Origin of the sequence: Mycobacterium sp. 852013-51886_SCH5428379 (assembly GCF_001665575.1) — a bacterium.
Classification (GTDB): domain Bacteria; phylum Actinomycetota; class Actinomycetes; order Mycobacteriales; family Mycobacteriaceae; genus Mycobacterium.
In genome coordinates, this window is record NZ_LZSU01000052.1 from 56839 (window position 1) to 113154 (window position 56316).

The 56316-nt window shown below is 69.9% G+C and carries 56 protein-coding genes, 1 pseudogene and 1 riboswitch (1 of these 58 only partly in view); of the genes and pseudogenes, 25 read left to right on the forward strand and 32 right to left on the reverse strand.

Annotation, left to right across the window (positions count from 1 at the left end; translation table 11 throughout):
• The 7 genes from A5757_RS22150 to A5757_RS23840 all read left to right on the forward strand — a co-directional run.
• On the forward strand, positions 1 to 372 hold the 3' portion of the coding sequence (locus tag A5757_RS22150) for a hemolysin family protein (protein ID WP_066838968.1). Its footprint begins 996 nt before the window's first position; the window shows 372 of its 1368 coding nt (coding positions 997-1368); its start codon lies beyond the left edge, outside the window; it ends in the stop codon at positions 370 to 372.
• Positions 369 to 1421 (forward strand): hemolysin family protein, encoded by a 1053-nt coding sequence (locus A5757_RS22155; RefSeq protein WP_066838970.1) that lies wholly within the window; start codon positions 369 to 371, stop codon positions 1419 to 1421. Before A5757_RS22150 ends, A5757_RS22155 begins: the two co-directional genes overlap by 4 nt.
• A complete protein-coding gene (locus tag A5757_RS22160) occupies positions 1421 to 2329 on the forward strand; it encodes a 3-methyladenine DNA glycosylase (RefSeq protein WP_082929630.1) in 909 nt (302 codons plus the stop codon). The genes A5757_RS22155 and A5757_RS22160 overlap by 1 nt, the downstream gene beginning before the upstream one ends.
• A 59-nt stretch (positions 2330 to 2388) precedes the next feature.
• Positions 2389 to 4581 (forward strand): malate synthase G, encoded by a 2193-nt coding sequence (locus A5757_RS22165; RefSeq protein WP_066838974.1) that lies wholly within the window; start codon positions 2389 to 2391, stop codon positions 4579 to 4581.
• 107 nt (positions 4582 to 4688) lie between these two features.
• Positions 4689 to 6554: a substrate-binding domain-containing protein gene (locus A5757_RS22170; protein WP_066838975.1), complete on the forward strand. Its 1866-nt coding sequence runs from the start codon at positions 4689 to 4691 to the stop codon at positions 6552 to 6554.
• A 232-nt stretch (positions 6555 to 6786) separates the two neighbouring features.
• The gene (locus A5757_RS23835) at positions 6787 to 7308 is read left to right on the forward strand and encodes a hypothetical protein (RefSeq protein WP_066838978.1); all 522 of its coding nucleotides are present in this window, start codon (positions 6787 to 6789) and stop codon (positions 7306 to 7308) included.
• A complete protein-coding gene (locus A5757_RS23840) occupies positions 7284 to 8363 on the forward strand; it encodes an EAL domain-containing protein (RefSeq protein ID WP_066838980.1) in 1080 nt (359 codons plus the stop codon). The genes A5757_RS23835 and A5757_RS23840 overlap by 25 nt, the downstream gene beginning before the upstream one ends.
• Before the next feature lie 13 nt (positions 8364 to 8376).
• On the opposite strand, the gene gcvP is transcribed toward A5757_RS23840, so the two are convergent.
• The 12 genes from gcvP to A5757_RS22240 form a co-directional block, all read right to left on the reverse strand.
• Positions 8377 to 11223: an aminomethyl-transferring glycine dehydrogenase gene (gene gcvP / locus A5757_RS22185; protein WP_066838982.1), complete on the reverse strand. Its 2847-nt coding sequence runs from the start codon at positions 11221 to 11223 to the stop codon at positions 8377 to 8379.
• Positions 11224 to 11387: 164 nt separating this feature from the next.
• Positions 11388 to 11486, reverse strand: a riboswitch (glycine riboswitch).
• A 58-nt stretch (positions 11487 to 11544) separates the two neighbouring features.
• The gene (locus A5757_RS22190; protein WP_066838984.1) at positions 11545 to 12165 is read right to left on the reverse strand and encodes a MerR family transcriptional regulator; all 621 of its coding nucleotides are present in this window, start codon (positions 12163 to 12165) and stop codon (positions 11545 to 11547) included.
• Positions 12166 to 12399: 234 nt separating this feature from the next.
• Positions 12400 to 12894: a bifunctional nuclease family protein gene (locus tag A5757_RS22195; protein WP_066838986.1), complete on the reverse strand. Its 495-nt coding sequence runs from the start codon at positions 12892 to 12894 to the stop codon at positions 12400 to 12402.
• 117 nt (positions 12895 to 13011) lie between these two features.
• The gene (locus tag A5757_RS22200) at positions 13012 to 13776 is read right to left on the reverse strand and encodes a MerR family transcriptional regulator (RefSeq protein WP_066838987.1); all 765 of its coding nucleotides are present in this window, start codon (positions 13774 to 13776) and stop codon (positions 13012 to 13014) included.
• A gap of 27 nt (positions 13777 to 13803) precedes the next feature.
• Positions 13804 to 14280, reverse strand: a complete 477-nt coding sequence (garA, locus tag A5757_RS22205) for a glycogen accumulation regulator GarA (RefSeq protein ID WP_066838989.1) — start codon at positions 14278 to 14280, stop codon at positions 13804 to 13806.
• A 141-nt stretch (positions 14281 to 14421) separates the two neighbouring features.
• Positions 14422 to 14817 (reverse strand): glycine cleavage system protein GcvH, encoded by a 396-nt coding sequence (gcvH, locus tag A5757_RS22210; protein ID WP_066838990.1) that lies wholly within the window; start codon positions 14815 to 14817, stop codon positions 14422 to 14424.
• A gap of 34 nt (positions 14818 to 14851) precedes the next feature.
• Positions 14852 to 15688, reverse strand: coding sequence for a DUF881 domain-containing protein (locus A5757_RS22215; protein ID WP_066838993.1), 837 nt, complete (start codon positions 15686 to 15688; stop codon positions 14852 to 14854).
• Position 15689: 1 nt separating this feature from the next.
• Positions 15690 to 16022: a small basic family protein gene (locus tag A5757_RS22220; protein ID WP_066838995.1), complete on the reverse strand. Its 333-nt coding sequence runs from the start codon at positions 16020 to 16022 to the stop codon at positions 15690 to 15692.
• Between the two features lie 27 nt (positions 16023 to 16049).
• Positions 16050 to 16943, reverse strand: coding sequence for a DUF881 domain-containing protein (locus A5757_RS22225; protein WP_066838997.1), 894 nt, complete (start codon positions 16941 to 16943; stop codon positions 16050 to 16052).
• Positions 16944 to 16965: 22 nt separating this feature from the next.
• Complete coding sequence (locus A5757_RS22230) at positions 16966 to 17571, reverse strand: CDP-alcohol phosphatidyltransferase family protein (protein ID WP_066838999.1); 606 nt, start codon at positions 17569 to 17571, stop codon at positions 16966 to 16968.
• A 9-nt stretch (positions 17572 to 17580) separates the two neighbouring features.
• Complete coding sequence (secA2, locus tag A5757_RS22235; protein ID WP_066839003.1) at positions 17581 to 19926, reverse strand: accessory Sec system translocase SecA2; 2346 nt, start codon at positions 19924 to 19926, stop codon at positions 17581 to 17583.
• Between the two features lie 4 nt (positions 19927 to 19930).
• The gene (locus A5757_RS22240) at positions 19931 to 20782 is read right to left on the reverse strand and encodes a GNAT family N-acetyltransferase (protein ID WP_231984085.1); all 852 of its coding nucleotides are present in this window, start codon (positions 20780 to 20782) and stop codon (positions 19931 to 19933) included.
• A gap of 55 nt (positions 20783 to 20837) precedes the next feature.
• Between A5757_RS22240 and A5757_RS22245 the strand changes: the two genes are divergently transcribed.
• On the forward strand, positions 20838 to 22436 hold the full coding sequence (locus A5757_RS22245) for an FAD-dependent monooxygenase (protein WP_066839006.1): 1599 nt from the start codon (positions 20838 to 20840) through the stop codon (positions 22434 to 22436).
• Between the two features lie 72 nt (positions 22437 to 22508).
• The gene (locus tag A5757_RS22250; RefSeq protein WP_066839009.1) at positions 22509 to 24422 is read left to right on the forward strand and encodes an ABC transporter ATP-binding protein/permease; all 1914 of its coding nucleotides are present in this window, start codon (positions 22509 to 22511) and stop codon (positions 24420 to 24422) included.
• Here A5757_RS22250 and A5757_RS22255 read toward each other — a convergent pair.
• The 3 genes from A5757_RS22255 to A5757_RS22265 are packed head-to-tail and all read right to left on the reverse strand — an operon-like array spanning position 24419 to position 27140.
• The gene (locus tag A5757_RS22255) at positions 24419 to 25912 is read right to left on the reverse strand and encodes an FAD-binding protein (RefSeq protein WP_066839012.1); all 1494 of its coding nucleotides are present in this window, start codon (positions 25910 to 25912) and stop codon (positions 24419 to 24421) included. The genes A5757_RS22250 and A5757_RS22255 overlap by 4 nt on opposite strands.
• On the reverse strand, positions 25909 to 26403 hold the full coding sequence (locus A5757_RS22260) for a VOC family protein (protein WP_066839015.1): 495 nt from the start codon (positions 26401 to 26403) through the stop codon (positions 25909 to 25911). The genes A5757_RS22255 and A5757_RS22260 overlap by 4 nt, the downstream gene beginning before the upstream one ends.
• A gap of 50 nt (positions 26404 to 26453) precedes the next feature.
• The gene (locus A5757_RS22265) at positions 26454 to 27140 is read right to left on the reverse strand and encodes a TetR/AcrR family transcriptional regulator (protein WP_066839017.1); all 687 of its coding nucleotides are present in this window, start codon (positions 27138 to 27140) and stop codon (positions 26454 to 26456) included.
• A gap of 100 nt (positions 27141 to 27240) precedes the next feature.
• Here A5757_RS22265 and A5757_RS22270 point away from each other — a divergent pair, with 100 nt between their 5' ends.
• Complete coding sequence (locus tag A5757_RS22270) at positions 27241 to 27705, forward strand: hypothetical protein (protein WP_066839019.1); 465 nt, start codon at positions 27241 to 27243, stop codon at positions 27703 to 27705.
• Here A5757_RS22270 and A5757_RS22275 read toward each other — a convergent pair.
• The 4 genes from A5757_RS22275 to A5757_RS22290 form a co-directional block, all read right to left on the reverse strand.
• Complete coding sequence (locus A5757_RS22275; RefSeq protein ID WP_066839022.1) at positions 27686 to 28363, reverse strand: hypothetical protein; 678 nt, start codon at positions 28361 to 28363, stop codon at positions 27686 to 27688. The two genes, A5757_RS22270 and A5757_RS22275, sit on opposite strands and share 20 nt — an antisense overlap.
• A gap of 91 nt (positions 28364 to 28454) precedes the next feature.
• Positions 28455 to 29861: an FAD-binding oxidoreductase gene (locus tag A5757_RS22280; protein WP_066839027.1), complete on the reverse strand. Its 1407-nt coding sequence runs from the start codon at positions 29859 to 29861 to the stop codon at positions 28455 to 28457.
• 34 nt (positions 29862 to 29895) lie between these two features.
• Positions 29896 to 30780, reverse strand: coding sequence for a sterol desaturase family protein (locus tag A5757_RS22285; protein ID WP_066839181.1), 885 nt, complete (start codon positions 30778 to 30780; stop codon positions 29896 to 29898).
• Positions 30781 to 30872: 92 nt separating this feature from the next.
• Positions 30873 to 32435: a carboxylesterase/lipase family protein gene (locus A5757_RS22290; protein WP_066839030.1), complete on the reverse strand. Its 1563-nt coding sequence runs from the start codon at positions 32433 to 32435 to the stop codon at positions 30873 to 30875.
• Between the two features lie 82 nt (positions 32436 to 32517).
• Here A5757_RS22290 and A5757_RS22295 point away from each other — a divergent pair, with 82 nt between their 5' ends.
• Positions 32518 to 32862: a multidrug efflux SMR transporter gene (locus A5757_RS22295; RefSeq protein WP_066839032.1), complete on the forward strand. Its 345-nt coding sequence runs from the start codon at positions 32518 to 32520 to the stop codon at positions 32860 to 32862.
• The gene (locus A5757_RS22300; protein WP_066839183.1) at positions 32862 to 33185 is read left to right on the forward strand and encodes a multidrug efflux SMR transporter; all 324 of its coding nucleotides are present in this window, start codon (positions 32862 to 32864) and stop codon (positions 33183 to 33185) included. The genes A5757_RS22295 and A5757_RS22300 overlap by 1 nt, the downstream gene beginning before the upstream one ends.
• Here the strand turns inward: A5757_RS22300 and A5757_RS22305 are convergent.
• Positions 33154 to 34353, reverse strand: a complete 1200-nt coding sequence (locus A5757_RS22305) for an MFS transporter (protein WP_066839035.1) — start codon at positions 34351 to 34353, stop codon at positions 33154 to 33156. The genes A5757_RS22300 and A5757_RS22305 overlap by 32 nt on opposite strands.
• Positions 34354 to 34389: 36 nt before the next feature.
• Here A5757_RS22305 and malQ point away from each other — a divergent pair, with 36 nt between their 5' ends.
• A complete protein-coding gene (gene malQ, locus A5757_RS22310) occupies positions 34390 to 36576 on the forward strand; it encodes a 4-alpha-glucanotransferase (RefSeq protein ID WP_066839039.1) in 2187 nt (728 codons plus the stop codon).
• 91 nt (positions 36577 to 36667) lie between these two features.
• Complete coding sequence (locus A5757_RS22315; RefSeq protein ID WP_066839044.1) at positions 36668 to 37084, forward strand: hypothetical protein; 417 nt, start codon at positions 36668 to 36670, stop codon at positions 37082 to 37084.
• Between the two features lie 3 nt (positions 37085 to 37087).
• On the opposite strand, the gene A5757_RS22320 is transcribed toward A5757_RS22315, so the two are convergent.
• Genes A5757_RS22320 through A5757_RS22330 form a run of 3 tightly spaced genes read right to left on the reverse strand, consistent with a single transcriptional unit; the run spans position 37088 to position 39226 of the window.
• Positions 37088 to 37873: an SDR family oxidoreductase gene (locus A5757_RS22320; RefSeq protein ID WP_066839052.1), complete on the reverse strand. Its 786-nt coding sequence runs from the start codon at positions 37871 to 37873 to the stop codon at positions 37088 to 37090.
• A 41-nt stretch (positions 37874 to 37914) separates the two neighbouring features.
• Positions 37915 to 38349, reverse strand: coding sequence for an SRPBCC family protein (locus A5757_RS22325; protein ID WP_066839055.1), 435 nt, complete (start codon positions 38347 to 38349; stop codon positions 37915 to 37917).
• 31 nt (positions 38350 to 38380) lie between these two features.
• On the reverse strand, positions 38381 to 39226 hold the full coding sequence (locus A5757_RS22330) for a lysophospholipid acyltransferase family protein (RefSeq protein WP_066839058.1): 846 nt from the start codon (positions 39224 to 39226) through the stop codon (positions 38381 to 38383).
• 69 nt (positions 39227 to 39295) lie between these two features.
• Between A5757_RS22330 and A5757_RS22335 the strand changes: the two genes are divergently transcribed.
• Together A5757_RS22335 and A5757_RS22340 are read left to right on the forward strand one after the other, a co-directional pair.
• Entirely contained in the window at positions 39296 to 40195 is a 900-nt protein-coding gene (locus A5757_RS22335; protein WP_066839061.1) for a metal-dependent hydrolase, read from the forward strand.
• Positions 40196 to 41299, forward strand: coding sequence for a PDR/VanB family oxidoreductase (locus tag A5757_RS22340; protein WP_066839064.1), 1104 nt, complete (start codon positions 40196 to 40198; stop codon positions 41297 to 41299).
• Positions 41300 to 41302: 3 nt separating this feature from the next.
• On the opposite strand, the gene A5757_RS22345 is transcribed toward A5757_RS22340, so the two are convergent.
• Positions 41303 to 41647, reverse strand: a complete 345-nt coding sequence (locus A5757_RS22345; RefSeq protein WP_066839067.1) for a hypothetical protein — start codon at positions 41645 to 41647, stop codon at positions 41303 to 41305.
• A 48-nt stretch (positions 41648 to 41695) separates the two neighbouring features.
• On the opposite strand from A5757_RS22345, the gene A5757_RS22350 reads away from it, so the two are divergent.
• The 3 genes from A5757_RS22350 to A5757_RS22360 are packed head-to-tail and all read left to right on the forward strand — an operon-like array spanning position 41696 to position 44507.
• Positions 41696 to 43129 carry a serine/threonine-protein kinase gene (locus A5757_RS22350; protein WP_066839186.1) on the forward strand — a complete coding sequence of 478 codons (1434 nt, stop codon included), beginning with the start codon at positions 41696 to 41698 and terminating at the stop codon, positions 43127 to 43129.
• Complete coding sequence (locus A5757_RS22355) at positions 43126 to 44016, forward strand: LLM class F420-dependent oxidoreductase (RefSeq protein WP_066839069.1); 891 nt, start codon at positions 43126 to 43128, stop codon at positions 44014 to 44016. Before A5757_RS22350 ends, A5757_RS22355 begins: the two co-directional genes overlap by 4 nt.
• Positions 44013 to 44507 (forward strand): nuclear transport factor 2 family protein, encoded by a 495-nt coding sequence (locus A5757_RS22360; protein WP_066839071.1) that lies wholly within the window; start codon positions 44013 to 44015, stop codon positions 44505 to 44507. Before A5757_RS22355 ends, A5757_RS22360 begins: the two co-directional genes overlap by 4 nt.
• Here A5757_RS22360 and A5757_RS22365 read toward each other — a convergent pair.
• Genes A5757_RS22365 through A5757_RS22375 form a run of 3 tightly spaced genes read right to left on the reverse strand, consistent with a single transcriptional unit; the run spans position 44434 to position 46496 of the window.
• Positions 44434 to 44949, reverse strand: a complete 516-nt coding sequence (locus A5757_RS22365) for an NUDIX domain-containing protein (RefSeq protein ID WP_066839074.1) — start codon at positions 44947 to 44949, stop codon at positions 44434 to 44436. The two genes, A5757_RS22360 and A5757_RS22365, sit on opposite strands and share 74 nt — an antisense overlap.
• 9 nt (positions 44950 to 44958) lie before the next feature.
• Positions 44959 to 45150, reverse strand: coding sequence for a hypothetical protein (locus A5757_RS22370; protein ID WP_066839077.1), 192 nt, complete (start codon positions 45148 to 45150; stop codon positions 44959 to 44961).
• A 32-nt stretch (positions 45151 to 45182) separates the two neighbouring features.
• A complete protein-coding gene (locus tag A5757_RS22375; protein WP_066839078.1) occupies positions 45183 to 46496 on the reverse strand; it encodes an NAD(P)/FAD-dependent oxidoreductase in 1314 nt (437 codons plus the stop codon).
• A 37-nt stretch (positions 46497 to 46533) separates the two neighbouring features.
• Between A5757_RS22375 and A5757_RS22380 the strand changes: the two genes are divergently transcribed.
• Positions 46534 to 47238: an LmeA family phospholipid-binding protein gene (locus A5757_RS22380; protein ID WP_082929623.1), complete on the forward strand. Its 705-nt coding sequence runs from the start codon at positions 46534 to 46536 to the stop codon at positions 47236 to 47238.
• A gap of 2 nt (positions 47239 to 47240) precedes the next feature.
• On the opposite strand, the gene A5757_RS22385 is transcribed toward A5757_RS22380, so the two are convergent.
• Entirely contained in the window at positions 47241 to 47798 is a 558-nt protein-coding gene (locus A5757_RS22385) for a type 1 glutamine amidotransferase domain-containing protein (RefSeq protein ID WP_066839080.1), read from the reverse strand.
• A gap of 213 nt (positions 47799 to 48011) precedes the next feature.
• On the opposite strand from A5757_RS22385, the pseudogene A5757_RS23915 reads away from it, so the two are divergent.
• Positions 48012 to 48266, forward strand: a pseudogene (locus A5757_RS23915) (alpha/beta hydrolase); the annotation flags it as partial.
• A gap of 14 nt (positions 48267 to 48280) precedes the next feature.
• Here A5757_RS23915 and A5757_RS22395 read toward each other — a convergent pair.
• From A5757_RS22395 to A5757_RS22405, 3 genes are read right to left on the reverse strand one after another with little or no spacing between them, the layout of a single operon-like run.
• Positions 48281 to 48844, reverse strand: a complete 564-nt coding sequence (locus A5757_RS22395; protein ID WP_197497423.1) for a hypothetical protein — start codon at positions 48842 to 48844, stop codon at positions 48281 to 48283.
• A 58-nt stretch (positions 48845 to 48902) separates the two neighbouring features.
• Entirely contained in the window at positions 48903 to 49097 is a 195-nt protein-coding gene (locus A5757_RS22400; RefSeq protein ID WP_066839090.1) for a hypothetical protein, read from the reverse strand.
• Positions 49098 to 49106: 9 nt separating this feature from the next.
• A complete protein-coding gene (locus A5757_RS22405; RefSeq protein ID WP_066839092.1) occupies positions 49107 to 49913 on the reverse strand; it encodes a nuclear transport factor 2 family protein in 807 nt (268 codons plus the stop codon).
• A gap of 67 nt (positions 49914 to 49980) precedes the next feature.
• Between A5757_RS22405 and A5757_RS22410 the strand changes: the two genes are divergently transcribed.
• From A5757_RS22410 to A5757_RS23995, 4 genes are all read left to right on the forward strand, one after another.
• Positions 49981 to 50358 carry a hypothetical protein gene (locus A5757_RS22410; protein WP_066839094.1) on the forward strand — a complete coding sequence of 126 codons (378 nt, stop codon included), beginning with the start codon at positions 49981 to 49983 and terminating at the stop codon, positions 50356 to 50358.
• A gap of 49 nt (positions 50359 to 50407) precedes the next feature.
• Positions 50408 to 50830, forward strand: coding sequence for a hypothetical protein (locus tag A5757_RS22415; RefSeq protein WP_066839097.1), 423 nt, complete (start codon positions 50408 to 50410; stop codon positions 50828 to 50830).
• Positions 50831 to 50858: 28 nt separating this feature from the next.
• Positions 50859 to 52535, forward strand: coding sequence for an acyl-CoA synthetase (locus A5757_RS22420; protein WP_066839099.1), 1677 nt, complete (start codon positions 50859 to 50861; stop codon positions 52533 to 52535).
• 212 nt (positions 52536 to 52747) lie between these two features.
• Positions 52748 to 54523 (forward strand): PGRS repeat-containing protein, encoded by a 1776-nt coding sequence (locus tag A5757_RS23995; RefSeq protein ID WP_066839101.1) that lies wholly within the window; start codon positions 52748 to 52750, stop codon positions 54521 to 54523.
• A gap of 3 nt (positions 54524 to 54526) precedes the next feature.
• Here the strand turns inward: A5757_RS23995 and A5757_RS22430 are convergent, their stop codons facing one another.
• Positions 54527 to 56293, reverse strand: a complete 1767-nt coding sequence (locus tag A5757_RS22430) for an AMP-binding protein (RefSeq protein ID WP_066839192.1) — start codon at positions 56291 to 56293, stop codon at positions 54527 to 54529.
• Positions 56294 to 56316 lie beyond the last annotated feature (23 nt).

Below are 56316 nucleotides of genomic sequence, written 5' to 3' on the forward strand. Positions count from 1 at the left end.
GAGGATCTGATCGAGGAGATCGTCGGCGACGTCCGCGACGAACACGACGACGCGACCCCCGACGTCGTCGAGGCGGGTGGCGGCTGGCAGGTCTCCGGGCTGCTGCGCATCGACGAGGTCGCCGACCAGACCGGGTTCCGCGCTCCGGAGGGTGAATACGAGACGATCGGCGGACTGGTGCTCCAGGAACTCGGCCACATGCCCGACCCCGGTGACCAGGTCGAGCTCACCGCGTTCGACCCCGACGGTCCGCCCGGTGACCCGATGCGGTGGCGCGCCACCGTTTTGGCGATGGACGGCCGCCGGATCGACCAGCTGGAGCTGACCGAACTGGGCCGGCGCGGCGACGAACCGGAAGGAGACCGCATATGAGCGGCGATCTCTTCGGCGTCCTGCTGACAGTGTTGCTGCTGGCGCTCAACGCGTTCTTCGTCGCCTCGGAGTTCGCGCTGATCTCGGCGCGCCGGGACCGCCTGGAGGCCCTGGCCGAACAGGGCAAGAACAGCGCGGTGACGGTTATCCGCGCCGGCGAGCACCTCTCGCTGATGCTGGCCGGCTCCCAGCTGGGCATCACCATCTGCTCGATCCTGCTGGGCCGCGTCGGCGAGCCCGCCGTGGCACACCTGCTGGAGAAACCGTTCGGGCTGCTCGGCATACCCGACGCCGTCCTGCACACGGTGTCGTTCATCGTCGCGCTCAGCGTGGTGGTGACCCTGCACGTGCTCCTCGGTGAGATGGTGCCGAAGAACATCGCGATCGCCGGGCCCGAGACGGCGGCCATGCTGCTCATCCCGGTCTACCTGGTCTACATCCGGGCCGCACGGCCGTTCATCGCGTTCTACAACTGGTGCGCCAACGTCACGTTGCGCGCCTTCGGGGTGGAACCGAAGGACGAGCTGGACGTCAACGTCTCGACCGTCGAACTCTCGGAGATGATCGCTGAATCGGTATCGGTGGGGCTGCTCGACCCCGAGGAGCACACCCGGCTGACCCGGGCCCTGCAGATTCGCAACCGCGCCGTCCGTGACGTCGCGATGCCGCTGGACACCATCCATACGATCTCGGTCGCCGACGAGAACAGCGGCCCGACCGTCGGCGCCGTCGAGCAGGCGCTCACCGAGACGGGGTACTCGCGGTTCCCGGTCGCAGCGCCGTCCGGCCGGTTCATCGGCTATCTGCACATCAAGGACGTACTCACGCTCGTCGACGATCCCGACGCAGTGCTGGACCGGTCGATGGTGCGCCCGCTGCCCCAGCTGCCCGCCTCGTTGCCGCTACCGGACGCTCTGACCCGGCTGCGCCGCCTCAACAGCCACCTCGCCCTGGTCACCGACGACGGGAAAGTGACCGCGATGGTCGCGCTCGAGGACCTGGTCGAGGATCTCGTCGGCACCGTGCGGGACGGGACGCACCGGGTGTGATGCTCGACGAAGCGGTGTGGACGCGTCGGGAGCGCGCCCACGCCGAACGTGTCGACGCGTTCTGTGCGCCGCATCTGGCGCGGCGGCGTACCGGCCAGACCCATCCGGTCTGGGATTTCCTGTTCACCTACTACAGCCTGCGCCCAAGCAAGCTGCGAAGGTGGCACCCCGGATACGGTGTGACCCTCGGCGGTTCGACCGCCCGGCGGTACCTGGACCGCAGCGGATACGGCGAGACGACCGACGGGGTGGCCGTCACCGCCGAGCACCTATACAGCCGCCTCGACACGGTGCGCTTCGTGGCGGCCCTACTGCACTCGACCGCCCAGCGCCCCGCGCGGCTGAACTGTTTCGGCCTGCACGAATGGGCGATGGTCTACCGCTCCCCGGAAGTGCGCCACGGCGGTGTCCCCCTCCGGCTGGGCGCCGCCGGCACCGACGCGGTGGTCGAGTCGATGCCGTTGCGCTGCAGCCATTTCGACGCCTACCGCTTCTTCACCGCACCCGCCGTCGCGCGCAACAGCGAACCACTGAGCCGCGACCGCCAGACCGCCACTGAACAACCGGGCTGCCTGCACGCGGCCATGGATCTCTACAAGTGGTCCTATAAACTCGGTCCGCTCGTCCCGGCCGAGTCGACGCTCGACTGCCTGGATCTCGCCGCCGATGCCCGGGTGCTCGACATGCGGGCCAGCCCGTACGACCTGCGCGAGTACGGCTTCGAGCCGATACCGGTCGAGACCCCGGCGGGCCGCGCCGAGTACGTCCGCATCCAGCAGGAGATCGCCGCGCGGGCGGCACCGCTGCGCGCCACATTCGCGGCCCGATGTGACGCACTGCTCACAGCCGCCGGCGCCGGACCCGATGGGCTGGTCCACACGGGATTCAGGGCGATTACCCGCGGGTAAGCTGAGTCGACGGCGGCGTGCCGGATGGTACGCGGGAAAGACGGCCGAGGAGGCAGACGATGACTGATCGCGTCGAGGTGGGCAGCCTGCGCGTGGCCAAGGAGCTCTACGACTTCATCACCGACGAGGCGCTGCCGGGCACCGGACTCGACCCGGACAGCTTCTGGTCCGGAGTCGACAAGATCGTCACTGATCTGACCCCCCGGAACCAGGAACTGCTGGCCCGCCGCGACGAGTTGCAGGCCCAGATCGACAAATGGCACCGCCAGCGTGCGATCGGCCCGCACGACGCCGAGGACTACAAGCGCTTCCTCACCGAGATCGGCTATCTGGAGCCTGATCCCGGCGACTTCACGATCAGCACCTCCGGCGTCGACGACGAGATCACCAGCACCGCAGGCCCGCAGCTGGTGGTGCCGATCCTCAACGCCCGCTTCGCCCTCAACGCCGCCAACGCGCGGTGGGGTTCGCTGTACGACGCGCTCTACGGCACCGATGTGATCAGCACCGAGGGCGGCGCCGAACCGGGTGCCGAATACAACAGGGTCCGTGGCGACAAGGTCATCGCCTACGCACGTGAATTCCTCGACGGTGCAGTGCCGTTGGCGTCCGGGTCGTACACCGAGGCCACCGGCTTCAAGGTCGATGACGGCCAACTGCTGGTCACCCTCGGCGACGACACGTCGGTCGGTCTGGCGAACCCCGAGCAGTTCGTCGGCTACCTCGGCGAGCCGGGTCAGCCGTCGTCGATCCTGTTGCGCAACAACGGATTGCACATCGAGATCCTCATCGACCGGGACTCCCCCATCGGCTCGACGGACCGCGCGGGCGTCAAGGACGTCGTGCTGGAGTCGGCCGTCACCACGATCATGGACTTCGAGGATTCGGTGGCCGCGGTCGACGCCGAGGACAAGGTGCTCGGTTACCGCAACTGGCTGGGCCTCAACCGCGGCGATCTCGCCGAAGAGGTCAGCAAGGGCGGTAAGTCGTTCACCCGGGTGCTCAATGCCGACCGCACCTACACCCGGCCCGACGGTGAGGGCGAGGTGTCCCTGCCCGGCCGCAGCCTGCTGTTCGTGCGCAACGTCGGTCACCTGATGACCAACGACGCCATCACCGACGCCGACGGCAACGAGATCTACGAGGGGATCCAGGACGCGCTGTTCACCGGTCTCATCGCGATGCACGGTCTCGAGGAGAGTGACGAGCGCGGCCCGCTGCGCAACAGCCGCACCGGTTCGGTCTACATCGTCAAACCCAAGATGCACGGCCCCGACGAGGTGGCGTTCACCGCGGATCTGTTCAGCCGCGTCGAAGACGTGCTGGGTCTGCCGCAGAACACCCTCAAGGTCGGCATCATGGACGAGGAGCGCCGCACCACGCTGAACCTCAAGGCCTGCATCAAGGCCGCTGCCGAGCGGGTCGTGTTCATCAACACCGGATTCCTCGACCGCACCGGCGACGAGATCCACACCTCGATGGAGGCGGGTCCGATGATCCGCAAGGGCGCCATGAAGAGTCAGCCCTGGATCAAGGCCTACGAGGACCAGAACGTCGACGTCGGCCTGGCCACCGGCCTGTCCGGCCGGGCCCAGATCGGCAAGGGCATGTGGGCCATGACCGAGCTGATGGCCGACATGGTCGAGCAGAAGATCGGCCAACCCAAGGCCGGCGCCACCACCGCCTGGGTGCCCTCGCCGACCGCCGCCACGCTGCACGCCATGCACTACCACCAGGTCGACGTGTACGCGGTGCAGCGCGAACTCGAGGGCAAGCAGCGCACCACCATCGACGAACTGCTCACCATCCCGCTGGCCAAGGAGCTGGCCTGGGCGCCCGAGGAGATCCGCGAGGAAGTCGACAACAACTGCCAGTCGATCCTCGGCTACGTGGTGCGCTGGATCGACGCGGGCGTCGGCTGCTCGAAGGTGCCCGACATCCACGACGTCGCCCTGATGGAGGACCGCGCGACGCTGCGCATCTCCAGCCAGCTGCTGGCCAACTGGCTGCGCCACGGCGTCATCACCGAAGAGGACGTCAAGGCCAGCCTGCGGCGGATGGCCGCGGTCGTCGACGAGCAGAACGCCTCGGACCCAGACTTCAAGCCGATGGCGACCGACCCCGACGACAGCATCGCGTTCCAGGCCGCCCAGGAGCTGATCCTGTCCGGTGGCGCGCAGCCCAACGGCTACACCGAGCCGATCCTGCATCGGCGCCGCCGCGAGTACAAGGCCCGGTACGCGGGCCGCTGAGGCGGCAGGATCTGGTGCGCGACGGACGACTAAACTGCCTGCGACGCGAAAACGGGGACAGGTATGGGTAGGGACGTGGGTAGAAGCTCGGGCAGGCGTGGATAAACGTGGGTAGACACAGCCTTCCCGATCCCGAGGACCGGTCCGGCGATCCCGAGCAGCCGTATGCCGACGATGCGACGGAGGCGATCCCCGCATCGCCGACCGGTGATTCCGGTCCGGCCACCGGCGCGCAGCGCACCGTCGGCTGGGACAACGGCGAGTGGACCGGTAGCCACCGCAGCCTGGCACCCCAGCGCCGCAAGGTGAGCACGCCGGTGATCGCGGCACTGGTCGCGGTCGTCGTGGTGGTCGGCGCGGTGATCGCGTGGCGCTTCTTCGGCGACGCGCTCGACAGCCGCAGCGACGCGGCCGCCGCTCGGTGTGTCAGCGGTCAGCTCGACGTCGCGGTGGTGGCCGACCCGTCGATCGCCCAGCAGATCCAGAAGCTGGCCGACGGCTACAACGAGACCGCCAGCCCCGTGGGTGACCGCTGCGTGCAGGTGGGTGTCCGCCCGGCCGGCTCCGGCCAGGTGCTCGCCGGTTTCGGCGGTGACTGGCCCGGCGACCTCGGCGAACGCCCCGCACTGTGGATTCCCGCCAGCAGTCTGTCGGCGGCGCGTCTCGAAGCCGCCACCGGACCCGAGACCATCAGCGACGCCCGGTCCCTGGTCACCTCGCCTGTCGTGTTGGCGGTGCCCCCGCAGCTCCTCGACCGGCTCGGCGAGCGGGACTGGTCCACGCTGCCCGGCCTGCAGAACGATCCGGCCGCGCTCGACGGACTGGGCCTGCCCGGATGGGGACCGCTGAAGCTGGCCCTGCCCCGCGACAGCGACGCGTCGTACCTGGCGGCCGAGGCCGTCGCGACGACCGCCGCTCCCGAGGGCGCACCGGCCACCGACGGGATCGGCGCGGTCACGACGTTGGCCGCCGGCGCTCCCGAACTCAGCGCGGACACCACCGACGCCGCGATGGACGCCCTGCTGGACGCCGACGATCCCGCCGCGGCCGAAGTGCACGCCGTCCCGCTGACCGAACAGCAGCTCTTCAGCCGGGCAGCGTCGCTGCCCGATGCCAAGGACACCGTCGCCGGGTGGCGGCCGGCAGGTCCGACGGCCACCGCGGACTATCCGACGGTGTTGCTGGCCGGGGACTGGCTCGACCGGGAACAGATCGCCGCGGCCAGCGAGTTCGCCCGGTTCATGCGCGATCCCGCCCGGCTGTCGGAGTTGGCGGCGGCCGGCTTCCGCACCGGCAACGGTTCCCCGCCACCGAGCGACGTCGTGGACTTCGCGGCGGTGCCCGCCCCGATGGCGGTCGGCAACGACGCGGAGCGCGCCGAGATCGCCGAGGCGCTGACCTCCCCGGCGCAGGGCGCGACCACGACCCTCATGCTCGACCTCGCCATGCCCGCGCAGGAGGGTGCGAACTCGCGGATGGGCAACGTCGTCAACGCGCTGATCCCCCGCATCGAGGCGTTGCCTCCCACGTCCGCCGTCGGGCTGTGGACGTTCAACGCCACCTCGGGCACCTCCCAGGTGCCGCTGGGGACGCTGTCGGAGCGCAGGGACGCGTTGACCACAACGCTCGACCAGCTTTCGTCCACCTCCGGTGGTGCGGTGTCGTTCACCACGCTGCGGTTGGTGTACAACCAGGCGCTCGCCAACTTCCGGCCCGGGCAGCCCAACGCGGTCACCGTCATCACCCAGGGGCCGCACACCGATCAGACGCTCGACGGCCCCGGGTTGGAGGCGTTCATCCGCGACGCGTTCGACGAGGCGCGGCCGGTCGCGGTCAACGTCATCGACTTCGGTGACGACCCCGACCGGGCGACCTGGGAAGCGATCACCCAGGCCACCGGCGGCACCTTTCAGGGCCTGACCACCTCCGACTCACCCGAGCTGGCGGCAGCGCTCACCACGATGTTGCGGTAGCGCTGCCCAACACGCTCAGCCCTTCGGGCGATCAGGGGTTTCGGTCATGCCCAGCACGGTGAATTGTTCGCTGACGTTCTCGCGATCGGGTCAGTCGCGGGGGTAGAACGTCCGAAAGTCGAGACGGGTGCTCACCAACCGCTACACGCCGTACATCGTGTTGTCTTAGCTGGTCGCCGGACTTTCGGTCGTCAACGCGGCGGCGCCCTGGGGACGGGAGACGGCTGACGTCGTGGAGGTCGCCCTGCGCCTCGGCGCGGATGTGGCGTCGCTGGTCTGCGGGTTCGCCGTGGCAGCGCGGGTGCAGGGACAGTCGCGGTGGTGGCGGCTGTGCTACTCGACGTCGATGGCGTGCTGGCTGGGGACGCATTTCCTGTTGTGGGCCGGCATGTCGAATTCGGCGGTCACCGTCGCCTATCTGTTGTGCCCCGTTTTCGTCCTCGTGGCCCTGGTGCTGCTGGTCCGGTCCAGCTGGGAGAACGACACCGCCACCCATGACGGCTTCCGGTACCGGCTTCCGCTGACCAACGTCCTCGACGGCTTGGTCGCGGCCCTGGCGTTTCTGATCCTGGCGACGATGAGCGGGACCGGTCTCCCGACGGCCGGGGCGATCACCGACGACGCCGTGAAACTGGTGTTCGTGACGGCCCAGGTCGCCATCGTCGGCGTCTCCGTACTCGTCGCGATGGCGTACGGCCCGTTCCGCCCGCACCGCACCGCACCAACTACATGCTCTTCGCGGGCGGCCTGGTGATGATGGCGACGTCCACTCGGGTGACGGCCTACCTCCAGGCCTTCGGGGCGAGCAACGCCGAACTGTGGGGTGGCATCGGACGCATCGTCGGACCGATGCTGATCGCGTTCGCGATGTTCGAGTATCCGCCGCGCAAGCCCGAGCCGGACGACGGGCGGTTGCGCACCGACTGGACCCAGCTTGTGATTCCGCACGTCGGTTTCCTGGGCATCACCGCGCTGTTCGCCTATCACGCACTGCACGACCGGCCATGGCATCCGTTCATCATCGCGGCGCTCGTGCTCATGGTGGTACTGGTGACCAGCAGGCAGATCATCGCCATGCGGGCGCAGCGCCTGCTCACCCAGCGGCTGAACTGGGCGCAGCTGCCCGAGCGCACCCTCGTGGCAGGCGAGGCCCTGGCCCGCTGGACGGCGCCCAACGGCATGCAGGTCCCGCCCGAGACGTTCGTGGGCACCGCGGAATCGGCCGGCCTGGGCGCCGCCCTCGACGCACTGATCCTCGAGCGGGTGGTCGACGAGGTCGAGTCGGCCGGTCTGGCCGTGGACATCCACGTCAACATCGGGGCCGCCCGACTCGGCAATCCGGACTTCGAGCGGAACGTCAGGGGCACCCTCGAGCGGCACCGCATCTCCAGTGATCGGCTCGTCGTGGAGATCACCGAGACGGCGCCCATAGTCGACCTCTCCGACGCCGCGGCGCAGATCACCCGGCTCAAGGCGGCGGGCGTGAAGGTCGCGCTCGACGATTTCGGCACCGGCTACAACTCGCTGACCTACCTGCACACCCTCCCGGTGAGCATGGTCAAACTCGATCGCATCCTGGCCGTCGGTACGGACCCGGATCGGGATCTCGCGCTGTACCGATCGGTGATCGGACTCTGCGAGTCTCTCGGTCTGAGCGTGGCCGCCGAAGGTATCGAGACACCCGATCAGGCCGACGCGGTGCTGTCCGCAGGTTGCCACCTGATGCAGGGTTATCTGTTCGGACCGCCCGCACCCCTGAGCGAACTCGTCGGCGACTGGGCGCCGGCAGCGCGCTCGTACCGCTCCTAGATCAGGTCCGCGATCAGGCGAACGCCTCGATCGGTGGGCAGGAGCACATGAGGTTGCGGTCGCCGTAGGCGCCGTCGATGCGCCGCACCGGCGGCCACACCTTCGGCCGGAAGTGCTTGCCCAGCGGATAGGCCGCCTGTTCCCGGGTGTACGGGTGTTGCCACTCGTCCACCAGCAGGCTCTCCGCGGTGTGCGGGGCGTTGCGCAGCGGATTGTCCTCGGCCGGCCATGCCCCGGAACCGACCTGGTCGATCTCCCCGCGGATCGCGATCATCGCCGCGCAGAACGCGTCGACCTCGGTCAGCGATTCGCTCTCGGTGGGCTCCACCATCAGCGTGCCCGCGACCGGGAAGCTCATCGTGGGCGCGTGGAAACCGTAGTCGGCCAACCGCTTTGCGACATCGTCGACAGTGACGCCGGTCTGCTTGGTGATCGGGCGCAGATCGAGGATGCACTCGTGGGCGACCATGCCGTTCTCGCCCGTGTAGAGCACGGGGAAGTACTCGTCGAGACGGCGGGCGATGTAGTTGGCCGATGCGATCGCAGTCAGCGACGCCGCCCGCAGCCCCGGCGCGCCCATCATGCGGATGTACATCCACGTGATCGGCAGGATCGACGCCGACCCGTAGGGCGCCGACGACACGCTGCGGTCGTCGCCGAGTTCGTCGGCGAGCGGATGGCCGGGCAGATACGGCGCCAGATGGCTGCGCACGGCGACCGGGCCGACACCGGGGCCGCCGCCGCCGTGCGGGATGCAGAACGTCTTGTGCAGGTTGAGGTGGCTGACGTCGCCGCCGAACCGGCCCGGCCGGGCCAGGCCGACGAGCGCGTTGAGGTTGGCGCCGTCGACGTAGACCTGACCGCCCGCATCATGCACGGCCGCGCAGATCTCGGCGATGTCGTGTTCGTACACGCCATGGGTGGACGGGTAGGTGATCATCAGCGCGGCCAACCGGTCGGCGTTCTCGGTGACCTTCGCGCGGAGGTCGTCGAGATCGACGTCACCGTTCTCGCGGCACGCCACCACGACCACCCGCATCCCGGCCAGCGCGGCCGAGGCGGCGTTGGTGCCGTGCGCACTCGACGGGATCAGGCAGACGTCGCGGTCGGGATCCCCGTTGGCCTCGTGGTAGGCCTTGATGGCCAGCAGACCGGCGTATTCGCCCTGCGATCCGGCGTTGGGCTGCAGTGAGATCTCGTCGTAGCCGGTGAGCCCGGTCAGCCAGGTCTGCAGATCGGCGATCAGCCGGCGGATGCCGGCGGTGTCGCCCTCCGGGGCGAACGGGTGCAGCCGGCCGAACTCCGGCCAGGTGATGGGCTCCATCTCCGCGGCGGCGTTGAGCTTCATCGTGCACGACCCGAGTGGGATCATGCTGCGGTCCAGCGCGATGTCCTTATCCGACAGTGCGCGCAGGTACCGCATCATCTCGGTCTCGGTGCGATACCGGGTGAATGCCGGGTGGGTCAGGAATTCACTCGTGCGCGTGGCGATCTCGGGTCCGACGAACGGCTGTCCACCACGGTCGGCGCCGAACGCGGCGAGCACCGCCGCGACGTGGTCGGCGGTGGTGGCCTCGTCGCACGCCACCGACACGTGGTCGGCGTCGACGAGCCAGAGGTTGATCCCGCGCTCCTTGGCGGCGTCGCGGACGGCCGCGGCGCGCCCGGGCACCCGGGCCAGCACGGTGTCGAAGAACGCGTCGTGCACCACCTCGACGTCTGCGCTGCGCAGACCGGTGGCGACGGCACGGGCGTGGCCGTGCACCCGGCGGGCGATCGCGGTCAGACCCTCGGCGCCGTGATAGCTGGCGTACATCGCGGCCATCACCGCGAGAAGCACCTGTGCGGTGCAGATGTTGCTGGTCGCCTTATCCCGGCGGATGTGCTGTTCGCGCGTTTGCAGCGCCAGTCTGAACGCCACAGCGCCATCTTCATCTTGGGACACCCCGACCAGGCGGCCGGGCAGCTGGCGGGCGTGCTTGTTGCGCACGGCCAGGTAGCCGGCGTGCGGACCGCCGAAGCCCATCGGCACCCCGAAGCGCTGGGTGCTGCCGAACGCCACGTCGGCCCCGAACTCACCGGGCGGGGTGACCAGCGTCGACGCCAGCAGATCGGCCCCGACCGCGACCAGCGCGCCGCGCTCGTGCGCCTCGCCGACCAGCGGCGCCCAGTCGACGAGCGCTCCGCTGGCGCCCGGCTGCTGGACGATCACCCCGAAGAAATCGCCGTCGGGCAGACCGTCGCGCAGGTCGGCGGTGACGATCTCGATGCCCAGCGGCCGTGCGCGGGTTGCCAGGATCGCGGCGGTCTGGTGGTACACGTCGGCGTCCACGGCCAGCCGCATCGACTTGCTGCGGACCGCGCGCTGCATCAGCGTCATCGCCTCGGCGGCGGCGGTGCCCTCGTCGAGCATCGAGGCGCCGGCGACCTCGAGGCCGGTCAGATCGCACACCATGGTCTGGAAGTTCAGCAGCGCCTCGAGCCGGCCCTGGCTGATCTCCGGCTGGTACGGCGTGTACGCGGTGTACCAGGCGGGATTCTCGAGGATGTTGCGACGCAGCACCGGCGGGGTCAGGGTGTCGAAGTAGCCCTGTCCGATCATCGACACGGCCACGGTGTTGGTGCCCGCCAGCGCACGCAGTTCGGCCAGCGCCTCGGTCTCCGAGGCCGGTGCGGGCAGCGCCTCCAGGCCCGGTGCGACTCCGTCGGCCCCGAGCTCGTCGAGGATGTTGACCGGCAGCGCCTTGGCGGCCAGCTCGTCGAGGGAGGGCACGCCGATGGTGTCGAGCATGACGGCGACGGCGTCGGAGTCGGGTCCGATGTGACGGTCTGCGAAGCGGGGCTGATGGGCATCGAGCACGGGCGTCTCCTCTGGGGGGCCGCGGATGGGAACAGAACCGTGGGGTTCCCCTCCCTCTGTCGTCCACCCGTCACGGGCGCCTGAGAGATTCACCGCATCCGCGTACCGGAGTGCGACTTTCCCCATGGGCGGGTGGACGAATCCACCACTTTCCAGAGGCATCGTGGCCGTGGGCGGTCCTGGGTGCCTGAGAGGTTGACGGAGAGGTGTTGCTCCTTCGGCGTCCGTGACCGGCTGCCACGGAGCTCTCCCGCACACGGGTGATGCGTCGGTCAGTCTACCGGGCGGTTGAGTCGGCCGCCTGCCCAGACCGGGTTGCGGTCAGCCGATCTTGCGGTCGCGGTGCTTACGCCGCGAGGCGAGCTCGTCCTCGGGTGCGGCGATCGACTCGCCGCCGTCGGCGCGTTCGCCGGGGAAGTCGGCGATCGCTCCCGTGAGTTCGCGCATCGCCCCGGACACCGCGATACCGAATACGCCCTGACCGCCCTGCAGGAGGTCGACGACCTCTTCGGCGGAGGTGCACTCGTAGACGGTGGTGCCGTCCGAGAACAGCGTGATGTTGGCCAGGTCGCTGACGCCGCGCTGACGCAGGTGGTCGACCGCGACGCGGATGTTGTGCAGCGAGATGCCGGTATCGAGCAACCGCTTGACGATCTTGAGGACGAGGATGTCCTTGAACGAGTACAGCCGCTGGCTACCGGAACCGGCTGCGCCCCGGATCGAGGGCACGACCAGCGAGGTCCTGGCCCAGTAGTCGAGCTGCCGGTAGGTGATGCCGGCGATCTGGCAGGCGCTCGGCCCGCGGTATCCGACGAGTTCGTCGGGCACCGAGTCGTCCGGGAACAACCCGGCCTGCACCGGCTCCCCCACCGGCGCGACGGGCTGTGCCGGGGTGCCTTCGGTGGTCAGGTCGAGCTGCTCCTGACGTGGCTTCTCGCCCACTACCGATTCCTCTCGCCGATCGAACTCGCAAGGCCCACAACAGCCGTGACCTGCACTGCAGCGGTTATGCCACCAGCCCGAATGTGTCCGAGCATACGCTTGTCGCGACGTCCTGACTGCCCGTCGCCCTCAAAGTATTACCGCCGTACGCGGGGTTGACCGAACGTTGCGCCGCGTGTCGAGCAGCCAGCGCCGAGTTGAGACGCATCCGTGATCAACAGCACGTTTCGCATCTCAGGTGGCCTTGAAATCGTCGGGCGACACGCTGTCGAGGAATTCCTTGAACTTCTCGACCTCGTCCTCGCGCACGGCGCCGGTGGCCTCTTCGTCGTTCTCGTCGGGGATCAGCAGCCCGGCCTCGGCCAGCACCGCCTCCTCGACGTAGATCGGCACCCCGACCCGCAGCGCGATCGCCACCGAGTCCGAGGGCCGCGCCGAGACCTTGATGTCGCGGTCGAAGATCAGGTCGGCGTAGAACGTGCCCTCCTGCAGATCCACGATCCGCACCTCTTTGAGCGAATGGCCCAGAGCGGTGATCACGTCGCGGATCAGATCGTGGGTCAGCGGCCGGGCCGGTTCGACACCCTGCTGCTCCAGCGCGATCGCGGCGGCCTCGGACTGTCCGATCCAGATGGGCAGATAGCGGTCCCCGTTGGATTCGCGCAGCAACAGCACCGGCTGATTCTGGGGCTGTTCCACGCGGATGCCGATCACACGAACCTCAGCCATCAGACACTGCCCTCCGCACCGGTGTGCTCGTTGTCCTCGTCGGACGGTCCTGCCGGTCGGATACCTGATCCGACGTCCGGGCCGGATGTCTCCGGCCCGTGTCAGCGAGTCTAATCCTCACCGGTCCAATACGTCTCGTACGGCCGACTTGATGAGCGACGTATGCAGCGTGATGGCCAGTGCGGCGACTTCGCGGGCCAGGTCGTCGGCGCGGTCGCGCGCACCGGCCTTGCCCGCCTTGACCATCGGACCTGCGATCTGGGCGATCAGATCGGACTGCCGGTCGGCGGCCGACCGGAACGCCCGCAGGTGCCGCGGTTCGACGCCGTAGTCGGACAGGGCGCGGGCGCACTGTGCGATGACCACGGCGTGTTCGTCGAAGAAGATCCCGCCGCCGCCCCTGGACGACGGAGTGATTACACCCGCCTTCAACAACGCTGCCAGCAGGTCCTCGCCGACCCCGGAGCGCTCCAGCAGATCCTCGCGGCTCAGCCGCACCTGGGGCTGGGCCATGCCGGCGACCCCGGCCCCGACCCCGTTGACGTCCCGGCCCGCGCCGTTGGCGGTGACCAGACGCGGCACGCCGTACGCCGAGCCGCCTGCGGCGGGCAGTTCGCCGTCGGGCTGGGCGTCGAGCTGGGCCTTGATCACCTTCAGCGGCAGATACTGATCGCGCTGGGCAGTCAGGATGAACCGCAACCGCGCACAGTCGTAGGCGGTGAACCGTCGGTAGCCCGACGCGGTGCGCTCCGGCGTCACCAGCCCCTCCGCTTCGAGAAAGCGGATCTTGCTGATGGTGATGTCGGGGAAATCCGGCCGCAGCAGATCCAGCACCGCTCCGATCGACATACCGGCCAGGGCCGGCCGTTCGGGCTGTGTCATGGGGCTACCGGGACGGAACGCACGCGACTAGCTGGTCGCGCCGCCGTTGTCGTCGGAGGGACCGGTCAGGAAGACCAGGCGGAACTTGCCGATCTGGACCTCGTCGCCGTTGGCCAGCACGGCCGAGTCGACGGGTTCGCGATTGACGTAGGTCCCGTTGAGGCTGCCGACATCGACCACCTGGAACTCGCCGCTCTCCAGCCGGAACTCGGCGTGGCGGCGGCTCACGGTGACGTCGTCGAGGAAGATGTCGCTGTCGGGGTGCCGGCCGGCGGACGTGGTCGGCTGGTCGAGCAAAAACCGCGAACCTGCGTTGGGGCCGCGCTTGACGACCAGCAGTGCCGATCCGACGGGCAGACCCTCGACACCCGAAACGGCGCTGTCGCCGCTGGGCGCCGCAGGCGCGTCGAGCTCGTTGAGGAAGTCGGCCCGGAACACCGACGTCGTCTCCACGGTGACTTCTTCAGACTGGTCAGCCCCAGAGTTGATGTCCTTGTCCGTCACCCGCTGCTCCTCACTGGCTGCTGTGGCGATACCCGGCCGGTACCCGGCCGTCGTGTCATGTTCGACCGTACCGCGCAGCGGACGTCGTTGTGTCCACCACCGCCGGATCCGCCTTCTGGTCTGCAGAACCCTAACAACTGGTCACTCACTGGCGACGGCACGGTATCCGTCGGCGTCGAGCAGTCCGCCGAGCGCAGCCTCCATCTCGTCGGCGTCGAGCTGCAGGTCGACCAGCCAGCCCTCGCCGTACGGATCGGAGTTCACCAGGTCCGGGCTGCCCTCCAGATTCGTGTTCACCGCAAGGACTTTCGCGCTCACCGGCGCGTACAGATCCGAGACCGACTTGGTGGACTCGACTTCGCCGAACGTCTCACCGGAGGTGAGGTCCGCGCCGACGTCGGGCAGCTGGACGAAGACCACGTCGCCGAGGGCGGCCTGCGCATAGTCGGTGATACCGACCCGCACGGTGTCGTCACCGGTACGCAGCACCCACTCGTGTTCCTCGGTGTAGTACAGCTCGGTTGGGATGTCGCTCACGGGGCTCCTCGGGGGTCCGACTGGGGGCGGGTGGTCATTTGACTGGCTGAGCGTATTGGCGCGGTTTCGGTTGCCGCAAGGCGGTGACGTCGACGCGGTCGGCTTGCTGCACCACCATCGTCCCACCGACGCGTTCGATGCTGTCCATCGCGCCGCCGGGGATGTTCATCGCCGCGGCCAGGGTCGGCGGATCACCAATCGCGACAACGGTATACGGCGGTGAGAGCGTGGTGCCGTCGACGTCGAGGGCGCCGGGCCTGCCGAGCACCCAGGTGTCCACGCCGACCCGGACCGCCGCCCGCCGGTCCCCGGTGCCGCCCTCGCCCGCCCCCTGGATCGCCCCCTGGATCTCGATGGCCTCGGCGCCGGCCGCCCGCAGCTCGTTGATCACGTCGAGCAGCGTGTCGGCCGGTACGCCCGGCACCGTGTCGGTGATGGTCAGGGTCACCCCCGGACCGGTGGCGGCGACCATGCCGACCAGGATCGACAGCGCGGCGAGGCGGGCCTGGGCGTTCTCTATGGCGGCCTGATCGGTGCTGCCGGTGGCCTGCAGCTGCTCCAGCGTCCTGCGCAGTTCGGTGACCTCGCTGTTGAGGGACGCCTCGCGCTGCTGCAGGGAGTCGAGCAGCACCAGCAGATCCGCCGGTCGCGCGGTCTCGAGCGAATCACCGGATTCGTTCTGGCGCACCTGCGTGACGATCGCCACGCCCAGCACCAGGCACAGCACCACGGCCAGGGCGCCGAACAGCAGCTCCGAGCGGGTGCGCCGGGTCCCCGGGCGGCCCGGCTTCGCGTCGGGCGGCAGCTCGTGGCGGCCGTGCTGCGGCGCGTGATGGTCCGGCGGGTCGGCGGGGGTCTGCGGGTCGGTCATGTCAGGCGCCGAACAGTCTGCGCCGCAGCGCGGCGGCGTTGCCGAAGATGCGGATGCCCAGCACCACGATGATCGCGGTGGAAAGCTGGGTGCCGACCCCGAGTTGATCGCCGACGTAGACGATCAGCGCCGCGACCAGCACGTTGAACACGAACGACACCACGAACACCTTGGCGTCGAAGATCCGCTCCAGATAGGCGCGCAGCCCGCCGAATACCGCGTCCAGCGCCGCGACCACCGCGATGGGCAGATACGGTTCGACGAACTCGGGCACATTGGGCCGGAACACCAGACCCAGCACGATGCCCACGACGAGGGCGGCGATTCCGATCATGGGTGATCCGTTCGTCCGGTGGTCATGTCAGGCGCCCGGCCGTTCGGCGAAGTTGACCTCGCGCACCGAGGCGGCGGGCACGGTCAGCGCCTCGGCGGTGGCGACCGTGACGCCGACGCCGTAGGAGGTCTCCAGCAGCCGCAGCCGCTGCAGCCCGGTACTGCCGCGGAACGACTCCGCCATCGTGTTCGGTGGGCCGATCGCCTGCAACACATAGGGGCTGCTGACAGGCTGGTTGTCGACCAGGATGCCGCCGCCTGCCTGCCGGATGGTGACGTTCGGGCCGATGCGGACGTCGCCGACCGCCACGGCCTCGGCGCCGCCGGCCCACAGCGAGTTGACCACCAGCTGAAGATCGCGGTCGAGGATGACCTGCGCGCTGCCCTCGACCCGCCGCACGGACACGTCCGAGAGGTTCTTCGACATACCGGGGTCGGTGACCGTGACCACCAACCCCGGCCCGATCACCGCGGTCGCGGCGGCCTGGGCGTCGGCGACGTCGAGGTCGGCGAGCAGTTGCCGCCCCAGCGCGTCGCCCTCGAGCCGGCTGCGGCGCTGCGCGGCGACCTCGGCGGCCAGGGTGCTGCGTTCGGCGGTGAGTTGATCGTCGGCGGCTTCGGCCGCGCGCACGCTGCCGGCCAGCACCTGCTGGGCCTCCCGGGCCTCCGGCGCGGCGATCTGCGCCTGGGTCGCTGCGACGGCGAAGACCGCCGCCACCGCGAGCGCGGCCGCCACCTGCCAGGTCCACTCCCGGGCCCGGCCTCTGCGTGCGCCGTCCCGGCGGGCGGCCGCCGCGGCGGCGTAGCCGGGGTCGAGGTGGTCGGACAGCAGACTGCGCAGCAGCGACGGCACCGGGATCTTCTGGGGTGCGGCGGCCTTGTGGTGGCTCAGGCCCGCCGACGGGTCGAACCCGCCGAGCATGCGCCGGCCGCCGGGTCCCGGGTCAACCACCGGTGTGCACCTTCGGCATGCGCCGCAGCACCAGACCGACCTGAATCAGGTAGAGCACGCCGGACCACACGTACAACGCCAGTCCCCAGACCAGGAAGCCCCAGCCACAGGCCAGCACCACCCGGCTCCAGAGCGCGTCCCACTGTCCGAGCAGGACGAGCGGGAACCCCGACATCAGCGCGAACGTCGCCGCCTTGCCGAGGTAGGTGACGGGTAGCGCGGTCAGTCCCCGGCTGCGCAGCAGCGGCAGCGTCGTGGCCAGCACGAGATCGCGGCCCAGCAGGGTGACGACGAACCACCACGGCACGCTGCCGTGCACGGCCAACGCCAGCGGCACGGTGATCATGTAGATGCGGTCGACGAGCGGGTCGAGCAGTTCGCCGAGCCGGGAGGACTGGTTGGCGACCAGCCGGGCGATCTTGCCGTCGGCCCAGTCGGAGAAGCCGCTGAACATCAACACCCCGACGGCCCACCCGTAGGCATGCACCACCAGCAGCAGCCACAGGAACACCGGCACCAGCACCAGGCGCAGTGCAGACAGCGCGTTGGGCACGGTCAGCACCCGGTCTCGCGCGCCCGCCGCCCCCGGAGCGTTCATAGCCTGAACTTAGCGGAACACCCCGGGCAGGCTCAGCGCCGCCATCGTGTCGTCGGCCAGCGGATTGTCGTGGACCATGTACGTCCACGTCGAGGTCGGGCGGGCGAGTTTGGACAGGTCGATGCCGGGCTCGTCCTCGATCTCGGGTGCGGTCTCGAACGTCTGCTGCGCGGCTTCGATGGCGTCGGCGGCCAGGGATGCGAACGCGTCCACGGCCATCCGGTGGAATTCGTCGAGCGGGTTCTGCCTGCCGAGCGCGCGCAGGTGGATGCTCTCCCGGATGTCGGCGAGATAGGCCAGGTGCTCGCACCAGCCGCGGTCGAGGTGGTAGAGCATGATCATCCGGCAGATCCGCTCGAGCTCGTCCTCGGAGAGCTGCTCGGACAGTTCGGCGTAGCGCTTCGGGGACAGCTCGGCGAGCTCTTCACGGGCGGCGGCGGTGCGCAGCAGCGTGTCGCGCCGCTCGACGATGATCGCGCGCTGCTGGGCGGTGAGCTGGTTGTAACGCCACGTGTTGGCGTGCACGTCGAGCAGCCGGCCCTCGGCGATGCGCTGCGCGTGGTCGAGCAGCCCGGCGGCCTTGTCGGTGAGGACCCGCCCGTCCCCCTTGTCCGGGTCGGTCTGCATCGGCAGTTTGTCGACGTCGAGGTGGGCGCGAACCAGATCGTCCTCCCAGCTGGAGAAGAACACCGATGAGCCCGGGTCGCCCTGGCGGCCGGCGCGGCCCCGCAGCTGGTTGTCGAGCCGCTCGGTGTGGTGACGGCCGGTGCCGACGACGTGCAGGCCGCCCAGTTCGGCCACCTTCTCGTGGTCGGCGGCGTGGTCGTCTGCGCCGGAACCGCCGAGCCGGATGTCGGTGCCCCGGCCGGCCATCTGCGTGGACACCGTGACCGCCCCGAGCTTGCCGGCCTCGGCGATGACGCGGGCCTCCTCGGCGTCGTTCTTGGCGTTGAGCACGACCGCGGGGATGCCGTGTTTGACCAGCTTCTCGTGCAGCTCCTCGGATTCGGCGACGTCGCGGGTGCCGATCAGCACGGGCTGACCGGTGGCGTGCACCGCCTCGACGTGCTCGAGGATCGCCGCGGTCCTGGCCGCGGCGGTGACGTAGACGCGGTCGGCCTCGTCCTCGCGGATGTTCGGTTTGTTCGGCTCGATCGGCGACACCCCGAGCTTGTAGAACTGGCGCAACTGCTCACCGGCGGCGAGCGCGGTGCCCGTCATCCCGCACACCGTGGGATACCGGTTGACCAGCGCCTGGACGGTGATGGTGTCGAGCACCTCGCCGGTCTCGGTGGTGGCGATGCCCTCCTTGGCCTCGACGGCGGCCTGCAGCCCGTCGGGCCAGCGCTGCAGCTGCGCGATGCGGCCGCGCGAGGCGTTGATGAGGTGGACGGCGCCGTCGCGCACGATGTAGTGCACATCCCGCTGCAGTAGCACGTGGGCGTGCAGGGCGACGTTGATCTCCGTCAGCGTGGAGACGACGTGTTCCTCCGAGTAGAGGTCGATACCGCCGAGCTTCGCCTCGAGTTTGCGGGCGCCGCGGTCGGTGAGGTGGACGTTGCGGCTCTCGGCGTCCGTGTCGTAGTCGGTGCCAGGGATAAGCTCCCCGACCATGCGGATCAGCTCCACCCGCGGGGTCTCGCGGTGGCTGGTGCCCGCCAGCACCAGCGGCACCAGCGCTTCGTCGACCAGCACGGAGTCGGCCTCGTCGATCAGCGCCACATCCGGCCGTGGCGACACCAGGTCGTCCACATCGATGACCAACTGGTCGCGCAGCACGTCGAAGCCGATCTCGTTGACCGAGGCGTAGGTGATGTCGCAGCCGTAGGCGGCGCGGCGCTGCTCGGCGGTCGATTCACCGGTGATCCACCCGACCGTCAGCCCGAGCGCCTCCAGCAGCGGACCCATCCATTCGGCGTCGCGGCGGGCCAGATAGTCGTTGATCGTGATGACGTGGACGCTGCGGCCGCCGAGGGCGTACCCGGCGGCGGCGATCGCCCCGGAGAGTGTCTTGCCCTCGCCGGTCGCCATCTCCACGACGTCGCCGGCGAGCATGCGCAGGGCGCCGAGCAGCTGGACATCGAAGGGGCGCAGCGAGGTGGCGCGCTCGGCGGCCTCCCGCGCGATCGCCAGGAACTGCGGAATGTCGTCGGCCTCGGCCAGATCCTGCATGCGCAGGAGACCGGCGGCCTTGCGCAGCTGCTCGTCGTCGAGGTCGGCGGCTCGCTTCTCGAACTCCGCCGAGGCGGTGACCTGTGCCAGTGAGCGGCCCTGGTTCTTCTCGGTGGCGGCGCCGAGCAGCTTCCAGAACTTGCCGCTGAGGCGGCCGGTGGTGCGGGAACTCGTCTTGGGCACACGTTTACGGTACGCGGAAGGCGATCGAGATCGAATCGCCGACCGGTACGAAACCGAGCCGCCGGTAGACGCGGTTGCTCGTCGGGTTCGCCAGGTCGGCGAACAGCACCACCTGCCGGGCGCCGGCGGCCAGGGCCCACCGGCAAGCGGCTGCGGTGACCGCCGATGCGAACCCCCGTCCGCGGACCTCCGGCGGGGTGTAGACCGGTCCGATCCGCGACACCCCGGCCGCGGGTGCCCGCACGCCGGCCATGCTCATCGGCGCCCCGTCGGCCGTCCACAGCAGATAGGCGTGCCCCGCCGCCGCCGAACCCGCCACTGCCGCCGCCGCCCGCCGCGGGTCCGGTGCGTGACCGAACGCCTCGACCGCGAAATCGCACTGGTAACGGATGAGCACCGGCTGATCGGCGGTGCGCGCGACGCGGTGTCCGCCGGGTACGCCGACGGGTGCGCTCAGGGTGGCCAACCGGTACAGCCGCTCCTCGGTGGTCACCTCCGTGGCCGCGCCGGTCTGGGCGCGCCACCGCTCGGCGAGCGTCTCGGCGGTCCGGCGTGGTCCGCGCACACCGGGTACGGCGATGCCGGCGCCGCGCAGCGCGCTGACCGCTTCGTCGGCCGGCACACCGCTCAGCCCGCCGCACAGCATCGGCAGCGGCGGGGTTTGCATCGCCGCGCCCACCAGTTCGTCGTCCTCCCACGCCGTGACCAGCAGCGGCGCCTCGTCGGCGGACATCCCGCCCCGCAGCAGCGACAGTTCGACGGTGTGCACGATGGGGCTCCGCCGGTACCAGTCGCCGGCGCACGCGACGAAGTCGTCGGGGTCGGGGTGGAGGCGCACTCGCACGTCCCCCAGCATGGGCCGCATCCTTCAAGATCACCCCCAGGGCGGCCCGGCCCGCCATACTCGTGCGGTGTCTGACACCGAGGTCCTCATCGCGGGCGCAGGCCCCATCGGGTTGACCGCCGCCATCGAACTCACCCGCCGCGGGGTCGACTGCTGCATCGTCGATCCGCTGACCGCACCGCCGCAGTATGCGAAAGCCGTTGGCGTGCAACCTCGCACGCTCGAAGTGTTCGAGAACATGGGCGTGCTGCGCCAGATCCTCGACGCGGGAACCCAGATGCGGGGGCAGTGCGTCTACGTCAACGGCGAGCCGGCGGGCCGGATCGATCTGGCGCTCCCGTCGGACGTGCCCTTCGGCTTCCTGTGCATCCCGCAGTACGAGACCGAGCGCGTGCTGCGCGAGGAACTCGCACGGCGCGGCGTGTCGGTGCAGCGCGGCGTGCGCGTCACCGAGTTCAGCCAGGACGACGACGGCGTCACGGTGACCGTGGCCGGTGACGCGGGCGAGGAACGGGTGCGCGCGCACTATCTCCTGGGCGCGGACGGTGCGCACAGCGCAGTGCGCAAGGGGCTGGGTCTGTCGTTCGAGGGCGCCGCGTTCGACGAGCAGTACATGCTCGGCGACGTCGAGGTGGACTGGTCACAGCCCCCCGGCTATGCCGTGCGGTCCGTACGTCGGACCGACGGGCAGGCCGACGATCTGCTGGTGTGCATCCCGCTGCCGGGACGCAACCGCTACCGCATGTCGATGCTGGTGCCCGACGACCTGGCGACGGCGCCCAGCGGCGGGGTCGCCCACGGGTTCGAGGGCAGCCGCGCCCCGGAGCTGTCCCACATCCAGGCCGTGCTCGACCGCCTGTCCCCCGAACCGACGACGGCGCGCAATCTGCGCTGGTCGTCGGTGTTCCGGATCAGCCATCGCATCGTGGACACGTATGGCCGCGGCCGGGTTTTCGTGGCCGGAGATGCCGCCCACATCCACCCGCCCACCGGGGCCCAGGGGATGAACACCGGCATCCAGGACGCCCACAACCTCGCCTGGAAGCTCGCGCTGGCCGTGGCGGGTCACGCTGCACCCGGACTGCTCGACAGCTACGACGCCGAACGCCGACCGGTCGGCGAAGAGGTCGTCGGCCGCACCGTGCGCAGCGCCCGGCAGGGCATCGGGGCGGATTCCACCGACATGGACTTCGTGATGCGCAGGGAGGCCCAGCTGCTCATCGACTACGCGGACAGTCCTATCGTCTCGGCGCACTCCGGGGATCCGCTGCCCGGCGGGCGGGCCCCCGACGCCACCGGCCTGTCCCGCGACGCGGTCACCAACCCGCTGCGGCTGTTCGAGGTGTTCGGCCGCGACCACACCGTCGTGCTGTACGCCGACGGGGACACCGGCCCGGCCGACATCGGACGGTTCGAGGCGGCCGCCGACGCGGCCCGCGACGCCGCCCACGGGCAGGCCGACGTCTATCTGGTCGCCGCGCCGGCCGCCGACGTCGACAGCACCGTGCTGCCGGTGCTGCGCGACGCCGACGGCCATTTCGCCCGCAGCTACTCCGTGGCGGGCACGTCGACGTTCGTGGTGCGCCCGGACGGTTATCTCGGCTACAGCGCGCACGGTCTCGACACCGCCGACCTGCGCCGTCACCTGAAGTTGACCTTCGGCTGATCTGCACGACGCGCCCGGTCGGCGCGGGCCGTGTGGACGGCCGAACGCGGATCGTCGCGGTACCTTCCCCCGGTGGAAACGTTCACACCGACCCTCGACTGGGGCAACGAGCTCTGGACCTCGCTGTGGTGGATAGCCCAGGCCTGGACGTACGCGGCGGTGGCCACCATGGTGGTGCTGGTCCTGATCGTGAAGTTCACGACCTGGGGCAGGCAGTTCTGGCGGGTCACCCGGGACTACTTCGTCGGCCGCGACAGCGTGATCGTGTGGGTCTGGCTGGCCGGCCTGCTGCTGTCGGTGATCACCGGTGTGCGGCTGTCGGTGCTGTTCAGCTACCAGGGCAACGACATGTCGACCAGCTTCCAGGTGATCGCCGCGGGGCTGGGCAACGGCGACGACGCCGTCCGGCAGTCCGGCGGCGACGGCTTCTGGTTGTCGATGCTGGTCTTCACCGTCCTCGCGGCCATCAACATCGCGCTGGTGATGCTCGACCTCTACCTCGCCCAGCGGTTCATGCTGCGCTGGCGGGTATGGCTGACCGACCGGCTGACGGGAAACTGGTTGGAGGGCAAGGCTTTCTACCGGTCGCGGTTCATCGACGCCACCATCGACAACCCCGATCAGCGCATCCAGGCCGACATCGACATCTTCACCGCCGGGGTGAACTCCCAACCCAACCGGCCCAACCAGGGCTCGGAGACCACCCTGCTGTTCGGCGCGATCTCCTCGATCGCCTCGATGATCTCGTTCACCGCGATCCTGTGGAACCTGTCCGGACCGCTCACGCTGCCGCTGGTGGGTTACACCCTGCCCAAGGCGATCTTCTGGATCGGCATCGTCTACGTCCTCATCGCGACGGTGATCGCGTTCCGGATCGGCCGGCCGTTCATCACGCTGTCGTTCAACAACGAGAAGTTCAACGCCGCGTTCCGGTATGCGCTGGTGCGGCTGCGGGACGCCTCCGAAGCGGTGGCCTTCTACCGCGGTGAGGTCGCCGAACGCTCCGGGCTGCGCCGCCTGTTCGCCCCGGTGGTGACCAACTACCGCAAGTACATCAACCGGACCATGGGGTTCGCCGGCTTCAACCTCTCGATCACCCAGGCCCAGGAGCTCATCCCGTACGTGGTGCAGTTCCAGCGGTTCTACAACGGCGAGATCACCCTCGGCGCCCTGGGACAGACCGCGTCGGCGTTCCGCTCGATCCTGACCGGGCTGTCGTTCTTCCGAAACGCCTACGACGACTTCGCCGGGTACCGCGCGGCGATCGTGCGTCTGCACGGTCTGGTGGTGGCCAACGACGAGGGCCGCGAACTGCCGACCCTCGGCGTGACCGCGAGCCGGGACGGCGCGGTCGAACTCGACAACGTCGAGGTGCGCACCCCGGACGGCAACCAGCTCATCGATCCGATCGATCTGCGGCTGGAGGCCGGCGACACCCTGGCCGTGACCGGGATGTCGGGCACCGGCAAGACGACGCTGCTGCGCAGTCTGGCCCAGCTGTGGCCGTACACCACCGGAACACTGCGCTGCCCCTCCGGAGACAACGAGACGATGTTCCTGTCCCAGATGCCGTACGTACCCCTGGGCAATCTGCGGGCGGTGCTGTCGTATCCGCGGGAGGTCGGCGACTTCACCGACCAGGAGCTCGCCGCCATGCTCGAAAAGGTTGCGCTACCGCATCTGGTGGGACGGCTCGACGAGGAGCAGGACTGGGTCAAGGTGCTCTCCCCCGGCGAACAGCAGCGGGTCGCGTTCGCGCGGATCCTGTTGACCAAGCCCAAGGCGGTGTTCCTCGACGAGGCGACCTCCGCGCTGGACACCGGCCTGGAGACGATGCTCTACCGGATGGTGCGGCAGGATCTGCCCGACACGATCCTGGTCAGCGTCGCCCATCGCGGCACCGTCATCGACCACCACGAACAGGAACTCGCGCTGCTCGGCGGTGGCGAGTGGCGGCTGGGCCCGGTCGGAGCGGCCGCGCCCTAAGTGCGTGCGCCCGCAGCTCCGGCTGCGTGTCCTCCCGCCCGCCGCCCGAAGAAGGAGCCCTCACCCAGCTGGGTGCCGCTCGCGTAGCCCTTGCCGTCCTGGGCGATGTTCGACGCGCATGCACCCGCGGCGTACAGGCCGGGCACGGTGGCGCCGTCCTCGCGCAGCACCTCACCGTCGACCGTCACCGTCAGGCCGCCCATGGTGAAGCCGGAGTACATGGCGACCCCGAGTGACAGATCGAAGGCCGCGTACGGGCCGGTGTCCTGCGGCGCAAGGTAATCCGACTGCTTGTGGAAGTCCGGGTCCTCACCGCGGGCGGCGTTCTCGTTGTAGCGCTGCAGGGTTGCGGCCAGATTGCCCTGCGGGATGCCGAGGGCGGATTCCATCTCCTCGACGGTCTCCCAGCCGTCGATGAACTTGATCAGCGGCATCTCGGGCATCTGCATGTGCGCCTCGTCGACCACCAAGTAGGCGGTCTGATCGGGTTGTTCGAGGACGAACGCCGACGTACGGGAGTGGTAGGAGTCCTCGGCGACGAAGCGCTGACCGTCCTTGTTGACGATGACGCCGGTGAGCAGGATCTCCGGCGGATACGCGGCGGCCGTGATGAACAGCTGGTCGAGGTCTTTGGCGACCCCGCCCGCCGAGACACCCATGCGGATGCCGAGGCCGTCGTCGTTCGGGTTGCCCAGGATGTAGGGCTCGACCTCACCGTGGTGTTTGGTGCGCCGTTTCTTGCCCAGCGCCGGGGTGTACTCGTTGACCATGTCGGCGTTCATCGCGAACCCGCCCGCGGCGATGACCACCGATGCGGCGCGGACGGTGCCGGTGTCACCGAAGTGCTTCCACCGCACCCCGACCACACGACCGTTCTCGACGACCAGATTGGTGGCGCCGGTCTCGTAGCGGATCTGCACCCCCAGATCGGCGGCGCGTTTGACCAGCAGCCGAATCACCATGTCGGCGCCGCCGAGTTCGCCGGGCACCGGCACGGAGTGTCCGCGCGGCGCGGGCACCGCCTGCTCGCAGAACGGCCACACCTTCTCGTTGCCGGTGTAGGACAGTCCCTCGGTGCCCGGCGGTACCACCACCTTGCCGGGATAGTAGGTGCGCTCGAACTGGAACCCGAGCGCCTCGAGCCACTCGAAGTGGTCGACGCTGCCCTCGCAGTAGGCGCGGATCTTGTCGTGCTCGGGGTCACGCGCCTGCGACACCAGGTACTTGTACATCTCCTCGGCGGTGTCGTCGTGTCCGGTCGCCTGCTGCACCGCGGTGCCGCCGCCGAGATAGAAGTGGCCACCGGCCATCGAGGAGGTCCCGCCCGCGTCGGCGGCGCGCTCGAGTACCAGCACCCGCGCGCCGGCCGCCGCAGCGCTGACCGCGGCGCAACCACCGGCGATGCCGAAGCCCAGGACGACCACGTCGACGTCGTCGGACCACTCCGACACCGTTGCGGCATTGATCGTTTCGGGGATGTCGAGAGTCATTGCTGCTCCTGCTTGATGTAGTCGAAGAAGGACCGGATCTCGTCCGGGACGTACGCGATCTCGAGATAGGGCACACCGCTGCCCTCGGCGGAGACATAGGCGAACCGCATACCGCCGGGCATGACGCCGTCGCACACCACCTCCGCGCCCGCCTGCTCCGCGTCGCGGACGGCCGCGGCGAAGGCCTGCTCGTCCTCGGCCTCCACGCACACGTGGTGCAGTCCCGGACCGCAGCGGTCCAGGAATTCCGAGTAGATGCTGGGCCCGCTCACCGGGGTGATGATCTCGAGCTGGGTGTCGCCGGCGTAGCTCAGCGCAACGTCGGCGACGAAGTCCGCGGGTGCGCCGCGCAGCCGGCAGGTGTCGGGGCCGAAGTGCACACCGGGCATCCGGATCCAGCGCCGCGCGCCGAGCAGAGCGGACAGTGCCTGTTCGGTGGCGTCCTGATCACGGGTCACCCAGGCGATCTGGACAGGTGTCTGGTCAGGCATCGTGACCGAGAATATCGCCCTGCTCGCTCCAACGCTAGAACGTGTTCTAGTTATGCGGACGCGGCGAGCATGTCGATCAGCATCCGCATCTGGAGATCGAAGACGCCGGCCGGATCACGGAACGTTTCGGGCCCGTACTGACCGAACACCTCGAGGCTGATGGCGCCGACCAGTCCCGCCCACAGCGCGGTGCAGCGCACCATCAGATCGTCGGGGCCGTCGAACCCGAACTCCGCACGCAACCGTTCGAGATCCGACGATAACGGTTGTGGCGCAGGCGATTTCGATACCGTGATGCCGCCGTCCGCGACGGCGACGGCGACCGTGTCGAAGATGGCCTGCACCACCCTGGTCCCCGGGATGACGGTCCGCTCGGCGGGTGCGTGGTAGCCGGGCACCGGGCTGCCGTAGAGCAGGGCCCAGCGTGCCGGCTGCGACGTCGCCCAGCCCCGGGCGGCGTGGGCGATCGCTAGCAGGCGGGCCTGCCAGTCCCCCGCTTCGGCGCCGCGCGTCCGGTCCACCTGCTCGGCCAACTCCCCGTAGGCGTCGACCAGCAGCAGTGTCAGCAGGTCGTCGCGGCTGGCCACGTACCGGTACACCGCTGAGGAGACCATGCCGAGTTCGCGGGCGATCGCCCGGAGCGACAGGCCCGCAGGTCCGTCGGTGACCAGATGACGGCGGCCGACCTCGACGATCTGCGCTTCAATGCGCGCCCTGGTGTCCTCGCGTTTACCCACGTCCCCGAGTCTGTCAGAAAAGTGAGCACTGCTCTTGCATTTCTCGCCCGGGCGTCGCACCCTAAAGGGAGAGCACTGCTCACATATTGAGGAGAAGGACATGACCACCAGGTACGACGAACCCGACATGTTCGCCCGCGCGTTCAATGCGGTGATCCATCGGCTGGCCGAGGCAGGGGTGTCCATCGCGGGCACCCGCGCGGTGCGGGTCCGCGGCCGCAAGACGGGGACGATGCGCGGCGTCGTCGTCAACGTGCTGTCCATCGACGGCCGCGATTATCTGGTCTCCCCCCGCGGCAACACCCAGTGGGCGCGCAACGCCCGAGCGGCGGGCGAGGTGGAGATCGGACCACGCTGGCGGCGCCGGACGGTGCGGTTGGCCGAGGTGGCCGATTTGGACAAACCGCACCTGCTGCGGCGCTATCTGCAGCGGTGGTACTGGGAGGTCAAAGGCCACGTGGGGGGCCTGACACCGGATTCGAGCGACGCTGACCTGCGTGCGACCGCGCCGTCGATCCCGGTGTTCGAATTGCTGGACCAGCCCGTCACGCCGCGCCGGCGGTGACCAGCACCGGGGCGGTGCCGGCCTGCTGGGGCACGGCCTGCCAGGACACGGCGGCCGGGAAGGAACCCCACGTGCTGTTGTAGATGCCGAGGATGACGGCGCGGCCGTCCGGGGTGTTGGTGTAAACCGGCCCGCCGGAGTCGCCCTTCTGGCTGCGCACACCGTTGGCCATGGTGAACCAGCCGTTGTTGACTGCCTCCACCGTGCCGCAGGATTCGCCCGTCATCACGCCGAAGTGGCACACCGGCATCCCGCGGGTCGCCGTCACCGACGCGTCCCGCACCAGCGGCCGCCCGTTCGGCAGCACGTTGTTGAGCTGGACGTCGGAAGCCAGGGCGATGGTCTGCCAATCGGAGATCTGGTGGTTGGTGTCGACCGTCGTGCCGTCGGGGGTGTTGTCGGAGAACGCCACCTGGCTGCCCAGGAACCCGTTGGCCTTGTCGGTGACCTGCGCGCCGCCGCGGCAGTGGCCGGCGGTGTAGGCGACGCGGGTCTCCATATCGACGAAGCCCAGCGTGCAGACGTTGGTGCCCTGGCGGATCTCCATCCCGGGGAACACCACGATTCCCGGATCGGCCTGGCCCGGCGCGGGCGGGGCGAGAAGCATTGCGAAGAACGCGGCCGCGGCGGCCAGGACGCTGAGCAGTAGGCGGCGCATGGGTGCTCCCCTCCCCGGTGGGTTGCTTGTCTCGTAGACCCTATCGATCCAATGTCAAGCACCGTTACCGAAGCGTGTCGTCACGGGTCGATCAAGAGTCGAAACCCAGCCCCAACCGGTCGAGCGTGCGCAGCAGCAGATTGCGCCGGCCGGCCGCGTGGTCGGCGCGGTCGAGCGACCATCGGGTGGCCTGGATGCCCACCGAGGCGAACGGTTCCGGCGGGAACGGCAGGGGTTTGCGGCGCACCATCTCCAGTCGGGTGCGCGGGGTGTCGCGGCCTTCGAGCAGGTCAAGGCATACGTCGGCGGCAAATCGGGTGGCGCCCACGCCGAGCCCGGTGAACCCGTTGACGTAGGCGACGCGGCCGTCGCGCGCCAGCCCCCAGTGCGCGCAGAACCGGGTGTTGGTGTCGATGGCGCCGCCCCAGCGGTACGCGAACCGGACGTCGGTCAGCTGCGGGAACGTCAGGTAGAAGTGGGCGGCCAGCCGGCGGTAGGTCTGCGGGCGGTTCTCGTAGTGCGGTCTGATCTTGCGGCCCGGGTAGTAGACGGCGTCGTACCCTCCCCAGACGATGCGGTTGTCGGCCGACAGCCGGTAGTAGTGGAACTGGTTGGCGGCATCCCCCACGCCTTGGCGGTGCCGCCAGCCGATGCGCGCCAGCTGATCGTCGGTCAGCGGCTCGGTGGCCAGCACGTAGTCGTACACCGGCACGGTGTAGAGCCGGTTGCGCCGCAGCAGACTCGGGAACACGTTCGTCGCGAGCACCGCCCGGCGCGCGGTGATCCGGCCGGCGCCGGTGTCGATCTGCACCCCCGATCCGTCGGTGTGCAGCGCCGTGGCCGCGGTGTGCTCGTGGATCCGCACGCCGGCGTCTGCACCGGCCCGGGCCAGTTCGAGCGCCAGCTTCGCGGGGTCGACGATCGCGCAGGTGTCCGCGCTGAACAGGCCGGCCCGGTAGGTCGGAGAGTCGACTTCGGCGCGGACGGCCTTCTCGTCGAGCAGCGCGCCCTCCCCTGCGGCGGCCGCCTCGGCGAGCCAGCCCACCTGGTGCGGTTCGGTGGCCACGGTGAGCATGCCGGTGCGCTCCCAGTCGACGTCGAGGCCTAGCCGTTCGATGTCGGCCTGCATACCGTCGAGGTTCTCGCGACCCATCCGCTCGAGGTCGTCGAGCTCATCGGGCCACCGGGATCGACCGTTCTCCAACCCGTGGGTGAGGCTCGCGTCGACGAAGCCGCCGTTGCGCCCGGAGGCCGCACCGCCGATGCGGTCGGCCTCGATGAGCAGGATGCGACGGTCGGGATGCTGCTCGGCGGCGTGCAGTGCGGTCCACAGGCCGGTGTAGCCGCCGCCCACCACCACCAGATCGGCGTCGGCGTCGCCGCTCAGCGGTGGATGCTCGGGCCGCGGCACATCCAGCCACATGGCGCCGAACTTCGCCGGGGCCAGCCCTCTCTCGACGATGCCGGGGGCGACGTGGGCGTCGAAAACCGTTTGCACACGCGGACACTATCGGGCCGGGAGTCCCGACGCGTCAGGAAACGACCTCGGCGGGGCGCTCGGCGGTCACCGGCTTCGCCGGCTGCCAGCCCGGGGGACCGAACGCGTAGCCGAATCGGTCGCGCCACCGGGTGGCCCGACGGACGTCGCGTGCGATCGCGGCGTACTCGTGGGTCTGGAGTTTCCAGATGTTGAAGGTGCCCACGGGTTTGGTCAGCCCGTAGCGCGGCCGGGTCACCTCCGGGGTGAAGGTGCCGAACAGGCGGTCCCAGATGATGAGGATCCCGCCGTAGTTCTTGTCGAGGTACTCGGTGTCCATGCCATGGTGCACGCGGTGGTGCGACGGGGTGTTGAAGACGAACTCGAAAGGCCGCCAGAGCTTGTCGATGCGCTCGGTGTGCACCCAGAACTGGTAGATCAGGCTGATCGAGAACGCGAAGAACACCATCCACGGCGGAACACCCAACAGCGGCAGCGGGATCCACATCAGGATCTCGCCGCTGTTGTTCCACTTCTGGCGCAGTGCCGTCGCGAAGTTGAAGTACTCGCTGGAGTGATGCGCCTGGTGGGTGGCCCAGATCAGCCGGACCCGGTGCGCCACCCGGTGATAGACGTAGAACAGCAGGTCGACGCCGACGAGTGCGATCACCCACGTGTACCACTGCGTGGCCGGCAGATGCCACGGCGCGACGTAGGTGTAGAGCGCCGCGTAGCCGATCAGCGCGAGGAACTTCCACGCCCCCGTCGTCACGATCGAAACCAAGCCCATCGAGATGCTCGTCCACGCATCGCGGCGGGCGTACGAACCCGCGGGGCTGCGCTGCTCGCCCTCGAGATGCTCGAGCTTGCGCGCCGCGGTCCACTCGAGGGTCAACAGCAGCAGGAAGAACGGGATGGCGAACAGCACCGGATCCCGCATCTGCGGGGGCAACACGTCGAGAAACGCCACATCCACGATCCACACCTCCGAGCGCGGATTCTAGCCGCCCCCGGCGGTGCCTCCGGCAGCCGTCAGCGGAAGCTGAGCACCTCGTCGCCCCACGCTGCGCGCAGGTCGCCGTCGAGGTCGTCGACCACCCGGTCCTCGCGGTCGATGACCAAGGTCGCGCGGTCCTCGGGCCGGTACGGCCGCCAATCCGGGGTGCCGCCGGGTTCGCCGGTTCTCGCCAGCCCGGCCCACCGGCCGCGCATCCGCTCCGACAGCGCGGTGCCGATTTTGAGCCCACCCAGCTTGAACGTCGGATCCTTCGGACCGGCCGACAGGTTGCCCCAGACGAACGGCAGCTCGGTCGCGTGCGCGCCGCCGAGGCCGAGCACCCGCATCGCCGGGGTGCCGTAGTCGAAGCGGTACAGGTACACCGGCGCCACGGCACTGTGTCCCTCGGCGAACCACACCGACGGCATCCGGAAGCCGATGTCGCTCGCGACACCCATCCCCCGCTTCTTGCCCTTCAACTTGGGGTAGGCCGCGATCAACTGCTCGTCGGAGGGGATCTGCAGCCCGGGCTGCTCGATGGCGATGTCGGCGAACATCGCGTTGATCGCCTCCGGCGTGATCGGCATCAGCGGTGACTTCATCCAGCGGAACAGCGCAGCCTCGTTCTTGTTGGTGCCGATGATCAACGGCACCGGCAAGGACCGGCCCGCCCGCGCGGCATGTGCCGGGAAGTCGGGGACGATGTCGCCGTCGACCGCCGGGGCGAAGGCCAGCGTGCCGGGCATCTGTACCGGCACCTCGTCGAAGAGCTTCTTGGCGGCGGCCAGCACTGCGGTCAGCGGTGCGTCGGGCAGCCGGTCGCCGTCGGCGGGAGCCACCCCGAGGCGGTCGAGGAACTGTTCGGCGGTGCGCCTGCTGCGCTCGGCACTGTAGACCGAGGTCACCGGTGAACTCTGGGCGATCGCCGCCGCGAACAGTCCCTCGGCGGCCGGGCTGGTCAGCAGCGTGGTGACGATGCCGCCGCCGGCCGATTCGCCGAACAGCGTGACCCGCGTCGGATCGCCACCGAAGTTCGCGATGTTGTCGCGGACCCATTCGAGCGCGAACAGCACGTCGCGCAGACCGACGTTGGTGTCGAACCGGGTTCGGGCGGTGCTCAGCGAGGACAGGTCGAGAAAGCCGAACGGGCCGAGCCGGTAGTTGACCGTCACGACCACCACGTCGGCGTCCGCGGCCAGGGTGCGGCCGCGGTAGAGCGGCTGGGTGGCCGCACCGATCAGGTACGCCCCGCCGTGCACCCACACCAGCACCGGTTTCCCGTCGCCGGCCGACGTTCCCGACGGCGCCCACACGTTGAGCACCAGGCTGTCCTCGCCCTGGGGTGCGCCCAGGTCGAACGGGATGCCGGGGAACACCGGCTGTGGACACGACGGTCCCACCCGGCGGGCGTCGGCGACGTCGCGCCACGGTTCGGGTGGCTGCGGCGCCCGCCAGCGCAGTTCGCCGGACGGGGCGGCCGCGTAGCGGATCCCGCGCCACGAGGCGGCCACCCCGTCGTCGGTGCCGCGTACCGGGCCGTACACCGTCTCGGCCACGGGTTCGGCCATCGAGGTGCCATTGGTTGTCTCAGCGGTCATGCGCTGACTCCTTTCTGCGCCTGGCAAACTTCTTCAGGCGCCGACCCATCCAGGCTACTCACGCCTCGGATAGGTTGAGCCCGTGCAGAAGTCAGCGCTCCTTGCAGGAGCGATCGCCAGTGAGGTGGCGGCCACACTGGCGCTACGGGCTTCCCAGGATCACACCGCGTGGCTGGTGCTCGTCGTCACCGGCTATCTCGGCGCCTTCCTGCTGCTGTCGGCCGTGCTGCGGGTCGGGATGGCCGTCGGGGTCGCGTACGGGATCTGGGGCGCCTCCGGCACCGCGGCGACGGCGGTGCTCGCCGCCGTGTTGTTCGGCGACGCGTTCACCTGGCCGATCGCGGCGGGTATCGGCCTGATCGTCGCCGGCGTCCTGCTCGTCGAGGTGGGATCCCATCCCCGCGCCACCGCCGAGGTCCCATCGTGATCTACGTCGTGCTCGGCGGCGCGATCGTGCTGGAGGTCTTCGCCACCTTGTCGCTGCGGGCTTCGGAGGGGCTGCGCCGCAGGCGCTGGATCGTCCCCGTGGTGCTCGGCTACGTGGGGTCGTTCTATCTCTTGTGGCTGACGCTGTCGCTCGGTGCGCCGGTCGGTCTGGTCTACGGCATCTGGACCGCGTGCGGGGTGGCGCTGGTGGCGGTGATCGCCCGGTTCCTCTTCGGCGAACGCCTGACGCCGGTGATGGGCGTGGGGATCGCGCTCATCGTGGCGGGCGTCCTCACGATCGAACTGGTCGGCCTCTCGCACTGAGGGCGCCGGCCAGGATGATGACCACGACGCCCGCGATCGGCACGCTGAGCAGGCCGATGCGCAGGCTGGTGGCATCGGCGACCGCGCCCACCACCGGTGGGGACGCCAGAAAGCCGATGCGCAGCAGCCAGGTGAGCAGCGTCAGACCGGTGCCGGGCCGCAGACCGGGCAACTGATCAGCGCGGTTCATCGCCGCCGGGATCCAGGTGGCCACACCGAGCCCGGCCGCGGCGAAACCCGCCACGGTCCCGGGCACGCTCGGAAACGCCAGGGCGGTCGCCATCCCCGCCGCGACCAGCACCCCGCCCGCGCGCGCGACCGCGGCGTCGCCGAACCGGTCCACCAGCCGGTCTCCGGCCAGCCGGCCCACGAACATCGCCGCGACGAGTGCGACGTATCCGAAGGCGGCGATCGCGGCCGGTGCGCCGATGCCGTCGCGCAGATACAGCGTCGCCCACGAACTCCCGGCATCCTCGACCACCGCCCCCGCCACGGCGATCGCAGCCAGCGCCGCAAGCAGCGCGTACACCCGCGGACCGGCCCGCCCGCCTGCGGCGCGCGCCGCGGCCGGATGGTCGTCGTGGTCGGCGCCGGGCAGCATGAACCGGTAGGCCACCAGCACGACGGCGCTGAACAGCACGGCGGCTGCGCCGAGGTGGACGACGCGCGGCACATGCAGCGCGATCGCCCCCGCACCCATCAGACCGCCGATGACGGCGCCGCCGGCCCACACGGCGTGCACCGAGTTGATGATCGACCGGCCGTAACCGCGCTGCACCCGCAGCGCGTGGGCGTTCTGCGACACGTCGGTGACCGCGTCACAGGCGCCTGCGGCGAACAGCGCGGCGCCCAGCAGCACGGCCGAGGGCGCGAGGGTGGCCACGACGAGGAACACCGCGATGCCGACCGTGCCGCCCACGGCCACCCGCGCCGAGGTGAACCGCCGGATCAGCGCGCCGGCGGTGAGCCCCGCGACGAAGGCACCCGCCGAGAATGCGCCGATGGCCAGCCCGTACACCGAGTTCGACAGCATCAGGTCGCTCTTGATCTCGGGAAACCGCGGCAGCAGGTTGGCGAACAGGGCGCCGTTGGTGAAGAACTGGGCGGCGACGGCGATCCGCGCCCGCCGGTACGACGCGACGGATCCGTCCTGTCCGTCCGGCGCCATAGCCCGCGACCCTACAGACGCGGCAGGATGACGTGCATGGCCACCGACACCACGCCGCTGCCGCCCGAGCTGGTCGAACTCGCCCGCCGGTACGGGGTCGCCACGCACTACGAGGACTGGCGCGGCGCGCAGGTGGCCGCCCCGCAATCGACGCTGGTGGCGGTGCTGGCCGCGCTCGGGGTGCCCGCCGGTGACGACGTCGAGCGGACCGCGGCCCTGGCCGCCGGCGACCGGCGCCACTGGCAGCGGTCACTGCCGGCGACGATCGTCGCGCGCAGCGGATCGACCACGTCGTTCTGGGTGCACGTCACCCACGGCGATCCGGTCGAGGTGTGGGTCCGCATGGAGGACGGGTCGACGCGCGACGGGTTGCGTCAGCTCACCAATGACAAACCGCCGTTCGACCTGGACGGCCGGCTGGTCGGGGAGGCCAGCTTCGAGCTGCCCGCCGATCTGCCGCTCGGGTACCACCGCCTGCACATGCGGTCCCCGGCCGGCGAGACCGACGCGGCGCTGATCGTCTCGCCGGCGCGGTTGACGATGCCGGCCCGGCTGGGACAGCGGCGCAGCTGGGGGTTGGCCACCCAGCTGTACAGCGTGCGCTCCCAGCGGTCGTGGGGTGTGGGCGATCTGACCGATCTCGCCGATCTGGCGGTGTGGTCGGCCACCCGGCACGGCGCCGGGTTCATCCTGGTCAACCCGCTGCACGCGGCGGCCCCGGCCAAGCCGACGGAGCCGTCGCCGTACCTGCCGACGTCGCGCCGCTTCGTCAACCCGCTCTACCTGCGGCCAGAAGCCGTCCCGGAGTTCGCCGACCTGCGCCAGCGCGGTCGGCTGCGGAAGGCCCGCGGTGCGGTCCAGGCCCGGGCCCGGCGTGCCGACCTCATCGACCGGGATGCGGCGTGGCGGGCCAAACGCGCCGCTCTGGAGGCCATCTACCGGGTCGACCGGTCCGCGGGCCGCGAGCTCGGCTACGCCGGATTCCGGCACCGGGAGGGTCGCAGCCTCGACGACTTCGCCGTCTGGTGTGCGCTGGCCGAGAAACACGGCAACGACTGGCACGCCTGGCCCGAGGAGCTGCAGGATCCCGGCAGTAAAGCCGTCGCGGCGTTCGCGGCCCGGCGCGCCGACAAGGTCGACTTCCACCGCTGGCTGCAGTGGCAGCTCGACGACCAGCTGACCCGGGTGCAGGCCACGGCCACCGCGGCGGGGATGGAGCTCGGCGTCATGCACGATCTGGCGGTCGGCGTCGATCCCAACGGCGCCGACGCCTGGGCGATGCAGGACGTGCTCGCGCTCGGGGTCACCGCGGGTGCGCCGCCGGACGAGTTCAACCAGCTCGGCCAGGACTGGTCGCAACCGCCGTGGCGGCCCGACCAGCTCCTCGAGCGTGAATACGAACCGTTCCGGGCGTTGGTCAACGCGGTGCTCCGGCACGCGGGCGGGGTTCGCATCGACCACATCATCGGGTTGTTCCGGCTGTGGTGGATCCCCCGCGGCGCGTCGCCGACCGCGGGCACCTACGTCCGCTACGACCACGAGGCGTTGATCGGCATCGTCGCCCTCGAGGCGCACCGGGCCGGGGCGGTCGTCGTCGGCGAGGATCTGGGCACCGTCGAACCGTGGGTGCGGGACTATCTGCGCGACCGCGGCGTCCTGGGGACGTCGATCCTGTGGTTCGAGGCGGAACCCGGCGGGCAGGAGCGAAGCGACCCGGGGAATCAATCCGGTGGCCCCCTTCCCGCGGAGCGGTGGCGGCAGGACTGCCTGTCCGCGGTCACCACCCACGACCTGCCGCCCACCGCCGGATATCTCGCCGGTGAGCACGTCCGGCTGCGCGACGAACTCGGCCTACTGGCCCGGCCGGCCGCCGAGGAACTCGCCGACGACCGCGCCGCGCAGTCCGCCTGGCTGGCCGAGCTGAAACGCGCGGGGTTGCTGCCCGACATCCCCGACGACGAACTGGACACCGATCACGTGGTGCTCGCGCTGCACCGCTATCTCGGCCGCACCCCGTCGCGGCTGCTGTCGCTGTCACTGGCCGACGCGGTGGGCGAACTGCGAACCCAGAATCAACCCGGGACCAGCGACGAATACCCCAACTGGCGGGTGCCGCTGTGCGGTCCGGACGGCAAGCAGCGGCTGGTCGAGGACATCTTCGACGACGCCCGGGCCGCCGCGCTCGGTGAGGTGATGCACACGCTCGTCGACCCCCTGCGGTGACGCCGGATGTAACACCGGAGGGCTCTGCTCCGGTTTCACAACTGTCACGGCTGCGATATGTTCGCACCGCACCACAACCGACGGAGGCCATGTGAAGAAGCTCGTGATGCTCGGCGCCGGGGTCCTGGCTGCCGGATCCGCAGCGGTGATCAGCTCTGGAGTCGCGTTCTCGCAGCCCGGCGGCAACTACAACGTCGTCGGCGAGCCGTACGTCAAGGCGCTCCAGATCCTTCAGGCCCAGGGCGTCAAGGGCAACTTCGGGGGCTCGTTCGGCAGCGTGCTCCCGCAGGCCCAGTGCCTGGTCGACACCCAGAAACTCACCTCCGGCGGCAAGATGCTGCTCATGCTCGACTGCAGCCAGGCCGCGGCCGACGCCCTCAAGGCGATGCGCCCGTCAGGTGGCCCGACGGTCGGCGCGAACGGCATCACCACCGTCACCCCCACCCCCGTCGTCCCGATCGCCGGCGCCCCCGGCGCCGGCGCCGGCGCGCCGATCCCTCCGGGGTAGCCCTCAGCGGGGTTTGGCGATCAACCGGTTCATCCGGGCCTTGACCGGGTCGGGCAGAACCATGTCGACGGCACCGAGCGCCTTGGACATCGGCGACGCCGCGACCACCCTCCGCTCTCCGCGCATCAACGCCTCGTAGCCGTGCCGGGCCACGTCGGCCGGATCGTCTTTGGGCAGGAACGCCCCCAGCAGGGTGTTACGCATCTTCGCGCGGTCGAAGAACCGGGTGTCGACGGGACCGGGCATCAGCGAGGTGACCGTGACGCCGGTGTCGCGCATCTCGTCGTGCAGCGCCTCGGCGAAATTCTGCACGAAGGACTTCGACGCGTTGTACATGCTCTGATGCGAACCCGGTATCGCCGCGACCGTCGACGACGTGAACAGCACCCGACCTGATCCGCGGTCGACCATGTCGCCCAGGATGAGCCGGGCCAGGTGCACGGTCGAGCGGACGTTGAGGTCGATGATCGACATGTCGTCGTCCAGGTTGCCGTCGACGAACCGGCCCGCCCGCCCGACGCCGGCGTTCAGCGCCGCCGCGTCCAGCGCCCGGCCGCCGGCGGTGGCGGTGCGGTACAGCTCGACGACACCCTCGGCGCTGCGCAGATCCACCTCGACCGGTGCGACCGCGACCGAGTACTCCGAGAGTTGTTGCGCCGCAACGTGAATGTCGGCTTCGTCGGCCGCGATCACCAGGTCGTACCCGTCTCGCGCGAAGGATTTCGCCAGTTCGAGACCGATACCCGACGAGGCACCGGTGATGAGCGCGAGCGGGGTGGAGTCAGCCATGCGGGCCGACTACCCGTGGCGGGGCCGCCCAAACGGTTGGGTCAGCCGTCCACCAGGGTCTTGAGCCGCTTGAGCGTCTCGGACATGTTGCGGCCCACCTGCCGGGCCGCGACCCGGTCGGCGACCAGACCGAGCAGACCGCCGGGCGCCTCGTAGGACAGCCGGAACGTCACCTTCGTGCGGCCGTCGGAGGCCTCCCGTAGCCGGAAGCGCCCCCGCAGCGTGATGCCGGTGATGCCGATCCATGACAGGTCCCGCGGCGGGTCGAACTCGTGGATCTCCACCAGCCCGCCGATCGGTACCGACCCCACCTTCCAGTGCACGGTGAACCGGGATCCGACGCGGACCGGTCCGTCGGTCTCGGTCTCCCAGCGCTCGAGGCTCGCCATGAAATCGGGATACGCATCCGGATTGCTGACCGTCTTCCAGACGGTGTCGGGGTCGGCGTCGAGCACACACCGCCGTTCGAGTCTCATCAGGACTCCTTGTTCTTCGCGCAAGCGCTCATCAGCCCACCACCGGGAAACGTCGTTCGGCGGCCAGCCGGTCCACCCCGTCCTGCAGGCTGGCCACCACGCGGTCGTTGATCGTCCCGTCATCGGCGTCGGCGATCTCGGAGGGGTCGATCGGCTCCTGCACCTCGATGACGATCTTCGTCGGGAGCGGCAGCCGTGGGATGAAATCGCTGACCACCAGACCCCAGGGCGGCGCCAGCAGGATCGGCATGCTCTTGAGCCGCGCGAGCTTGTCCACCATCAACAGCTTGGCCAGCCACTGACCCCGGTCGAGGAACAGCGCGGCCTCCTGACCCCCGACACTGGCCACCGGCACGATCGGCACCCCCGCCTCGCGGGCCAGCTTCACGTACCCCTTGCGACCGCCGAAGTCGACGCGGTGCCGCTCCCACGACGGCCGGAACACCTCGTAGTCGCCACCGGGATACACCAGCAGCGCGGCGCCGGATTTCAGTGCGAGCGTGGCGTTCTCGTGATTGGCCGCGACGGTGCCGAACTTGCGCAGCCAGCCCAGACCGGGCGCGGAGACCACGAGGTTGTGGGCGAGTTGGTAGAACGGCCGCTCGACGCCGAAGTACGAGCAGAACGCCAGCGTGAACACGAACGTATCGGGCGGGAGGTTGCCGCCGCTGTGGTTGCCGACCAGCAGCACCGGACCCTCCTTGGGGATGCGGTCCAGTCCCCGGACGTCGGCCCGGAAGTACAGCGAGGCCAACAGCCACGTGCCCGGTAGCTGCTCCAGGATGTAGTCGGAGTCGCGCTGGTCCAGATCCGCCTTCGGCACCCTGGACGACACCTGGTGCTTCGCCCATTCGAGAACGTCGTTGATCCCGGCCATGGCAGGGCGTATTGCCGCCGGGCCGCCGACCGAAACCCGCGGTCCCACCTACCGTCCTATACTCCGGGCATGGCGCAACTGCGACGTCTCTCCCCGGAGATTGATCCCGGCCCGGTGCAGATCCAGGCCCGTCGAGTGGCCTTCGACGTCGGTGACGTGAACCTTCATTGGATCCCCGGCCACCCCGTCGCGTCGAACGTCGTCAGCCTGCTCAACATCGTGCTGCCGGCGGCCGAACGCTGGTTCGTCGACACGTTCAACGAGGCCCTGCCGCTGGTGCAGGACCCCCAGCTGGCCGACGACATGCGTGGGTTCATCGGCCAGGAGGCCACCCACGCCGACGTCCACGAGCACGTCCTGCGCTCCTACCTCGAAACGCACGGCATCGACCCCGCCCCGGTGCTCGACCAGATCGAGTACGTCTTCACCAGGATGCTCGCACCGAGTACCTCCGACGATCCCGAGCGCCGGCTCAACCACCTATGTGACCGGCTGTGGCTGATCGCCGCCATCGAGCACTACACCGCGGTGATGGGCGACTTCGCGCTCAACTGCACGTGGGACGAGTACGGGGCCGACCCGACGATGGCCGACCTGTTCCGCTGGCACGGCAGCGAGGAGGTGGAGCACCGCAGCGTCGCGCACGACGTGGCGGTCTATTTCCACGACAGCTACCTCGACCGCATCCGCGCGATGTCGGTCGCGGTGGTGATGATCTTCGTGTTCTTTCAGCGGGCGGCGTGGTACCTCGTGAAACACGATCCGAACACCGACATCGGGTGGTGGCGTTTCAACCGGCTGCGGATGCGCGACTCCGCGCTGGGCCTGCTGCCCAGGTATCGGAAGTTGTTCGGTGGCAACACCTTCATGTACTTCCGTCCCGGCTTCACCCCGGAACAGATGGGGTCGACGGCACAGGCCGTGTCCTATTTGGCCGGCTCCCCCGCGGCGCGGGCCGCGCACCTGTAGATGGCGCTGCTGTCGCGGTTCCGGCAGATGCCGCCAAGCGCGTCCGGACGACAGCGCCACGATGTGTCGCTGGGATTCGCCGAGGCCACGCTGTCGGCGCTGTTCGCACTATCCGGGCAGGTCCGCAAGGTCACTCCGCCCGAGGCAAGGGAAACCCTGATCCCCCTGACGGTCACCGATCGCACTGTCGTGGCCCGCGACGAGGACGTGGTTGCGCTGACCCTGGTCGCCGCTGACGGAACGCCATTGCCGCGCTGGTATCCAGGCGCGCACCTCGACGTGCATCTGCCCAGCGGTCTCATCAGGCAGTACTCGCTGTGCGGTGAGCCGGCGGCGCCCGGTTACCGCATCGCGGTACGCCGGATCCCCGGTGGCGGCGGCGGTTCGGTCGAGGTGCACGATGGGCTGCCGGTCGGCGCCACGGTGCGGACCCACGGACCGCGCAACGCCTTTCCGCTCGCCGTGCCCGGCTACGGATCCCCGGGCCGCCGCCTGCGATTCGTGGCAGGCGGCATCGGCATCACGCCGATCCTGCCGATGCTGGCGGTCGCGCAGGCGCGCGGGGTGCGGTGGTCGATGGTCTACACCGGGCGCTCCCGCGACAGTCTGCCGTTCCTCGACGAGATCGCCGGGTTCGGTGACCGGGTGACGGTCCGGACCGACGATACCGACGGCGTGCCGACGCCCCGGGAACTCCTGGGTGACCAGCTCGATGGGACGTGCGTCTACGCGTGCGGTCCGGCGCCTATGTTGACCGTGGTGCGCGACGCGCTGTCGGGCCGCACCGGCGTCGAACTGCACTTCGAGCGGTTCGCCTCGCCCCCGGTCGTCGACGGGTCGCCGTTCACCGTTGCCGTCGCTTCCACCGGCGTCGACATCCCTGTCGGCAGCGACGAAACCCTGCTCGCGGCGCTGCGCCGCGCGGGCGTGGACACCCCGTATTCGTGTCAGCAGGGCTTCTGCGGCACCTGCCGCACTCGGGTGCTCGACGGGGTGGTCGAGCACCGCGACACGCTGCTCACCGAACCGGAACGCGCGGCGGGAATGATGTTGACCTGCGTCTCGCGAGCGGCGGTCGGAGACCGCCTGACGCTGGACCTCTAACCGCTACGCGTGCTCGGCGAACGGCCACCACAGGCCATCACTGCCGCGCACACCGTTCGGGGTGTCCATCGCTGCGGTGATCTCCTCGATCTCCGTGCTGTCCAGCGTCACCGGCGCTATCCGGGCGCCGTCGCCGTCGAGGACGTCGAAGGAGAAGCTGACCGCCAGCGCCGGATGCAGCCAGTGGCTGACGGTGGACTCCGCGCCGTCGGGGCCCGGCTCGCTCGTGGTGAGGAAGAAGCCCTTACCCGCGCCGAACCGGGCGACCACGGCGGCCTGCAGGTGGGCCAGGAAATGGTTGGTGAAGGTGCCGGCCAGCTGTTGGCCGCCCACGTGAACCGTTGCCACCGATCCGCCTTTCTGCTCATGTCGAACGCCGGTCGGTACTATCGCGCCATGCCGTTGGCCGAGGGGGCGACGTTCGCGGGTTACACCGTCGTACGACAGCTGGGTTCGGGCGGCATGGGCGAGGTGTACCTCGTCCAGCATCCGCGTCTCCCCCGGCAGGACGCACTGAAGGTGCTGCCCGCGACCGTATCAGCGGATGCCGCGTACCGAGAGCGGTTCAATCGCGAAGCCGATATCGCGGCCACGTTGTGGCATCCGCACATCGTCGGGGTGCACGACCGCGGCGAGTTCGACGGTCAGCTGTGGATTTCGATGGACTACGTCGACGGCACCGACGCCGCCAGGCAACTGCGGGAGCGCCACCCGCAGGGCATGCCACCGGCCGAGGTGCTCGCCATCGTGCGCGCGGTGGCCGACGCCCTCGATTACGCCCACCAGCGCGACCTGCTGCACCGCGACGTCAAACCCGCCAACATCCTGCTGGGCCGCCCCGAACGGGGTGAGGGCCGGATCGCGTTGGCCGACTTCGGTATCGCCCGGTGGGTCAACGACATCAGTGGTCTCACCGAGACCAACATGACCGTCGGGACGGTGTCCTACGCCGCGCCCGAACAGTTGATGGGCGGCCATCTCGACGGCCGCGCCGACCAGTACGCCCTGGCGGGCACCGCTTTTCATCTGCTCACCGGCAGGCCGCCGTTCACCGACACCAATCCGGCGGTGGTGATCAGCAGACATCTCTCGGCCGCGCCACCCGCGCCGGGCGCCCATCGTGCCGATCTGGCCGGCGCCGACGCGGTGTTCACCCGTGCGTTGGCCAAGAATCCGGCCGACCGATTCCCCAGCTGCGCCGACTTCGCCCGGGCACTGGAGCACCACCTCGGTGGTGACGACACCGAGGGCACCCGGTTGGCGCTGCCCGCGGCCGCGGCCGCCACCCGGAAGCGCGGCCTGATGCGCCCGGCCGTGCTGGTGCCTGCGGTGCTCGCGGTGCTGCTCGTGGTCGCCGTCATCGTCGCGGTCACCGAATTCCAGCGTGCCGACGACGAGACCGCAACGGCGAGAACGCCGGTCACCACCACCACCGCCACGACGCAGACGACCGCTGGGATTCCCGCACCGCCGCCGGTCACCACCGACACCGTCACCGAGACCGAGACCGCCACGGCGACCACCGCACCCCCGTCGGCAGCACCGGCCGCCGACGTGGTCGTCGGCAGCACCTGCACGCCCGTCGGCGCCACCTCGACCACCGCCGACGGGACCACGGCCTACTGCGGGACGCTGCAGTCCACGGGTGCGGCGATCTGGTCGCTGACGCCCGGTGAGATCCCCGACCCGACGGTGACACCGGCGCCTGACGACGAGATCCTTCCGCCGGAGCGGGAGAGCCCGGTGCGCGTGTGCATGCAGCAGACCGAGATGACCCGGCGCGAATGCCGCGAGGCGATCCGCGACGCCGACGGGCTGGCCGCCCCGTGAAGTTCGCCGTCGTCGCCCCGGTCGGCGCCGGCGTCACCGCCGATCCGGTGTGGATGGCGTCCTTCACCCGCCACCTCGAGGCCTGCCACTTCGAATCCCTTGTCGTCGTCGAGCACACCGTGTTGATGACGCGCTATGACAGCGTCTACCCCTACGACGCCTCCGGGCGGGTCGAGCTGTCGGCCGAGACCCCGGTGCCCGACCCGCTGGATCTGTTGGCGTTCCTCGCCGCCCACACCGATCGGCTGGGGCTGGCGACCGGTGTGCTGGTGCTGCCCAACCACCATCCGGTGGTGCTGGCCAAGCGGGTGGCGACGGTGGACGTCCTGTCGGGTGGGCGGGTGCGGCTGGCCGTCGGGACCGGCTGGCTGGCCGAGGAGATCGCGGCCTGCGGAACCGATTTCGCCACCCGCGGTCGGCGCGCCGACGAGCAGCTGCAGGTGCTCCGGGCGCTGTGGGAGCGCCCGCCCGGGGACGGGGTGTCGTGCGGTGTCTCGTTTCACGGCGAGTCCTTCGACTTCGACCACGCGGCCTCGTATCCGAAACCGGTCGGCCGCATCCCGATTCACATCGGCGGCCACAGCCGTGCCGCCGCCCGCCGGGCGGGCCGCTTCGGTGACGGCTTCCAGCCGCTGGGGGTCTCGGGTGCAGAACTCGCCGGCCTCGTCGCCGAGATGCGGGAAGCCGCCGAGCGGGCGGGCCGCGATCCGGATGCGCTGGAACTGTCACTCGGGCACGCGGTCACCAAGATCGACACCGCACGGGCCGAGCGCCTCGGTGAGCTCGGCGCGGATCGCGCGGTCCTGGCCATGCCGCCGATGACCGACATCGGCGAGGCCACCGACGCGCTCTCGGCCTGCGCACAGCGGCTGGGTCTGATCACGTGAGCATCCCGCCGGGCGATCGGCTGGCGCTGACCGACCTCGTGCACCTCTACGCCGCCGCAGTCGATGATCGCCGATTCGGCGATGTGACACAGCTTTTCACCGAGACCGCAGAACTGCGGCTGCCCGATCCGCCCCGCGCGCTCGACGCGGTTCGCGTCCTGCAGGGCCACGCCGGCGTCCGCGCGGCGATGGGGGCGCTGTCGGATGTCACGCGCACCGAGCACGCGATCGTCGGCGAGGTGTACGCCGCAACGGGTGACCCGGCCTATGCCCTCGGCCGCATCACCTGCATCGCCCACCACTGGACGGTCACCGGCGGAGCGGCCACCGATCTGGTGTGGCATCTGCGCTACGACGACGAATACCGGCGCCTGCCGTCGGGGTGGCGGATCCACGGTCGCGCTCTGACGGTCAACGCTATCGAGACGCGTCCGACCCGCCGTGTACGACAACACCTTCCGAGAGACCGGCCAGGGCGGGAAGCGCCATGAGGTCGTCGAGCAACGGGCGCTGACCCTTCAGCAGTTTGATCCGCGCCACCGCAACGGGCAGCCACGCGGTCCGGTCCAACTCCGGGTACTCGCGCACCACGCCCGAACCCTTCGGCCATTCCAGCGTGAACGTGTTGCTGACGGTGCCGTCGAGGTCGAGTTCCCCGCACACGGCGAATACCGTCACCACCTTTCCACCGGACTGCCGCACCGGGGGCAGTGGATCCGCGTGCCCGGCCGGAAGCGGTTTACCGAGTTCCTCGGCGAATTCGCGTTGCGCCGCCACCCAGGGGTCCTCGTCGTCGGCGTACTCGCCCTTGGGGATCGACCAGGCGCCCTCATCCTTCCTGGCCCAGAACGGTCCGCCCGGATGTCCGATCAGGACCTCCACGACGCCGTCGCTGATCCGGTACAGCAGCACTCCGGCGCTGAGTTTCGGCACCCCCGCAGGCTAGTACGAGCGGTCGCCCTCGCTGTCGTCGACGAAGTCCCACCGGTCGCCCTCGACCTGGACCTCCATCCGCCAGCCCAACTCGGCACCGGGGACCTGGTCGACGAACCAGGCGTGCGCGTCGTCGGCGCTCTCGATGTCCGTGGTCTCGACGACGTCGCCCTTGGGATTCAACACGCGGTAGGTAGCCATGCTCTACAAGTTCCCCATCCGCCGGCGGCTAATCAGTCCGGTTTCGGCATGGGGATGCCCTCGCTGGCCGAGAACTGCGCGTCGTCGGCCGAGGACAGTCCGATCGACACGACCGACCGGGCGAAGAACACATCGGTCAGATAGGCCAGCGACACCGCCCAACGGTTGACCAGTCGCGGGATGGCGTAGAGGTGGTAGGCCCGCGTCACGGCCTTGGCCGGGAAACCGGCCAGCTGAACGCCCAGCGGATTGGCCACCGCATTGCGGGGCCCGAGGTCCACGACCAGGCCCATGTTGCGATGTTTGTAGAGCTTCTTGGTGCCGTAACCCAGACTCGCGGCGACGTTGCGCGCCAACACCTTTCCCTGTCGGGTGGCGTGCTGGGCGGTGGGCGGGGTGATGGCGCCGGGGTCGGTGAGGTCGGGTACTGCGGCGGCGTCCCCACCGGCGAAGACGTCCGGGTGTCCGGGCAGTTGCAGATCTGCGTCCACCTTCAGCCGGCCGCGCTCGGTCGGCAGGCCCAACTGCTCGATCAGGGGTGCGCCGGTCACCCCGGTCACCCAGGCCACGGTGCGGGTGTCGATCCGCGAATCGTCGGTCAGCACGACGTGGTCGGGGTGGACCTCCTTGAGCGTGACGCCCAATCGGACGTCGACGCCGCGGGCGCGCAGCACTCCCTGGGCGGCGTCGCCGAGCTTCTCCCCCACTTCCGGCATCACCTGTTCGGCGAGGTCGAGCAGGACGAATCGCACGGCCGCCGGGTCGAAGCCCATCTGCTTGCCCGCGGCGTCGGCGAGCGCCCGCAGTTGCAGCGCGAGCTCCGTGCCCGAATAGGACGCGCCGACCACGACGATCGTGCGCCGCGCCGCGATCAGCGCCGGGTCGGCGTCGATCTTGGCCAGTTCGAGCTGTTCGAGCACGTGGTCGCGCAGGTACAGCGCCTCGGCGGTGGATTTGAGCCCCCTGGCGTGTTCGGCGAGGCCCGGCACGTCGAACAGCTTGGTCACCGATCCGGGGGTCAGCACGAGGCGGTCCCAGGACCGGGTGTGGGTGCGGTCCTCGGGATCGACGAATGTCAGCGTCTTGGCCTCGAAGTCGACGCTGTCGACGCGACCGCGGATCGCGTCCACCCCGCGCAGGGAGTTCGCCAGCGGAATGGTCACGAAGCGGGCGTCCACCAGGCCGCCGGCCACGTCGGGCAGCAGCGGGGTGTAGAGCATGTAGTCGACCGGGGAGATGATCGTGATGTCGACGGTGTCGCCGCCCTGGCGGCGCAGCCTGCGGGCCAGGTGGCGCGCACATTCGAAACCGGTGAAACCGCTGCCCACAATCACCACAGACGTCATCGGCCCCAGCTTACGCAGCAGATGCCATGCTGGTGGGGTGACGCGTCCCGGTCCGCAGCATCGCTGGGAGTTGCTCGGCGTGCTGCGCACGCTGTTCGTCACGCTGCCGCGGCTGGTGGTCAGCCGCCGGGTGACGCTGCAACTCGACGACGGCGAATTGCGCGCCACCGTCACCGCATTCGACCCCCGCCCGGATCTGCGCAAGATGCCGGGGGGTCGGTTCGGCGACGTGCGGATCACCGCCCGCGACATCGAGTGGAACGACAGCAGATTCGAGCGCGCCGATGTGGTGTTCCGCGATCTGCAGCTGCGTCCGACCACCGCTCCGGCGCTGTCCGCGGCGCCCGTCGAGGCCACCGTGCATGTGCACGCCGACGCGTTGCTCGAGGTGTTCCGTTGGGCTGCACCGCGATTGGCCGGCGAGGTGGGCGCCGATGCGGTGGCGCGGCTGCGGTGGGCCCGCCGCCCCGGGCTCGGCGACCTGGAGGTCGACGCGCGCCTCGACGGGGCCACGCTGTGCCTGCACCCGCGTGCGGTCACGATGGGCCGCCGACGCTGGGAGCTGCCGGCGCGCACGCCGGCCTACCGCGTGCCGCTTCCGGAATTGCCGAGCGGTCTGGAGCTGACCCGTATCGAATTCGCCCCGGATGTGGTGGCGGTGACCGCGACGCTGCCGTCGTGGCAGCTCGCGATGCCGCGCACCCGGATCGAACAGTTTCTGTCGCAGCTCAGATTTCGCTGATCTCAGGTGTGTGCGGGCGTGGTGGCGAACTGATCGGTGATCGCCTGGCAGAACGCCGGCAGGTCCTTTGGGGACCGGCTGGTGATCAGGTTGCCGTCGATGCACACCTGCTGGTCGACGACGGTGGCGCCGGCGTTGCGCAGATCGGTGCGGATACTTGGATACGACGTCACCGTTCGGTCCCGGACGACGTCGGCCTCGACGAGCGTCCACGGCCCGTGGCAGATCGCGGCTACCGGTTTACCCGACTGCACGAAGTCGCGGACGAACGCCACCGCGGCCTCCTCGAGGCGCAGTTTGTCCGGGTTCACGGTGCCGCCCGGCAGCACGAGACCGTCGTACTCGTCGACGGTGGCGTCGGAGACCTTGCGGTCCACGGGGATCTCACCCGCGGGTTCGAGGTCGTGGTTCATGGCCTGGATCTTGCCGTCGGAGACGGACAGCACGTCGACCGTGCCGCCGGCCTCCTCGATCACCGTGCGTGGCTGCTCGAGTTCGATCTTCTCGACCCCGTCGGCCGCCAGCACGGCGACCCTGCGGCCCTGCAGTTCGTTCGGCATGCGAATGCTCTCCTCTCACCCTTACAAAGACGTCCACCCCTTGGCTACCCGCGCACTGGCCGCCGAACCCCTCACCGTCCGTAGGATTCGCCACGTGATCCCCGCCGCCCTGAGATCTGTTCCCGCCGGCTCGGTCGACGTCATCACACCCGTCACGATCGACGGTCTGAGCTATGTCGCTGCAGATGACCCGGCGTTGCCGATGAACGGGATCATCCCTGGGTCAGCCCCATCGAGGGCGATCTGACCGGTTATCCCCTCACCGTCATCGCCGCAGGCAGTCACGATCCGATCGTCGATTCGGCCCGGGCGTTCGCCGAGCGCATTCGTGCCGCGGGCGGTGTCGTCGTCGACTACTTCCCGGCGGGCATGCCGCACGGGTTCTATTTCTTTCCCGGTGTGCATCCGGAGGAGAACGTCGCGTACGAGATCGTGGCCGAGGCCCTCACCGGCCCCTTCGCCCGATAGCGCGACCGGACCGGTTACAGCCCGTTCCAACTCTCGTCGATCATGTCGCCGACCGGGATCACCTTGGCCTGCTGCGATTCCGGGCTGTCGATCTCGCCGGCGACGTGCATGGCGATGAAGCGTTTGATCTCGGAGTCGATGTTGCCGATGATGCGCACCACCTCGGCGCGCAGCGTCTTGGAGGTGACGTGGATCGAGATGTCGCTGGGCCGTGGCTTCTTGACGTCGAGGATCAGCAGCAGCGGTTCGGCCGCCAGCGCGGAGGCTCGCAGCGAGATCTCGCCGAACACCACGAACCGCGGCTTGTCGATGCGCAGGTCGACGACCATGTCGATCTCGAGCGGAATCCGGATCGAGAAGGTGATCATCTCGCCGACATGGCGTTTCACGCGCGGCGTCTGCACCTTCACGTGGGCAGTCACCTTCGCCAGACCGCCGGGTCCCTGGCCCATCGGCCCCATCTCGAAGGCGTCACCGGCGATCTGCCCAATGGCCTCGCCGACGCGCTCCTCGGTCACGGCGACCTCGAAGAACCTCCGGCCGAAGTCCTCGTAGGTCATGTACTGGTGATCAGGCATGGTCGTCATACCGTCTCACGCCGGCGCGGTCGCACGGCGCAACCTCACCGCAACCCGGTCAGTTACCGCCCTGCTGGGCGCGGGCTTCCGCGCCGGTCTGCTCATCGTCCATGGCGTCGTCGGAGAAGGTGCGGCCCACGTAGGTGCCGTCCTCCCCGTCGTCGCCCTCCTTACCGGCGCGCGACGAGGCGACCTTGCTGTCCTCCTGGACATCCGCTTCGCTCTTGTTCTCTTCATCGCTGGGGCTGCTCATCCGGACGTACTACCCGGCGGCGGACTCGTCGAACCACCGGATCCTGGTGATCGCGAAGGGGTTCTTCTCGACGTCGGCGATGAGGACGGCGGCTCCAGCCGCGGACTGAAGGCCAGCGACGACGTGCCGCCCGGCGACGATCACCTTGTGCCACTCGGCGTCGGCCAGCCGGCCGAGGAGCTCGGCGCCGGACATCGGCTGGATCTCACCGCGGGTGATCCGCGCGCCCCGGGCCAGCCGGCGGCGCACCGCCACCTCGTCCCCGTCGCGGGCGTCGGTGAGGAACCGGGTGAACTCCCGACGTCCTGACCTGCCGGCACCGCGGAAGCCGGCGAGGAATCCGCCGGTACCCGTCACGCCCTGATTGCGCAGCAGCGCCGTCGTCAGGGCGGCGCCCACCGGGAGGGCGGCAGGCCCGGCCCGCAGGAACTGGCCGACCATCAGCGGCAGCTCCCAGAAGGCCTGCAGCCGGGTGATCTTGACTTCGGTGCCGGCCTGGGCGAGGTCGTACCGAAGCACGGCGGGAATCCGCATCGTCACCGCACCGGACATTCGCACCTCGAGCTCCAGGTCGCGGATGACGGTGTCGTCGGCCACCAGATCGGCTCGGGGGTGGAACGTGATGTCCCGGGGCGCGATGAAGGTCGCGTAGAAGCGGTCGATCTCGGCCGGGCCGCGGTGCGGCCGGGACCCGACCGGGTCCTCGATCTGCGCGTCGAGGGTGTAGAGGCCCACCCAGCCGGCCCGGTCCTTCGCGGCCACCAGCTCCGGCGAACGGTCGACGGCGGCGAGCAGTTCGGCACGTGTGAAGCTCATAGGTCAGCCATTATCCCCGTGGGCAGTTCGTCAGGGCGATCACCCGCACGATGAGTACCGTGGATGTATGAGCAACAACGGACCTTTCGGCTTTGACCCGGAGGACCTCGACCGGGTGGCGCGCGAAGCACTCGAGGGGGTCGGCCGGCTCTTCGCGACGTCGGGCGAACGGGCGGGCTGGGGTGCGCTGATCGATGAGATCGGCCGCCTCTCCCGGCCCCGCACCGAACCGGAGACGACCGGGGAGACCGGCGACGGCGTGTGGACGATCTACACCGTCGACGACGACGGCGGCGCGCACATCGAGCAGGTGTATCCGACCGAACTCGACGCGTTGCGCGCGAACAAGAACAACACCGACCCGAAGCGCAGGGTGCGCTTCCTGCCGTACGGCATCGCGGTCAGCGTGCTCGACGCCGCCACACCGCCGGGCACCGACGAGTAGCGGCTCGAAACCGGACGCGCGTGTTCGCCCAGGGACTACCCTTCCCTGCATGGTTCGCGAATTCCTCGTCGTCGCGGCGATCACCGCTGCCGCCGTCGGTCTTGCGCCGGGCGCTGTCGCCGATCCGTCCAACGATTACGACGACGGTCCGGGCCGCTATCCCACCGACGTTCCCGGAATGAGCTACGACGCCCGCCTCGGCGGCCCCTGCCACAGCTGGGACCGCAACGTCTTCGGCCGTGGCCGCGGCGGGGAACCGTTGCAGTGCAAGTGGATTCCTAATCAGTGGCCGCCGGTGTACACCGGGTTCTGGACGGCGACCTATCAGCTGTACGGCGTCCAGGACATCGGCGCGCCGTGCCCCAATCCGCAGTCGACGGCCCAGGCGCCGGACGGTAGGCCGCTGCTGTGCGTCGGGGCCCAGGGCTGGCAGCCGACGGTGCTCACCGGAAACGGCCTGTTCCCCGCCTGAGTCGACCATACGCACGAATGACCGATGTATGGTCGTGCGCATGACGAGCGGTGGCGTGGAATTCAACCTCTCGACGGTGTTCTCTACCGTCGCCCGGGCGGTGCCCGATCAACCGTTTCTGGTGTGGCGGGACAGGCGGCTGAGCTACGCCGACATGAACGCGCGGATCGACGGCGTCGCCCATCACCTCGTATCGCTGGGGCTGGGCTGCCACACCGAGCGGTCGGCGCTGGCGGGACACGAGTCGGGTCAGGACCATCTCGGGATCTACCTGCGCAACGGCAACGAGTACCTCGAGGCGATGGTCGGGGCGTACCGGGCCCGAGTCGCGCCGTTCAACGTCAACTACCGCTACGTCGGTGAAGAACTGGTGTACCTGCTCACCGACGCGCGGGCCCGGGCCCTGGTCTACGGCGCCGAGTTCGCCCCGCAGGTCGCGGCGGTGCGCGATCAGCTGCCGCACCTCGAGATCCTGATCCAGGTCTACGACGGCTCCGGGCACCCGCTGCTGCCGGGCGCGGTCGCCTACGAATCGGTGGTGACGGCCGCGGCACCGGCGGGCGGTATGCCCACCCCTTCGCCCGACGATCTGTACATCCTCTACACCGGCGGCACCACCGGGATGCCCAAGGGCGTGCTGTGGCGACAGCACGACATCTTCCTGTCGTCGATGGGCGGCCGGCCTTTCGGCAGCGACACCTTTCTGCAGTCCTACGAGGAGCTCGCCGAGCGGGCGGTCGCCGGCGGCGGCGCGATGGGCCTGCTGATGATCCCGCCGCTGATGCACGGCGCCGCACAGTGGGCGGCGTACAACGCCGTCACCATGGGCGGCAAGGTCGTGATCCCGGACTCGGTCGACCGGCTCGACCCCGCCGACGCGTTGCGGGTCGCCGCCCGGGAGCGGGTGCTGAGCATCCCGATGGTGGGCGACGCCGTGGCGCGTCCTCTGGTCGAGGAGATGGAACGCGGCGACCACGACCTGTCCGGATTGTTCACCGTCACCAACGGCGGTGCGCCGCTGTCGCCGACGGTGCGGGAGCGGATCCTCACCGCGCTGCCGCACGTCATGGTGCTCGACGCGGTGGGCTCGTCGGAGTCCGGCGCCCAGATGAGCACCTACGCCAGCGCCGGCGCGGAGGTGCAGGCGGCGACGTTCACCCCGCAGAGCGACACCGCGGTGGTGGCCGCCGACTTCAGCCGGGTGCTCGGCCCCGGCGAGGGACCGGGGTGGCTGGCGCGGCGCGACCTGATCCCGCTGGGCTACCTGAACGACGAAGCCAAGAGCGCCAAGACGTTCCCCACCATCGACGGGGTGCGCTGGTCGGTTCCCGGCGACCGGGCCAACGTCCTCCCCGACGGCCGGATCGAGTTGCTGGGCCGCGACTCCGTGACCGTCAACTCCGGCGGCGAGAAGATCTTCGTCGAGGAGGTGGAGCGCGCCATCGCCGCACATCCGGCGGTGTACGACGTGGTGGTGGTCGGCCGACCCTCGGAACGCTGGGGTAGCGAGGTCGTCGCCATCGTGCAGTTCGCCGATGGAACGACCGCCTCCGACGAGGAACTGGCCGAGGAACTGGTCGAGACCTGTGGTCGCGCGATCGCCCGCTACAAGATCCCGAAGGCGTTCATCCGGACGCCGAAGATCGTCCGCTCGCCCGCCGGTAAGGCTGATTACCGCTGGGCCAAGGAGCTCGCGACGGCGTGACGCCCTGCGGCACACTTGCGGCCGCCGCGCGCCGAATTTGACGAACAGATCGCAAATTGTCACCTGCGTAAGTCGAGCCCGGTAAAGTCCGGCCGGTGGGCGCCAAGCATCGCGCGACAAACCGAGCAAAGCACCGAGCAAAGCTGCGAGCCGGTCGGCATCGCGCGCCCGAGCGCCACAGTGACGTCGCCGTATGGCTCGGAACAGGCGCGGTGGCCCTCGGTGTCTGCGCGTCCCTGTCCAACGGCACCGCCGTCGCCCACGCGGACACCTCCTCATCCGGCAACCCTGCCGCCGGCGATAGCAACCCCGGCCCGGCCGCCCGCAGCGAGTCCGGCCCGAGCACGGCGCACCGCAGCACACCCACCTCGGATGCGTCGACCGACGGTGCCGGGGTTTCGACGGGCTCGACGTCCACCAGTAAATCCGCCGGCGCGAACCGTCTACAGCGCGACGACAATCGCGACGACACCGAAGCCTCGACCGAACCCGTCCGCGGCAGGTCCGCTGCGCGACCGGCCCGGGTGAACACCACCATCGCCACGAGCGCCCCAGATTCGACGGCCCAGATCCGCGTGAGCGTCACCGCCGCGCGCAGCACCGCGGCGTCGGTACCCACCACCGCGACCTCGGTACCCACCGGCAACCCCTTGGTCGACGAGTCGCCCAGGTCGCTGCGCACCCTCGCCGACGACGCCGGCGCACTCGTCACCACGGCGATCGTCCCGCTCACCGCCGGCTCCGGCCCGCCCGCGGCCGAGGCGGTCGAGCTCAACGCACTGCCGGAGCCCGACGTGGCGCCGATGGCGAGCAACATCGACTTCCTGCTCATCCTCCCCGGCGTGCTGCTCGAACTCGTCGGCCAGTTCCAGTCCGTCGTCGCGCCGATCGGCATCTTCGACGTCCCGGTCAAACTGACCGTCGAAGAGGTCTTCAACGCCTGGGGTACGAACCTGTGGCGAGGCCGGCCGATCATCGGCCACGGCGCCGACGGCACCGCGGACAGCCCCGACGGTAAGCCCGGCGGCTGGCTGTTCGGCGACGGAGGCGATGGCTACTCCCCGCCACCCGGATCCGGGCAGGACGGCGGCAAAGGCGGTGCGGCCGGCTTCATCGGCAACGGGGGCAACGGCGGCAACGGCGCGTCCGGCGGGACGATTCTCAACCTCGGCATCACCGGCGCCACCGGGGGCAGAGGCGGCGACGGCGGACACGCGTTCCTGTTCGGCACCGGCGGCGCCGGCGGTAAGGGCGGTGCGGGCGGCGTGGGCTCGCTGTCGCGCGGGAGCGGCGGCGCCGGTGGCGACGGCGGCAACGGCGGATTCGCCAGCGGTGGCGGCGGCGCAGGCGGTCGCGGCGGCGACGGGTCCAGCGGGGGCGACGGCGGTGACGGCGGTCAGGTGCTGAGCATCGGCCTGGGACACTTCGGAGCGCCGGCTCCCGGCGCCCTCTTCGGCGGCGCCTACGTGCCCGGAACCGTCTTCGGGGGCGCAGGTGGTGACGGCGGCACCGGCCTGTCCGGCTCCGGCGGACGCGGCGGCGACGGCGGCCTCGCCATCAACATCGAATACGCCCCGCTGAGCGCCGTGCTGAACGCGGTGGCGCTGTTCACCGGAACCACCGGCCCGAACATCGCACAGGGCGGCAAGGGCGGCAGGGGCGGCAACGGAACCGGCCTCATCGGCGCCTCCGGCGGCGACGGCGGGGCGGCCTACAGCCTCCTGCACGACGCCTCCAACATCGTGGGCCTGGCCCGCGGCGGGAACGGCGGCGCCGGAGGTGACACCACGACTCTGCTGTCCACCGGCGGTGCGGGCGGCAGCGGCGGCGGCGCCGCGGCCTTCGATCAACGGATCGCCGGCAAGGGTGGGCCCGGCGGGGACGGCCGGTTGTTCGACGGCCTCACCGGCGGTGCGGGCAGCACCGGGACACCGCCGTTCCTCGCCAATCTCATGATCATGATCGCGGAGGCGCTGTTCACGCTGTGAGCGTCACCCGTCGCGCCGGAGCAAGCGGCTGAACCCATTTCGCTGATACTGCTCGAGGCAGGCCGCGCGGCGCACCTTGCCGCTGGTGGTGATCGGGATGGACCCCGGTGCGACCAGCACCAGGTCGGCGACGGTCAGTCCATGCGCGGTGGAGACCGCCGCGGTGATCATGTTCGCCAGCGCGGCGAGCGCGTCGGCCACCTCAGCCGGAGATCCGCCCGCCCTGGCCTCGACGACCGCGACCAGTTGCTCCTCACCGTCGATGGTCACGCCGATGGCGGCCACCCGCCCCCTGCTGATCTCCGAGATCGTGCCCTCGATGTCGTCCGGGGCGTGGTTGCGCCCGCGGACGATGAGCAGATCCTTGATCCGGCCCACGATGAACAGTTGTCCGCCGGACATGAACCCCAGATCGCCCGTCCGCAGCCACGGACCCGCCGGCGTCCCCGCCGCCGGTTCGGCGAGCGTGCCGCGGAAAACCCGCTCGCTCTCCTCCGGCTTCTGCCAGTAGCCCGCGCCGACGTTGTCGCCGTGCACCCAGACCTCGCCGGTCCGGTCGTCGTCGCACACCAGGCGCGTGTCCGGATCCACGACGCGGACCAACGGCGATTGCGAGGACAGCGGCGTGTCGTAGCCGACCAGCGGCGTGCCGCGGCCGTCGACGGACCGCTGGGCCGCACCGGCCGACAGCTGGTCGGGGTCGAAGTCGACGACCTCCGGGGGCAACCCCGGTCTGCAGGTCGCCACGTACAGCGTCGCCTCGGCGAGGCCGTATGACGGCTGGATCACCCGGGGATCGAGGTGGTACTCGGCGAACCGGTCGGTGAAGCGGTTGACCGTCGTGGGGTTCACCCGCTCCGCACCGCTCTGGATGATGAAGACGTCGCCGAGGTCGTGTCCGGCCATGTCGGCGTCGGTGGTCTTGCGGGCGGCCAGTTCGAAGGCGAAGTTCGGCGCCGAGGTGAAGGCCTGCGGATGGCTCGCCATCAGCTGCATCCAGCGGGCGGGGCGTTCGAGGAACGCCACCGGGCTGGTCAGCACGGTGCTGAAGCCGCCGTACACCGGGGTGCAGATGCCCAGGAGCAGGCCCAGATCGTGGTAGAAGGGCAGCCACGACACCACCGTCATATCCGGCGGGGCGACCCCGCCGTGGTCCACGGCGTAGTCGGTGGTGATCTGCCCGATATTCGTCATCAGGTTCGTGTACGAGATCATCACGCCGGCCGGGCTGCGCGTGGAACCGGACGTGTACTGCAGGTACGCGATGTCCGGGTGCTCGCCGGTGGACGAGACCCCGTGCCCGCCGTCGAAGCGGACCGGTGCGTCCAACTCCAGTCGGTCGACCTCGACGACCGACGTCGTGGCTCCGTCGAGCTGCGCAACCCGGGCGGCGACGTCGCCGGCGACAGCCGAGGTGGTGAGGACCGCGGCGGGCGACGCGTCGCGCAGCACCGAGTCGACCCGCTCGTCGGCCACTCCCCCGAACGGCACCGACAGCGGGACCGCGATGAGGCCGGCCTCCAGCGCACCCAGGAAGCCGACGATGTAGTCCAGCCCCTGCGGCGCGGAGATCACCGCCCGGTCGCCCGGTGACGCACAGTGCCGCAGCTCGCGCGCGACATTCGACACGCGCCGGTACAGCTGCGGCCAGGTGAGGCTCTCGGCGACGCCCTCGCGATCGCGCTCGTAATCGAAGAACGTGAACGCCGTCTCGTCCGGTTGCAGACTGGCGCGTTCACGCAACAGCGCTGGAAGGGATGTCAGGGATATCTCAGCCACCTGTGTCACGCGAT

Bases quoted from the DNA above. Each gene is read 5' to 3' on its own strand.
- A5757_RS22155 (WP_066838970.1), top strand. From the start codon at position 369: ATGAGCGGCGATCTCTTCGGCGTCCTGCTGACAGTGTTGCTGCTGGCG.
- A5757_RS22260 (WP_066839015.1), bottom strand. From the start codon at position 26,403: ATGCCTGACCAGACACCTGTCCAGATCGCCTGGGTGACCCGTGATCAG.
- A5757_RS22290 (WP_066839030.1), bottom strand. From the start codon at position 32,435: ATGACCGCTGAGACAACCAATGGCACCTCGATGGCCGAACCCGTGGCC.
- A5757_RS22340 (WP_066839064.1), top strand. From the start codon at position 40,196: ATGGCGCTGCTGTCGCGGTTCCGGCAGATGCCGCCAAGCGCGTCCGGA.
- A5757_RS22160 (WP_082929630.1), top strand. From the start codon at position 1,421: ATGCTCGACGAAGCGGTGTGGACGCGTCGGGAGCGCGCCCACGCCGAA.
- A5757_RS22165 (WP_066838974.1), top strand. From the start codon at position 2,389: ATGACTGATCGCGTCGAGGTGGGCAGCCTGCGCGTGGCCAAGGAGCTC.
- A5757_RS22330 (WP_066839058.1), bottom strand. From the start codon at position 39,226: ATGGCCGGGATCAACGACGTTCTCGAATGGGCGAAGCACCAGGTGTCG.
- A5757_RS22320 (WP_066839052.1), bottom strand. From the start codon at position 37,873: ATGGCTGACTCCACCCCGCTCGCGCTCATCACCGGTGCCTCGTCGGGT.
- A5757_RS22225 (WP_066838997.1), bottom strand. From the start codon at position 16,943: ATGCTCGGCGGGTTCGACCCGTCGGCGGGCCTGAGCCACCACAAGGCC.
- A5757_RS22215 (WP_066838993.1), bottom strand. From the start codon at position 15,688: ATGACCGACCCGCAGACCCCCGCCGACCCGCCGGACCATCACGCGCCG.
- A5757_RS22415 (WP_066839097.1), top strand. From the start codon at position 50,408: ATGGTTCGCGAATTCCTCGTCGTCGCGGCGATCACCGCTGCCGCCGTC.
- A5757_RS22385 (WP_066839080.1), bottom strand. From the start codon at position 47,798: ATGCCGAACGAACTGCAGGGCCGCAGGGTCGCCGTGCTGGCGGCCGAC.
- A5757_RS22410 (WP_066839094.1), top strand. From the start codon at position 49,981: ATGAGCAACAACGGACCTTTCGGCTTTGACCCGGAGGACCTCGACCGG.
- A5757_RS22400 (WP_066839090.1), bottom strand. From the start codon at position 49,097: ATGAGCAGCCCCAGCGATGAAGAGAACAAGAGCGAAGCGGATGTCCAG.
- A5757_RS23840 (WP_066838980.1), top strand. From the start codon at position 7,284: ATGCTCTTCGCGGGCGGCCTGGTGATGATGGCGACGTCCACTCGGGTG.
- A5757_RS22255 (WP_066839012.1), bottom strand. From the start codon at position 25,912: ATGACTCTCGACATCCCCGAAACGATCAATGCCGCAACGGTGTCGGAG.
- A5757_RS22350 (WP_066839186.1), top strand. From the start codon at position 41,696: ATGCCGTTGGCCGAGGGGGCGACGTTCGCGGGTTACACCGTCGTACGA.
- A5757_RS22240 (WP_231984085.1), bottom strand. From the start codon at position 20,782: ATGCTGGGGGACGTGCGAGTGCGCCTCCACCCCGACCCCGACGACTTC.
- A5757_RS22200 (WP_066838987.1), bottom strand. From the start codon at position 13,776: ATGACACAGCCCGAACGGCCGGCCCTGGCCGGTATGTCGATCGGAGCG.
- A5757_RS22395 (WP_197497423.1), bottom strand. From the start codon at position 48,844: ATGCCTGATCACCAGTACATGACCTACGAGGACTTCGGCCGGAGGTTC.
- A5757_RS22270 (WP_066839019.1), top strand. From the start codon at position 27,241: ATGACCACCAGGTACGACGAACCCGACATGTTCGCCCGCGCGTTCAAT.
- A5757_RS22335 (WP_066839061.1), top strand. From the start codon at position 39,296: ATGGCGCAACTGCGACGTCTCTCCCCGGAGATTGATCCCGGCCCGGTG.
- A5757_RS22275 (WP_066839022.1), bottom strand. From the start codon at position 28,363: ATGCGCCGCCTACTGCTCAGCGTCCTGGCCGCCGCGGCCGCGTTCTTC.
- A5757_RS22195 (WP_066838986.1), bottom strand. From the start codon at position 12,894: ATGGCTGAGGTTCGTGTGATCGGCATCCGCGTGGAACAGCCCCAGAAT.
- A5757_RS22230 (WP_066838999.1), bottom strand. From the start codon at position 17,571: ATGAACGCTCCGGGGGCGGCGGGCGCGCGAGACCGGGTGCTGACCGTG.
- A5757_RS22325 (WP_066839055.1), bottom strand. From the start codon at position 38,349: ATGAGACTCGAACGGCGGTGTGTGCTCGACGCCGACCCCGACACCGTC.
- A5757_RS22375 (WP_066839078.1), bottom strand. From the start codon at position 46,496: ATGACGTCTGTGGTGATTGTGGGCAGCGGTTTCACCGGTTTCGAATGT.
- A5757_RS22305 (WP_066839035.1), bottom strand. From the start codon at position 34,353: ATGGCGCCGGACGGACAGGACGGATCCGTCGCGTCGTACCGGCGGGCG.
- A5757_RS22420 (WP_066839099.1), top strand. From the start codon at position 50,859: ATGGTCGTGCGCATGACGAGCGGTGGCGTGGAATTCAACCTCTCGACG.
- A5757_RS22370 (WP_066839077.1), bottom strand. From the start codon at position 45,150: ATGGCTACCTACCGCGTGTTGAATCCCAAGGGCGACGTCGTCGAGACC.
- A5757_RS22285 (WP_066839181.1), bottom strand. From the start codon at position 30,780: ATGCGGGATCCGGTGCTGTTCGCCATCCCGTTCTTCCTGCTGCTGTTG.
- malQ (WP_066839039.1), top strand. From the start codon at position 34,390: ATGGCCACCGACACCACGCCGCTGCCGCCCGAGCTGGTCGAACTCGCC.
- A5757_RS22220 (WP_066838995.1), bottom strand. From the start codon at position 16,022: ATGATCGGAATCGCCGCCCTCGTCGTGGGCATCGTGCTGGGTCTGGTG.
- A5757_RS22405 (WP_066839092.1), bottom strand. From the start codon at position 49,913: ATGAGCTTCACACGTGCCGAACTGCTCGCCGCCGTCGACCGTTCGCCG.